This is a genomic window from Actinomyces sp. 565 (assembly GCF_010365615.1).
GTDB lineage: Bacteria > Actinomycetota > Actinomycetes > Actinomycetales > Actinomycetaceae > Actinomyces.
The window spans coordinates 1-52,859 of sequence record NZ_PIZD01000063.1; the positions used below are offsets into that span (position 1 = coordinate 1).

At 69.0% G+C, this 52,859-nt stretch carries 44 protein-coding genes, 2 tRNA genes and 1 other RNA gene; 17 read left to right on the top strand and 30 right to left on the bottom strand.

What is annotated here, in order from left to right; translation table 11 throughout:
• Positions 1 to 77 precede the first annotated feature (77 nt).
• The 13 genes from GZ997_RS10125 to GZ997_RS10185 all read right to left on the bottom strand — a co-directional run bounded on the left by GZ997_RS10125 (position 78) and on the right by GZ997_RS10185 (position 15,149).
• Entirely contained in the window at positions 78 to 1,895 is a 1,818-nt protein-coding gene (locus GZ997_RS10125) for a DEAD/DEAH box helicase (RefSeq protein WP_162679800.1), read from the bottom strand.
• Complete coding sequence (locus GZ997_RS10130; protein WP_162679801.1) at positions 1,892 to 2,272, bottom strand: DUF3039 domain-containing protein; 381 nt, start codon at positions 2,270 to 2,272, stop codon at positions 1,892 to 1,894. The genes GZ997_RS10125 and GZ997_RS10130 overlap by 4 nt, the downstream gene beginning before the upstream one ends.
• Positions 2,273 to 2,493: 221 nt before the next feature.
• Positions 2,494 to 3,231, bottom strand: a complete 738-nt coding sequence (gene nagB, locus GZ997_RS10135) for a glucosamine-6-phosphate deaminase (RefSeq protein ID WP_162679802.1) — start codon at positions 3,229 to 3,231, stop codon at positions 2,494 to 2,496.
• A 152-nt stretch (positions 3,232 to 3,383) separates the two neighbouring features.
• Positions 3,384 to 5,114, bottom strand: a complete 1,731-nt coding sequence (locus tag GZ997_RS10140; protein WP_162679803.1) for a transporter — start codon at positions 5,112 to 5,114, stop codon at positions 3,384 to 3,386.
• Positions 5,090 to 5,902 (bottom strand): ABC transporter ATP-binding protein, encoded by an 813-nt coding sequence (locus GZ997_RS10145; RefSeq protein WP_162679804.1) that lies wholly within the window; start codon positions 5,900 to 5,902, stop codon positions 5,090 to 5,092. Before GZ997_RS10145 ends, GZ997_RS10140 begins: the two co-directional genes overlap by 25 nt.
• A 304-nt stretch (positions 5,903 to 6,206) precedes the next feature.
• Entirely contained in the window at positions 6,207 to 6,491 is a 285-nt protein-coding gene (locus tag GZ997_RS10150) for an HU family DNA-binding protein (RefSeq protein WP_086614378.1), read from the bottom strand.
• Between the two features lie 204 nt (positions 6,492 to 6,695).
• On the bottom strand, positions 6,696 to 7,385 hold the full coding sequence (locus GZ997_RS10155) for an N-acetylmannosamine-6-phosphate 2-epimerase (protein WP_162679805.1): 690 nt from the start codon (positions 7,383 to 7,385) through the stop codon (positions 6,696 to 6,698).
• Positions 7,386 to 7,469: 84 nt separating this feature from the next.
• On the bottom strand, positions 7,470 to 8,501 hold the full coding sequence (locus GZ997_RS10160; RefSeq protein ID WP_162679806.1) for an ROK family protein: 1,032 nt from the start codon (positions 8,499 to 8,501) through the stop codon (positions 7,470 to 7,472).
• Between the two features lies 1 nt (position 8,502).
• A complete protein-coding gene (locus tag GZ997_RS10165) occupies positions 8,503 to 9,420 on the bottom strand; it encodes a dihydrodipicolinate synthase family protein (RefSeq protein ID WP_162679807.1) in 918 nt (305 codons plus the stop codon).
• A gap of 118 nt (positions 9,421 to 9,538) precedes the next feature.
• Positions 9,539 to 10,363 carry an ATP-binding cassette domain-containing protein gene (locus tag GZ997_RS10170; protein WP_162679808.1) on the bottom strand — a complete coding sequence of 275 codons (825 nt, stop codon included), beginning with the start codon at positions 10,361 to 10,363 and terminating at the stop codon, positions 9,539 to 9,541.
• Positions 10,363 to 12,507, bottom strand: coding sequence for a dipeptide/oligopeptide/nickel ABC transporter permease/ATP-binding protein (locus GZ997_RS10175; protein ID WP_162679809.1), 2,145 nt, complete (start codon positions 12,505 to 12,507; stop codon positions 10,363 to 10,365). The genes GZ997_RS10170 and GZ997_RS10175 overlap by 1 nt, the downstream gene beginning before the upstream one ends.
• Positions 12,507 to 13,472 carry an ABC transporter permease gene (locus GZ997_RS10180; protein ID WP_162679810.1) on the bottom strand — a complete coding sequence of 322 codons (966 nt, stop codon included), beginning with the start codon at positions 13,470 to 13,472 and terminating at the stop codon, positions 12,507 to 12,509. Before GZ997_RS10180 ends, GZ997_RS10175 begins: the two co-directional genes overlap by 1 nt.
• 42 nt (positions 13,473 to 13,514) lie before the next feature.
• Complete coding sequence (locus tag GZ997_RS10185) at positions 13,515 to 15,149, bottom strand: ABC transporter substrate-binding protein (RefSeq protein WP_162679811.1); 1,635 nt, start codon at positions 15,147 to 15,149, stop codon at positions 13,515 to 13,517.
• 203 nt (positions 15,150 to 15,352) lie between these two features.
• Here GZ997_RS10185 and GZ997_RS10190 point away from each other — a divergent pair, with 203 nt between their 5' ends.
• Positions 15,353 to 16,078, top strand: a complete 726-nt coding sequence (locus GZ997_RS10190) for an FCD domain-containing protein (RefSeq protein WP_275405374.1) — start codon at positions 15,353 to 15,355, stop codon at positions 16,076 to 16,078.
• A gap of 137 nt (positions 16,079 to 16,215) precedes the next feature.
• Here the strand turns inward: GZ997_RS10190 and GZ997_RS10195 are convergent, their stop codons facing one another.
• Complete coding sequence (locus tag GZ997_RS10195) at positions 16,216 to 17,334, bottom strand: alpha/beta hydrolase (RefSeq protein ID WP_162679812.1); 1,119 nt, start codon at positions 17,332 to 17,334, stop codon at positions 16,216 to 16,218.
• A gap of 395 nt (positions 17,335 to 17,729) precedes the next feature.
• Here GZ997_RS10195 and GZ997_RS10200 point away from each other — a divergent pair, with 395 nt between their 5' ends.
• Positions 17,730 to 17,903, top strand: a complete 174-nt coding sequence (locus tag GZ997_RS10200; protein ID WP_162679813.1) for a hypothetical protein — start codon at positions 17,730 to 17,732, stop codon at positions 17,901 to 17,903.
• Between the two features lie 78 nt (positions 17,904 to 17,981).
• Here the strand turns inward: GZ997_RS10200 and GZ997_RS10205 are convergent, their stop codons facing one another.
• Entirely contained in the window at positions 17,982 to 18,464 is a 483-nt protein-coding gene (locus GZ997_RS10205) for a hypothetical protein (protein WP_162679814.1), read from the bottom strand.
• 46 nt (positions 18,465 to 18,510) lie between these two features.
• On the opposite strand from GZ997_RS10205, the gene GZ997_RS10210 reads away from it, so the two are divergent.
• Complete coding sequence (locus GZ997_RS10210; RefSeq protein ID WP_162679815.1) at positions 18,511 to 18,954, top strand: NAD(P)H-dependent oxidoreductase; 444 nt, start codon at positions 18,511 to 18,513, stop codon at positions 18,952 to 18,954.
• 92 nt (positions 18,955 to 19,046) lie between these two features.
• On the opposite strand, the gene GZ997_RS10215 is transcribed toward GZ997_RS10210, so the two are convergent.
• The 4 genes from GZ997_RS10215 to GZ997_RS10230 all read right to left on the bottom strand — a co-directional run bounded on the left by GZ997_RS10215 (position 19,047) and on the right by GZ997_RS10230 (position 25,014).
• A complete protein-coding gene (locus GZ997_RS10215; RefSeq protein ID WP_162679816.1) occupies positions 19,047 to 19,859 on the bottom strand; it encodes a hypothetical protein in 813 nt (270 codons plus the stop codon).
• 174 nt (positions 19,860 to 20,033) lie between these two features.
• The gene (locus GZ997_RS10220) at positions 20,034 to 20,858 is read right to left on the bottom strand and encodes a MerR family transcriptional regulator (RefSeq protein ID WP_162679817.1); all 825 of its coding nucleotides are present in this window, start codon (positions 20,856 to 20,858) and stop codon (positions 20,034 to 20,036) included.
• A 593-nt stretch (positions 20,859 to 21,451) separates the two neighbouring features.
• On the bottom strand, positions 21,452 to 23,104 hold the full coding sequence (locus GZ997_RS10225) for an ATP-dependent helicase (protein ID WP_162679818.1): 1,653 nt from the start codon (positions 23,102 to 23,104) through the stop codon (positions 21,452 to 21,454).
• Entirely contained in the window at positions 23,101 to 25,014 is a 1,914-nt protein-coding gene (locus GZ997_RS10230; RefSeq protein ID WP_162679819.1) for a TOPRIM nucleotidyl transferase/hydrolase domain-containing protein, read from the bottom strand. Before GZ997_RS10230 ends, GZ997_RS10225 begins: the two co-directional genes overlap by 4 nt.
• 285 nt (positions 25,015 to 25,299) lie before the next feature.
• On the opposite strand from GZ997_RS10230, the gene GZ997_RS10235 reads away from it, so the two are divergent.
• Positions 25,300 to 25,542 carry a hypothetical protein gene (locus GZ997_RS10235; protein WP_162679820.1) on the top strand — a complete coding sequence of 81 codons (243 nt, stop codon included), beginning with the start codon at positions 25,300 to 25,302 and terminating at the stop codon, positions 25,540 to 25,542.
• 58 nt (positions 25,543 to 25,600) lie between these two features.
• Here the strand turns inward: GZ997_RS10235 and ssrA are convergent.
• Positions 25,601 to 25,969, bottom strand: a transfer-messenger RNA (tmRNA) gene (gene ssrA, locus GZ997_RS10240).
• 175 nt (positions 25,970 to 26,144) lie between these two features.
• Here ssrA and GZ997_RS10245 point away from each other — a divergent pair.
• Positions 26,145 to 27,140, top strand: a complete 996-nt coding sequence (locus GZ997_RS10245) for an aldo/keto reductase (protein WP_162679821.1) — start codon at positions 26,145 to 26,147, stop codon at positions 27,138 to 27,140.
• Between the two features lie 125 nt (positions 27,141 to 27,265).
• Here GZ997_RS10245 and smpB read toward each other — a convergent pair whose 3' ends face one another.
• The 4 genes from smpB to ftsE form a co-directional block, all read right to left on the bottom strand.
• Positions 27,266 to 27,796 carry an SsrA-binding protein SmpB gene (smpB, locus tag GZ997_RS10250; protein WP_161924513.1) on the bottom strand — a complete coding sequence of 177 codons (531 nt, stop codon included), beginning with the start codon at positions 27,794 to 27,796 and terminating at the stop codon, positions 27,266 to 27,268.
• A gap of 169 nt (positions 27,797 to 27,965) precedes the next feature.
• Positions 27,966 to 29,300, bottom strand: coding sequence for a M23 family metallopeptidase (locus GZ997_RS10255; RefSeq protein WP_162679822.1), 1,335 nt, complete (start codon positions 29,298 to 29,300; stop codon positions 27,966 to 27,968).
• Positions 29,301 to 29,305: 5 nt separating this feature from the next.
• Positions 29,306 to 30,220 carry a permease-like cell division protein FtsX gene (ftsX, locus tag GZ997_RS10260; protein WP_162679823.1) on the bottom strand — a complete coding sequence of 305 codons (915 nt, stop codon included), beginning with the start codon at positions 30,218 to 30,220 and terminating at the stop codon, positions 29,306 to 29,308.
• A 78-nt stretch (positions 30,221 to 30,298) separates the two neighbouring features.
• Entirely contained in the window at positions 30,299 to 30,988 is a 690-nt protein-coding gene (gene ftsE, locus GZ997_RS10265) for a cell division ATP-binding protein FtsE (RefSeq protein ID WP_161924514.1), read from the bottom strand.
• 149 nt (positions 30,989 to 31,137) lie between these two features.
• On the opposite strand from ftsE, the gene GZ997_RS10270 reads away from it, so the two are divergent.
• Positions 31,138 to 31,683 (top strand): hypothetical protein, encoded by a 546-nt coding sequence (locus tag GZ997_RS10270; RefSeq protein WP_162679824.1) that lies wholly within the window; start codon positions 31,138 to 31,140, stop codon positions 31,681 to 31,683.
• A 102-nt stretch (positions 31,684 to 31,785) separates the two neighbouring features.
• Here the strand turns inward: GZ997_RS10270 and ssb are convergent, their stop codons facing one another.
• The 4 genes from ssb to GZ997_RS10290 all read right to left on the bottom strand — a co-directional run bounded on the left by ssb (position 31,786) and on the right by GZ997_RS10290 (position 38,679).
• Positions 31,786 to 32,454 carry a single-stranded DNA-binding protein gene (gene ssb / locus GZ997_RS10275; protein WP_162679825.1) on the bottom strand — a complete coding sequence of 223 codons (669 nt, stop codon included), beginning with the start codon at positions 32,452 to 32,454 and terminating at the stop codon, positions 31,786 to 31,788.
• 310 nt (positions 32,455 to 32,764) lie between these two features.
• A complete protein-coding gene (locus GZ997_RS10280; protein ID WP_238994403.1) occupies positions 32,765 to 34,249 on the bottom strand; it encodes a GTPase in 1,485 nt (494 codons plus the stop codon).
• On the bottom strand, positions 34,246 to 35,841 hold the full coding sequence (locus tag GZ997_RS10285; RefSeq protein ID WP_162679826.1) for a GTPase domain-containing protein: 1,596 nt from the start codon (positions 35,839 to 35,841) through the stop codon (positions 34,246 to 34,248). The genes GZ997_RS10280 and GZ997_RS10285 overlap by 4 nt, the downstream gene beginning before the upstream one ends.
• Before the next feature lie 90 nt (positions 35,842 to 35,931).
• Positions 35,932 to 38,679, bottom strand: coding sequence for an ATP-binding cassette domain-containing protein (locus GZ997_RS10290; RefSeq protein WP_162679827.1), 2,748 nt, complete (start codon positions 38,677 to 38,679; stop codon positions 35,932 to 35,934).
• 139 nt (positions 38,680 to 38,818) lie between these two features.
• Here GZ997_RS10290 and GZ997_RS10295 point away from each other — a divergent pair.
• Positions 38,819 to 38,891 (top strand) — tRNA-Arg (locus GZ997_RS10295).
• A gap of 294 nt (positions 38,892 to 39,185) precedes the next feature.
• Here the strand turns inward: GZ997_RS10295 and GZ997_RS10300 are convergent.
• The gene (locus GZ997_RS10300) at positions 39,186 to 39,467 is read right to left on the bottom strand and encodes a hypothetical protein (protein WP_162679828.1); all 282 of its coding nucleotides are present in this window, start codon (positions 39,465 to 39,467) and stop codon (positions 39,186 to 39,188) included.
• Between the two features lie 72 nt (positions 39,468 to 39,539).
• Here GZ997_RS10300 and orn point away from each other — a divergent pair, with 72 nt between their 5' ends.
• On the top strand, positions 39,540 to 40,160 hold the full coding sequence (gene orn / locus GZ997_RS10305; protein WP_162679835.1) for an oligoribonuclease: 621 nt from the start codon (positions 39,540 to 39,542) through the stop codon (positions 40,158 to 40,160).
• A gap of 214 nt (positions 40,161 to 40,374) precedes the next feature.
• Positions 40,375 to 40,450: transfer RNA gene (locus tag GZ997_RS10310), tRNA-His, on the top strand.
• 312 nt (positions 40,451 to 40,762) lie between these two features.
• Here GZ997_RS10310 and GZ997_RS10315 read toward each other — a convergent pair.
• The gene (locus GZ997_RS10315; protein ID WP_162679829.1) at positions 40,763 to 42,529 is read right to left on the bottom strand and encodes an alpha-isopropylmalate synthase regulatory domain-containing protein; all 1,767 of its coding nucleotides are present in this window, start codon (positions 42,527 to 42,529) and stop codon (positions 40,763 to 40,765) included.
• 187 nt (positions 42,530 to 42,716) lie between these two features.
• Here GZ997_RS10315 and GZ997_RS10320 point away from each other — a divergent pair, with 187 nt between their 5' ends.
• From GZ997_RS10320 to GZ997_RS10355, 8 genes are all read left to right on the top strand, one after another.
• Positions 42,717 to 43,481, top strand: coding sequence for a DUF6270 domain-containing protein (locus tag GZ997_RS10320; RefSeq protein WP_161924521.1), 765 nt, complete (start codon positions 42,717 to 42,719; stop codon positions 43,479 to 43,481).
• Between the two features lie 259 nt (positions 43,482 to 43,740).
• Entirely contained in the window at positions 43,741 to 44,913 is a 1,173-nt protein-coding gene (gene wecB, locus GZ997_RS10325; RefSeq protein WP_161925401.1) for a UDP-N-acetylglucosamine 2-epimerase (non-hydrolyzing), read from the top strand.
• Positions 44,910 to 46,874: a polysaccharide biosynthesis protein gene (locus GZ997_RS10330; RefSeq protein ID WP_237564105.1), complete on the top strand. Its 1,965-nt coding sequence runs from the start codon at positions 44,910 to 44,912 to the stop codon at positions 46,872 to 46,874. Before wecB ends, GZ997_RS10330 begins: the two co-directional genes overlap by 4 nt.
• A complete protein-coding gene (locus tag GZ997_RS10335; protein WP_161924522.1) occupies positions 46,871 to 47,908 on the top strand; it encodes a glycosyl transferase family 4 in 1,038 nt (345 codons plus the stop codon). The genes GZ997_RS10330 and GZ997_RS10335 overlap by 4 nt, the downstream gene beginning before the upstream one ends.
• Before the next feature lie 5 nt (positions 47,909 to 47,913).
• Positions 47,914 to 49,158, top strand: coding sequence for a glycosyltransferase family 4 protein (locus GZ997_RS10340; RefSeq protein WP_162679830.1), 1,245 nt, complete (start codon positions 47,914 to 47,916; stop codon positions 49,156 to 49,158).
• Between the two features lie 25 nt (positions 49,159 to 49,183).
• On the top strand, positions 49,184 to 50,899 hold the full coding sequence (locus GZ997_RS10345; protein ID WP_238994404.1) for a glycosyltransferase: 1,716 nt from the start codon (positions 49,184 to 49,186) through the stop codon (positions 50,897 to 50,899).
• Positions 50,900 to 50,925: 26 nt separating this feature from the next.
• Complete coding sequence (locus GZ997_RS10350; protein ID WP_237564109.1) at positions 50,926 to 51,825, top strand: ABC transporter permease; 900 nt, start codon at positions 50,926 to 50,928, stop codon at positions 51,823 to 51,825.
• Entirely contained in the window at positions 51,809 to 52,720 is a 912-nt protein-coding gene (locus tag GZ997_RS10355) for an ABC transporter ATP-binding protein (protein ID WP_161924523.1), read from the top strand. The genes GZ997_RS10350 and GZ997_RS10355 overlap by 17 nt, the downstream gene beginning before the upstream one ends.
• The last annotated feature ends 139 nt before the right edge of the window (positions 52,721 to 52,859 follow it).

Below are 52,859 nucleotides of genomic sequence, written 5' to 3' on the forward strand. Positions count from 1 at the left end.
GGCGCGCCCAGCCGCGCCACGCGCGTCGGCCCCGACGCTCGCCGCCGCCAGCCCCTGCCCGGGCAGCGCGGCGGCGGTCAGCGCCGCCCGACGAACCAGCGGCGCAGTGTCTCGATGCGCCCCTCGATCTGCTCGGTAGTGGCCTGGGCCACCTCCGGGCCGCCGCACACGCGCCGCAGCTCGGTGTGAATCACCCCGTGGGGCTGCCCTGAGCGGCGCGCCCAGGCCCCCACCAGCTTGGACAGCTCCTTGCGGGCGGCGGCGCGCCGACGGGCGTCGTCGACCCCAGAATTGGTACGGCGCTGCTGCGCGGCCGCCTGCTGGCGCTTCTGCTGCTTGATCTGCTGGTTCTGCCGCTGGCGCAGCAGGGCGGTGACCTGCTCGGGCTCAAGCAGCCCGGGCAGGCCCAGGTACTCCTGCTCCTCGGGGCTGCCGACCATGGCGCCGGTGCCGAACTCGCCGCCGTCGAACAGGACCCGGTCGAACTCGGCGGTGGAGTCCATCGCCTCGAACCCGCCCAGCAGATCATCCGAGGCGCTCTCGGTGCGGTTGGCCTCGGCGAGCAGCCGGTCCTCCGGGGAGCCGAACCGGGAGTCCTCCTCCGTGCCCCGCTTGCCGAGCACGTGATCGCGGGCGGCCTCCATCTCACCGGCCAGGCCCAGCAGTGGCGTGACCGAGGGCAGGAAGACACTGGCGGTCTCCCCCTTGGCGCGGGAGCGCACGAAGCGGCCGATGGCCTGGGCGAAGAACAGCGGCGTGGAGGCGGAGGTGGCGTACACGCCCACCGCCAGCCGGGGCACGTCCACGCCCTCGGAGACCATGCGCACCGCCACCAGCCAGCGGTCTTTGGAGGCGGCGAAGGTCTCGATGCGGCTGGAGGCACCGGAGTCGTCCGACAGGGCCACGGTGGGTGCCTGCCCGGTGATGGCGCGCAACTGACCCGCGTAGGCACGGGCGGAGTTCTGGTCGGAGGCGATTACCAGACCGCCGGCGTCGGGCACCTGGCGCCGTACCTCGGTCAGGCGCTGGTCGGCGGCCGCCAGCACCGCGGGGATCCACTCCCCGCCCGGGTCCAGGGCGGTGCGCCAGGCCTGGGACTCCATGTCCTTGGTCAGCGGCTCACCCAGCCGGGCAGCAACCTCATCACCGGCCTTGGTGCGCCAGTGCATCTGCCCCGAATAGCTCATGAACATCACCGGTCGCACCACGCCGTCGGCCAGGGCCTCGGCGTAGCCGTAGGAGTAGTCGGCGCGGGAGCGCTTGATGCCGCCTGCCTCCTCGGTGTAGGTGACGAACGGGATCGGGGACTCGTCGGAGCGGAAGGGCGTGCCGGTCAGGGACAGGCGCCGACGCGCAGGGGTGAAGGCCTCGCGGATGGCGTCCCCCCAGCTGCGGGCGTCGCCGCCGTGGTGGATCTCGTCGAGGATCACCAGGGTGCGGGTGCGGTCGGTGCGCGCGCGGTGCAGGTTGGGGTTGGCCGCCACCTGCGCGTAGGTGACGGCGACGCCGTCGAACTGGGAGCCGAGCGCGCCCTGGGAGTTGGCGTAGGAGGGGTCGATACGGATACCGACCCGGGCGGCGGCCTCCGCCCACTGGTACTTCAGGTGCTCGGTGGGGCAGACCACGGTCACCTTGTGCACCTCGCCGGCGGTGAGCAGCTCGGTGGCAATGCGCAGCGCAAATGTGGTCTTGCCGGCGCCGGGGGTGGCGACGGCGAGGAAGTCGCGCGGCATCGCCTCCAGGTACTGCTTCAGGGCGGCGGCCTGCCAGGCGCGCAGCGGCCGCGTGGTGCCCCAGGCGGCGCGCTGCGGGTAGGCCGGGGAGAGGTTCTCCGCGGCGAAGATGGAGGGCTGGGTCGGGTTGTGCGATGGCTGGGGGCGGCGCGTGGGAGTCACCGACCGCCTCGTCCGAAGGGGAAGCGCGGGCGCTTGGGGCCGGAGCCGCCCTGGTCGCCGTCACCGCCGGGCCGCATCTGCAGGTAGATCTCCTTGCAGGTGGGGCACACCGGGTACTTGGACGCGTCCCGCTTGGGAACCCAGAGCTTTCCGCACAGGGCGACTACGGGGCGACCGGTGCGCATCGCCGCCTCGGCCTTGCGCTTGTCGGCGTAGTGGGCGAAGCGGTCTGCATCGCCGTCGTCGGTCGACTTCAGCTCCTCGCGCTCGAGAACGGCCGTTCCCGCAGACTGACTGGGCTCGCCGGCCGGGCCGGCGGGAGAGGCGGGACCGGCGGGATCGGTGCTGGCCTGAGGCCCGACGGAGATCTGACGCATGCCGCACAGTGTATGCCGCCCGGCAGGTGCAGCCACGACCGGGCGCCTGTGGCGACTCTCTCCCCGACGTTCTCGCCGCGCGATCCTCCTCGCCACCTCTCCAGTCCCTCGCGAGCACCAGTGCAGCCGGCACCTGGCCCGTAGACCACGCACCGGCCGCACTGACACCGGCAGTAACGGCAGTACCGGCAGGCTGCCGCCGGGCCGCCGTCGGGGCACTGCTAGTGCTGCTTGAGCATGCCGGCGGCCTCGCGGTCGATGAGCACCAGGGCGTCGGGGTGGTTCTGCATGACGGTGGCCGGCCAGTCGGGGGTGATCTCGCCCTCCACCAGGTGGGCGATGGCCTCGGCCTTGTTGGCGCCGGTGGCGATCAGCACCAGCTTGCGTGCCTTCATGATGGTGCCGAGCCCCTGGGTGAGGCAGTGGGTGGGGACGGCATCGATATCGCCGTCGAAGAAGCGGGCGTTGTCCGAACGGGTCTGCTCGGTGAGCACGTCGACGTGGGTGGCGGAGTCCAGCGGCCCGCCGGGCTCGTTGAAGCCGATGTGCCCGTCGGCGCCGATGCCCAGGATCTGCAGGTCGCAGTAGCCGGCGGCCGCCATCTGTGACTCGTAGTCCGCGCAGGCCTGCTCCAGGTCGTCCGCGAGCGCGTCGGGGCCGTGCAGGGCCCCGGGGGCCATGTCCACCCGCGAGCGCAGGTTGCGCTCCATGAAGGTGGCGTAGCGCTCGGGGTGTCCCTCGGGCAGGCCGACGTACTCGTCGAGCATGAAGCCGGTGACGCCCTTGAAGGAGATGCGGCCGGCGGCGCAGCGGCGGGTGAGCTCGTCGTACAGGGGCAGGGGGCTGGAGCCGGTGGCGGTGCCGAGTACGGCGTTCGGCTTCTCGTTCAGCAGGGATTCGATGGCATCGGCGGCGCGGGAGGCGATCTCCTCGGCCGTGTCGAGTATGACAAGCTCCATGGTTGGTTTTCCTTATGCTGCTTGGGTGAAGCGGACCCGCGGCCTCTTCCGCGAGGCCGGTGGACGGCGCTCCCGCGCCGCGTGCCCATGCTACGGCGTGCCGGACCAGCCCGCCGGAAGGCGGGACCTTCGGGTTCGGCCGAAGGCGCCTGTCATGCGGCATCGTGCCCGGGCCAGGATCGGATGGTGGCAAGCACCTCGGCGTAGCGCCGGTCCAGGACGCGTCCGCCGAGTACCGATCCGATCCAAGCCGCTGCCCCACCCCATAACGCGCCGCCAGCCAGCAGCAGCCAGCCCCAGGGCCAGGCCTCCAGCACCACGACGGCGATCAGCGCCACCAGGACCGGCAGGCAGACCACGCCAATCACCAGCATTCCCACCATCTGCAGCAGCGCCGCGATGAATGCGGTGCCGGAGGTACGCGACTTCATGGGGTTCTCACCCGGCGCGTTCGTCTCATAGGGAAGCGCCGCGCTGGCCAGACTCGACCAGGCCAGCGATACGCCGTATATTCCCAGGCTTGCCCCCAGGTAGGCGGGCACCTGCGCCCAGTTGCCCGTCAGCCAGCCGCTGAGCAGCAGCACGACGGCGAGCAGGGGCAGCTGCCACATAGCCACCGCAAGCGCGCGCCCGCGGCGATCGCTGCGCCCGGGCAGCACGGCAGCAATATGGGTCCACAAAGCCGTGGAATCGAAGGCCAGGTCGTCGTGAGTCATCCAGCCGGCCAGCAGTGCGGTGAGCAGCCCCACGATGAACAGTGCGCCCGGCGCCTGCCCCGGGGAGAAGCTGGCGCCGGTGAAGACTACGGTGCTCCCACTGGCGGTGGAGTCCGTCATGGTGCTGTAGTTGGTTCCGATAGTCCCGACGAACACCGCGATAACAAGGAGGACTGCCGCCACCTGTACCAGGTAGCGCGGGTCGGTGCGCCAGTAGCGCAGGCAGCGCGCGGCCACGGCCGCCGTCGGGCCGGAGCTGATCCGCTCCAGCCGGCGCTGCCAGGGCAGCACGTCGATTGCGCCGTCCTTAGCGGACTCGCTCCCGGGCACCGACGCCGCGGCGTATGCGTGGGAGCGGGTGCGGCTACGTGCGGGCCCAGTCATGACACGGACCACGACCCGGTGCCAGATCGGTGCCAGTACCAGCGGCAGGGCGACCGCCCCAGCGCTCAGCGCCACCGCCGCCGCCGTCTCGCCCTGGGCTAGGTATCCGGGTGCCGCGAGCGCCCAGCCGAATGGTGTCAGCCCCAGGACCCTGGCGATCGTCATCACCCCGCTCAGATCGAACTGCTCCATATCCAGCACCGCATTCAGCAGGGAGGGCAGCAGGGCGAGCGCCATGACCGCGAAGAAGCCGACGACGGCAAGCAGGTCGCGGCCGCGGCGGGAGGAGGAGACCCCCGCGCCTACGACGATGCTGCGCCCCAGCAGCACGCAGGTAGCCAGGCAGGCAGGGGCTAGCGCCAGCGCCAGCAGGGCGGCGCCTAGCCGCCCGGCGACGGCCCAGGTCAGGGCCGGGGTGAGCAGCACCATCCCGGTGATTATGCCGGGCACCCCGGCGGCGCCGGCCACCGCCAGTCCTCGGCTCAGGGCGCGGGAAGGCGCTGCCCAGGCAGCCATTGCGCGCGGATCCAGAGTCACGTCGACGCCGGTAAGCAGCAGTGGCGCTACCGCCCAGCCGAGGGTGGTGACGGCGCCGACTGCGCCTATAACCGCGGTCGCCGCAGCCGTGTCGGCATGTCCCAGGGCGATGGCCCCGACGACCAGCGGGGCCAGCATTCCCAGCGCACCCGCAGTCCCCAGGACCAGGCCGATCGCGGCCCAGGTATTGCTGCGCAGCGCGTTGAGGGTTATACGCCACCTCAGGCGGACGAGGGTCGCAACCATGACAGCTCCTCCCGGGACGTGCGAGCGCCGACGAGCTGGGCGAAGCGGTCCTCAAGGTCTCCGCCGGCGGCCACCTCAGCGGTAGTGCCGGCGGCGACGACGCGTCCCTGGTCGATGATGGCCACGTTGGTGCAAAGGCGCTGCACGGTCACCATGACATGGCTGGAGATGACGACGGTGCCGCCGGCGGCGATGAAGTCAGTCAGGATGCTCTGGATGGTCTTGGCAGAGATGGGGTCAACCGCCTCGAAGGGCTCATCCAGCACCAGCACACTGGGCGAGTGGACCAGAGCGCACGCCAGGTGCACCTTCTTTCGCATTCCGGCGGAGTAGTCCGCCACCAGCGTGGTGCCCGCATCCCACAGGTCCAGTACGTGCAGGAGCTGGGTGGCGCGAGGGATGACGACGTCGCGGGACAGGCCGCGTAGCAACCCGGAGTAGGTGACCAGCTCCAGGCCATTGAGGCGATCGAAGGTGCGCAGGCCGTCGGGCAGCACGCCGAGCAGGGCCTTGGCGCGGGCGGGATCAGCCCACACGTCCACGCCGTGGACCAGGGCACGGCCGGCGTCGGGCATCAGCAGGCCGGTGGCCATGGACAAAGTGGTGGTCTTGCCGGCTCCGTTGGGGCCGACGATGCCGTACAGGCTGCCGGCGGGGATGGACAGGGAGAGCAGATTCACGGCGATCTTCTGCCCAAAGGCCTTGGCCAGGCCGTCCAATACCAGGGCGGAACGCGGGCCGGGCGCATCCCGACCGACCGGGGGAACAGGCGATGATGGGGCGGTCATACCCGGAAGGTAGCGGTCCCGCACGCCAACCGGATCGTCCGTCAGAAGGAAGCGGGTCCCGGACTCGTAGGCGGTGGCAACTGCCGCGGGCAGGACTGCCAACCTCGGCACGTAACATCTACCGACCTCGGCACGTAACGCCTACCGACCTGGCGGTGTCTGGTGGTGGTTGCACCATTCCGGTTTGTGAGGGAGTGGTGGGGCACAACGAAGGCGCGCCGCCCGTGCGGGGGGCGACGCGCCTTGCGCGGTCGGGAGCCTCAGGCCGCCTCGGGGCCCTGACGCTCCGTGTGGCCCTTGCGGGTCACTTGCCGGAGGCGGCCTTCTTCAGGGCGGAGCCGGCAGTGAGCTTCACACCGTGGCCGGCGGGAATCTGGATCTCCTCACCGGTGCGGGGGTTGCGGCCGGTGCGAGCGGCGCGCTCGACGCGCTCAACACCCATCAGACCGGTGATCTTGACGGCCTCTCCCTTGGCGACGTTCTCCACCAGGACGTCCTGGAAGGCGCCGAGGAAGGCGTCGGCGTCGGTCTTGGTCAGGCCGGCCTTCTCGGCGATGGCGGCAATGAGCTCGGTGCGGTTGATGGACATGTATCTGCCTCTCGATCGGATACTCGTTTGTCTAGGCGTCTGAACGACGGTTGGGCACCTCGATGCGGTACCGCTGGCCGTAACGCTATGCATAAACGGGGCGATTTGTCAGATATGGCGGCGTTTCCCTCGGCGTGGCGTACCGTTTTGTGGCCCACACCAAACACTTCAGGCGCATTCGCAACAAGAACCACACCGGTTCCATCACCGCCGTGTGACGGCGTCAACGAACCACGAGGTAATGGTGGCGGGGTGGGTGATGGCCGTGCCGACCACGACGGCGAAGGCGCCATGATCCATGGCCAGCGCGGCCTGCGCCGGGGTGTGCACCCGGCCCTCTACGATTACCGGGACCCGGGCGATCGCCGCCAGTTGGTCGACGAACTCGATATCCGGCCCGTCGGTGACGGGACGCTCACCGGTGTATCCGGCCAGGGTGGTGCCCAGGATATCGGCGCCGGCGTCCTGCGCGGCTCGGGCATCGTCCAGGCTGCCGCAGTCGGCCATGACCAGGACGCCCGGACGGGCGGCCTTGAGCCCCGACACGGTCTGGGCGAGGGTACGGCCATCGGGGCGGGGACGTCGGGTCCCGTCCAGGGCGACGACCTGCACGCCCGTGGCAGCCACGGCGATGGCGTGGGTGAGCGTGGGAGTGATGAAGACGCCCTCATTGCCGTCCTTCCACAGCCCGATAACGGGCACGTCCACGTGCTGGGTGATCAGGGCCAGGTCGGCCAGGCCCTGGGCGCGGATGCCGACCGCGCCCCCGGCCACGCAGGCCCGGGCGACCTGGTCCATGGTGCGCGGGTCGCGCATGGGCTCACCGGGATAGGCCTGGGAGGAGACGATCAGTCCGCCGCGCAGGCGCTCGAGTACGGGGTTGCGGGTTTGCATATGAGACTCCTTGATGCAGCGCGATGATGTGGCTGGGCAGTGGGCTGAGTGACGCCGCCCAGCAGCTAGGCGCCCGGGCGGGCTTCAGCCGGCACGGCTCAGGCTCCGGGCGGCCTCGTGGGCCGCCCCGATGATCGGCGCGGCCGTGCCCAGGGCGGCCGGCACGAGCGGCAAGTCCGTGGCCACTGGCTCGATAAGCTCACGACGCACGGTCTCGCGCAGCGGATCCCACCACAGCCGCCCGGAGCGGGCCAGCCCTCCGGAGATGATCACCCGGTCGGGGTCGAGCACGGTGACTACGCCGGCGATGGCCTGCCCGAGCGCGGTGGCGGCCTCGCGGTACAGGCGACGGGCGTCGGGGTCACCGGCGCGGGCGAGGCGCTCGACGGCGTGGGCGCTGACCACGTCCTGGGCGCCGGTGGCCTCCCGGTAGCGGCGGGCGATCTGGGGGCCGGCGGCCACCGCCTCGAGGTGGCCGGGCCGCCCGCAGGTGCACCGCTCCCCCGCCGCCAGGCCGCAGGGCATGTGCCCCATCTCCCCGGCCAGGAAGTGCGCCCCGTGGTGCACGCTCCCATCCAGGATCACCGCCCCGCCGACGCCGGTGCCCACGGCCACCACCAGCGCGCAGGCGGCCCCGGCTCCGGCCCCGATCCAGGCCTCGCCGGCGGCATAGGCGTTGACGTCGTTGTCGACGTAGACCGGGGGAACTGTGCCGTCCAGTCGCTCCAGGCCTGCACCGGCCAGTCGCTCGGCCACTCCCCCGGCGACATCCGTTCCGCTCCAGCCGGTGATGGCGGCGGTGGCGGAGACGACCGTGCCGCGCACGGTGTCGATTACGCCCGCCGCGCCGATGCCGACCGCCGCCACCGGACCGGGGCGCCGCGCCGCCGTCGTGCCCGCGCCCTCGGCGGCCACGGCCACAACCAGCCCGGCTATGGTGTCGAGCATGGCGGCCGGACCCGCGTGGGCCGGCGTGGGCACCTCCTGCACGGGCCCGCGTAGGGCTCCGGCGGCGTCGACGCGCGCGGCGGCGATCTTGGTGCCGCCCACGTCCACGCCCACCAGCACCTCGCTCGGGGTGGGCCGGTGGCCGTCCCGGCCGGGTACGGCGGCCATCTCAGATCAGGCCCTGGGTGCGGGCGATCGCCAGGATCCGGGCGCGGGTCTCGCCCTCCAGGGCACGCACCGGGAAGGCCATCTCATTGGTGTCGATGGTGCCCTGGGCCGCCATGACGGTCTTGAAGGCGCCGATGCCGGACGCGTCGGCGGAGCGGCCGCGCGGCACGTACACGATCTCGAAGCCGGCGCACAACCGTTCCTGGATGGTGCGGGCCTCCTGCCAGCGCCCGGCGCGAGCAGCCTCCCACAATTCCGCGTAGGCGCGGGGCTCCACATTGCCGTAGCCGGGCACGCAGCCGTCAGCCCCCAGCAGCGCCATGCCATCTACCACGCACTCGTGCCCGGTGAGCAGCGCCAGGGGGTGTCCGGCGGCGGCGTTGGCCGCGACCAGCCGACGGAAGCCGACGTCATCCCCGGAGGAGTCCTTGACCCCGGCCAGCACGCCCTCCTTGCCCAGGGCCACAAGCAGGTCGCGGTCCAGCTTCTTGCCGTTCAGCCGCACGGGCACGTCGTAGGCCAGCAGGGGCACGCTCAGCGCGGCAGCGATGGCACGGAAGTGGTCGGCGATCTCGCCGGCGTCGTTGATCGCATAGAACGGGCAGGCGGCGACGACGGCGTCGACGCCGAGGGACTCGGCCCGCCGGGCCTGCTCGATAACCCGGTGGGCGGTGGTGTCAATGACTCCCGCAAGCACGGGTACGCGCCCGGCGGCCTGCTCCACGGCGGCGGTGAACACGGCGTCGCGCTGGGAGTCGGTCAGGTAGGCGATCTCGCCGGAGGAGCCGCCGATGAACAGTCCGTGCACGCCGGAGGTGACGAGGAAGTCGACGGTGCGGCGGAGGGAGTCAAGGTCGATCTCGCCGTGCTTGAAGGGAGTGATGACCGGCGGGATGACGCCGGTGAAGCGGGTGTCCATGTGATGGTTTCCTTGCAGGTTGGGGTGCAGGTTGGGGTGCAGGTTGGGGTGCAGGTCGGGGTGCAGGTCGGGCTGCAGGTCGGGCTGCAGGTCGGGGTGGGTTTGCGGGGCCGGCCGGTCAGGCCTCGAGCAGGCTGGGTACGGCGCCGAGCAGGGTGCGCGTGTACTCCTGCCGGGGGTGGGCGAAGATCTCCGCGGTCGTGTTCATCTCGATGATGCGGCCGAAGTACATGACGGCGATGCGGTCGGAGACGTAGCGGACCGTGTTGATGTCGTGGCTGATGAACACCAGGCCCAGGCCGAGGGCGGCCTTCAGGTCCTGCAGCAGGTTCAGGACCTGGGCGCGCACGGACACGTCCAGGGCGGAGGTGGGCTCATCAGCGACGATGATGTCCGGGTCCAGGGCCAGCGCCCGGGCGATGGCGACGCGCTGGCGCTGCCCGCCGGAGATCTGCCGCGGCAGCACCTCCAGGGCGCTGGGCGGCAGCCCCACCAGGTGCAGCAGGTCACGCACCCTGGCCTCCCGCTCGGCGGGCGAGCCGATGCCGTGGACGTTAAGCGGGTCGATGAGCGTGTCGTGCACGATCATGCGCGGATTCAGGGCGGTGGCGGGGTCCTGGAAGACCACGGACACCGAGCGCCCCAGGGCGCGACGGTCGGCGGCGGAGTGCCCGAGCGGACGGCCCTTGAAGTAGACCTCTCCGCGGGTCAGCGGCTGCAGGCCGGTCATGACGCGGGCGGTGGTGGACTTCCCGCAGCCGGACTCGCCCACCAGTCCCAGGGTCTGGCCGCGGCGCACCGTCAGGGAGACGTCGTTGACGGCGTGGACGGTGTCGGGGCGGAAGAGCTTGCCGGTACGGGACTTGTGGATCACGTGGGCGTGGCGCAGCTCGATGACCGGGTCGGTCTCGGGGTTCCAGTCGGCGTACTTGTCGGCGCTCATCAGTGGGCCTCCTGGGCGAGGATCGCCTCGAGCTCGGGCGTGGTTGCGTAGTAGTGCTCGCGTGCCCCGGCCACGGGCCGCAGCACCGGGCGGGTGTTCAGGCCGACGTCGGGATGGGACGAGCGCGGGGCGAAGCGGTCCCCGGATACGAACTCCTGCGGGCTGGGGACGGTGCCGCGCACCTGGTGCAGGCGCTTGGAGCCGGCCTCGATGGACAGCACCGCCCCGAGCAGGCCGCGGGTGTACTCGTGGACGGGGTTCTCCAGCAGCTCCGCGGTGGTGGCCTGCTCGACCACCTGGCCGGCGTACATGACGGTGATGCGGTGGGCGACCTTGGCCACCAGGGCCAGGTCGTGACTCACGAACACCATGGCGAAGCCGAGCTGCTCGCGCAGCCGGTTCAGCAGGTCGATGACCTGCTTCTGCACGGTCACGTCCAGGGCGGTGGTGGGCTCGTCAGCGATGACCAGGCTGGGGTCGCGGGTGAGCGCCATGGCGATCAGCACGCGCTGACGCTGCCCGCCGGACAGCTCATGCGGGTAGCTCTTCAGCGTGCGCACCGGGTCCAGGCCCACCAGCTCAAGCAGTTCCTCGGCGCTGCGGGTGCCGCCGCGGGAGGTGAGCTGCTTCATCTGGGAGCGGATGAGCATGGAGGGGTTCAGCGAGGACAGGGCGTCCTGGTAGATCATGCTCATCTCGTGGCCGCGCAGGGCGTTGTGCTCCTTGGGGCTCAGCTCCAGCAGGTCGCGGCCCTGGAAGCGGACCCGCCCGGTGATGAGGGCGCTTGCCGGCAGCAGTCCCATGACCGCCATAGAGGTGATGGACTTCCCGCAACCGGATTCGCCGACCAGTCCCATGGTCTCGCCGGGGCGCACGGAGAAGGACACGCCGTCGACGATGTTGACCTCCCCGTGCTGGGCGGGGAAGGCGATCGAGAGGTCCTCCACCTCCAGTACGGGCTCCGCCTCCGGAGTGGGGTAGACGAGCCGGTCGTGGCGGGCGAGCTCCGCCCGGCGCAGGGCGGCCAGCCGCTCGGCGAGCGGTACCTCCTCGCCGGCGGGCTCCACAATCCCGGTCAGGGCACTCTTCTGCCCGCCGGGGACAGCGTCGGCGGCGTCGTCGGCGTGGACGCGGACGGCGTGGCCGGCCTCGTCCCAGGCCTGCTCGGTCTGCATGGCCTCCTCATCGGCCTCGACGTCCACGTGGGCGCGGATGCGTGGGGAGGCCATCGCGTCGGTCAGGCCCTCGGACAGGATGTTCAGGCACAGGGTGGTGATCAGGATCATCAGGCCGGGGAAGAAGGTCGGCCACCAGTGGCCGGACAGCAGCAGGGCCTTGCCCTCGGATAGCATGTTGCCCCAGGTGGGGGTGTTGACCGCCTTGATGCCGGCCCCGATGAATGACAGCGAGGCCTCGAAGACGATGGCGTCGGCCACCAGGACGGTGGCGTAGACCATGATCGGGGCGACGCAGTTGCGCACCACGTGCTTGGCCAGGATCCAGGGGACGCGGGCTCCCATGACCTTGGATGCGGCTACGTAGTCCTCCCCGAACTGGGCGAGGACGTTGGCGCGCACCACGCGGGTGAGCTGGGGCGTGTACACGATCGCGGTGGCGATGATGATCACGGCCACCATAGGCAGCCCGGAGGCGGACATGGCCAGCACCAGCACGGCCGCGAGCGCGATCCCGGGGAAGGACATGAGCACGTCGAGCACGCGCATGACCACCTCCCCGATCCACTTGCGGCTGGTGGCGGCGATGGCGCCGAGCACAGCGGCCAGGGCCAGGGCGATGCCGGTAGCGCTCAGGCCCACCACCAGGGACACGCGGGCGCCGTAGACGGCGCGGGAGAAGATGTCCCGGCCGGTGGCGTCGGTGCCGAACAGGTGGGCGGCGGAGGGGGCGACGGCGGGGTCGGAGGAGACGACGTCGCCCACGCCCTCCACATGGGTGACGGTCTGGGCGGAGGCCAGGCCGGTGGCGCCCGGGTTGTAGGGGGCCACGAGCGGGGCGAAGACGGCCAGCAGGGCAATGGCGGCCAGGACGATGACGGCGATCTTGGAGCCCAGCGGCAGGCGGTGCCAGCCCTGGAAGCGCAGGCCGGGGGCGGATACCTTCTCCAGTGTGCGGCGGTGGGGCATCAGACGCTCCTGATCCTCGGGTTGACCAGCACGTAGAGCATGTCAACGACGATGTTGATGATGATGAAGGCCAGTGCGACCGTGATGGACACGCCCTGGACGATGTTGACGTCATTGCGGGTGATGCCCTGGAAGATCAGCTGCCCCATCCCCTGGATGTTGAAGATCATCTCGATGACCACGGCGCCGCCCATGGCGTAGCCGAGGCGCAGGCCCAGCACCGTCAGCGGGGTGATCAGGGCGTTGCGCAGCACGTTGCGGGCGACGACGACGTGCTTGGGGATGCCGGCGCCGATGGCGGTGCGCACGTAGTCGCGGTCGAGCTCCTCGACCATGGCGGTGCGCACCACGCGGGTGAGGGTGCCGGTGTTGGGCACGGCCACGGCCAGGGCCGGCAGGAAGATCTGCCGCACGTAGGCGCCGGGGTCGTCGCCGAGGGAGACCCACTGGGTGACCACCGAGGGGAAGGCGCCGGTGGCGCCGGGGATGTCGCCGAACCACTGGATCAGCAGCAGGGCCAGCCAGAAGGAGGGAGTGGCCAGGCACAGGATGGAGATCACGCGGATGACCTGGTCGGGCCAGGCGTCCCGGTACAGGGCGGCGAGCACGCCGAGGATGGTGGCGGCGATGACGGCCAGAAAGATGCCGATGAAGGTCAGCTGCAGGGTGATGGGGAAGGCGCTGGCGACCATATCGGTGATCTTCACGCCGGTGAAGGTGGTGCCGAGATCGCCGTGCGCCAGGCCCACCAGGTAGTCCCAGAAGCGTTGCAGCAACGGGTCGTTGAGGTGGTGGGCCTGGCGGTACTGCTCGAGGGCGTCTGCCGTGGCGGCCTCCCCCAGCGCCAGGCGCGCCGGGTCGGCCGAGGAGAACGACATGACGACGAACACGAGCAGTGTCACGCCCAGCACCATGATCGGCAGTGCCACCAGGCGGCGGCCGATCAGGCGGAGGAGGTTGGACACTGGGGTAGTCCTTTGCCGGGGGTAGGTCTGGGCTGCCGGGGGTCAGGCGGCGGTGGTGCCGACGTCGACGAAGGACAGTCCGGTCAGCGCGATCGGCTGGAAGCCGACGAGTGCCTCGGCGTCGTAGGCGGTGGGCGACTTGCGGTGGAAGATCGGGTAGAGCGGCACGTCCGCGGCGATCAGGTCGAAGATCTCCTGCCACTTGGCAACCTGGGCCTCGCCGTCGAGCTGGACGGCCTCGTCCAGGGCGGCCTGCACCTGGTTGTAGGCGTCGGTGCCCTTCCAGTGCAGGCGGGTGTCGGTCCAGGTGTCGCCGGCGTACCACCAGCGCATGAGCAGGTCCGCGTCATTGCCGAAGACGGAGGGGTCACCCGGGGCGATGACCACATCCCAGTCGCCCTGGGCGGAGTCGATGAAGGAGTAGACATCCGCGGACTTCTTCTCGTCATAGTGCACCGTGATGCCCAGGGCCTCGAGGTTCTCGCGGATGATCGGGCGGACGGAGGCGAACCAGCCGTGGTCGGAGCACAGCAGGTTGATGCTGGTCACCCCGGCCTCGGCCAGCAGGGACTTGGCCTTGTCGGCGTCGTAGGTGTAGACGGTGCTGGCCTGCCTGTAGGCGGGGTGGTCGGCCTGGACGAAGCAGGTGGCGGGGGTGGCGAGCGTGCCCATACCGGTCTCGCAGATCTTGGTGTAGTCCAGGGCGTACAGGATCGCCTGGCGGGCCCGGACGTCGGAGAGCGTGGCGTTGTTGAACATGGCGAACAGCAGGGAGAAGCCCTGCTGAGCGGCCACGGTGATGGGCGCCTGCATGGTGGCCAGGTTGGCCACGGGGACGGCGTCGATGGCCTGGACCGCGGAGGAGGTGATGGCGTTGGTGCGGGTGGTGTCGTCGGGCAGGATCTGCCAGGTCATGGACTTGGCCAGCGCCGGGTGCGGGCCGTTGTAGTTGTCGTTGCGCTCAAAGACGATCGTCTGGGAGGCGGCGCCGTTGTCGGTCATGGTGTAGGGGCCGGTGCCGATGGGGTTCATGTCGAAGGCGGCGGCATCGGCCTCGACGGCGGCGCGCGGCACGATCTTGACCACGCTGATGCGCTCGGCCACGAGCGAGTAGGGGTACTTGGTGGTGATGGTGACGGTGGCGTCGTCCTTCGTCGCCACGGAGTCGATGAAGGTGATGAACTGGGAGTAAAGGGAGTTGTTGTCCGGGTCCAGTACGCGCTCGAAGGAGAAGACGACGTCGTCGGCGGTCACGGGCGTGCCGTCGGAGAAGACGGCGCCGTCGCGCAGGGTCACCTCGTAGGTGGTGTCATCCACCTGGTTGGGCAGGCCGGCGGCCAGGGCGGCGTAGCACTCGCGGGTGGCGGGGTGCAGTTCGGTCAGGCCCTCCAGGGTGTGCCAGTTGGCGGCGACGGTGAGCGCGGCGGAGGTGGTCATGGGGTCGTAGCCGTTGGTGCCCAGCTCGTAGGAGATGCCGGCGGTGATGGTGCCGTCGGCGTTGGAGGCGGCGGCGTTGGCGGCAGGTTCGCCCGCCGACGTGGTGGCGCCGGAGCCGGTACCGGTGGAGTCGGAGCCGCCGCAGGCAGCGAGGGCGGCGGTCAGGCCGGCTGCGACGCCGAGGGTGGAGGACAGGCGGATGAAGTCGCGGCGGGAGGCGCGGGGAGTCGAGATCGTCATTGAGGTCTCCTGAGATCGGACGTCTGTTGTCTGACGTCGGTAGAATCACTGTAGCAGGCATCAGACATCTGATCAATCCCCGGACGGAGCCGTGATTGTGTGTAACGATGACCCGGGAACCATCCCGTTCTCCCCTGGCCAGCAGACACGCACAAGCAGGACACCGTTACCGGAGCCGAAGAGGAACGATCACCGTGGTGGACATGAAGCGGGGCGCTTACGCCTCAATAAGCGGAGCAACGACCCAGGCCACAGGCGCGATGAACGCCATCAAGGACTACATCCTGCTGTCCCACCTGCAGCCCGGTGATCCCCTGCCGACCGAGTCGCAGCTGTGCGAGACGCTGGGCGTATCGCGCTCCTCCGTGCGGGAGGCCGTGCGCACGCTCACCGCGCTGGACATCGTGGAGGTGCGTCACGGCCATGGCATGTTCGTGGGCCAGGTATCCATGCGGCCGATGGTCGAGTCGCTCGTCTTCCGGGGCCTGCTGAAGCCGGGGGACGACTACCGCAGCCTGCGCGAGGTGGTGGAGGTCCGCCGCACCCTGGACACGGCCCTGACCGACGCCGTGCTGGGGGCGTGGCATGGGCGCGAAGATGCCGAGATCGACGCGGTAGTGGATGAGATGGAGGCGCTGGCGGCGCGCGGGGAGACCTTCACCGACCAGGACCGCGGCTTCCACCGGATGCTGCTGGCGCCGGTGCCCAATCAGCTCTTCGCACACCTGATGGAGGCGTTGTGGGCGATCCACACCATGACGGTTCCCATGCTTGACGCGCCGCACCCCGATGACATCGTCAAGACCGCCAACGCCCACCGGGCGATGCTGCAGGCGGCCCGTGCCGGGGACGCGGAGGCCTACCGCGAGGCGGTTGTGGCTCACTACGAGCCGCTCATGGCCGCCCTCCACCCAGACCGGCACCAGTAACACGCCCAGACCGGCACCAGTAACACGCCCAGACCGGCACCAGTAACACGCCCAGACCGGCACTAATGACGCGCCGAGACCGGTAGAACTAACGTGCCGAGGTCGGTCACGGACACGCCTGTGGCCGGCCCAGTCCGTCATTGTTCGTCATTGAGCTCGCCGCCGGCCCCACCGCCCGGGGCAGCCGCCGTAATCGTCGGGAAGGTCCCCTCCCCCATCACCCGCGACAGGTTGAGGCGCGGGTCTTCGGGCTCCAGCAGCCGGGTGAGCCAGCTCAGTCGTGCGGCCTCCAGGCCGTCGCGCAGCCAGGTGGTGCTGACGTACTCCATGGCGTGGGTGGCGCCCGGCCACACGTGCAGTTCGCAGTCCCCGCCGTCGCGCCACAGGGCGGCGGCGAAGGCGACCACCTCGTCCCGGAAGGTTTCGGCGTCGGCGACCGACAGGAACACCGGCGGCAGCCCGGCCAGAGCGCCCGGCTGGTCGACGGCGCGGCCGGCCGCCTCGTATTCGCTCACCTCGGACCCGCCGCGGCGACCGGGCAGGATCTGTTCCCAGGCCCAGTCGTTCCACTGCGCCGGCCACAGCCCGTCGTCGGGGAACTGGCGGGCCGACGGCGGTTGCACCGTGCCGTCGGGGCCGGGTAGCCCGGTACGGTCGTCCAGCATCGGGTAGTCGAGCAGGTAGCCCAGCGCCCGGGGCCCGCCGCGGTCGCGGGCGGCCAGGGCCAGGCAGGCGGCCAGTCCCCCACCGCCGCTGGGCCCGACGACCACGATGCGTTCCGGATCCGCCCCATAGTCCGCGGCGTGCGCGGCAGCCCAGGTCAGCGCCGCCAGGCAGTCCTCCCCCGCTGCGGGTGCGGGGTGCTCCGGGGCCAGGCGGTACTCCGGGGCGACGACGATGCCGCCGAAGCATCGCGCCCAGTTGGCCGGGGCGGCCAGGTCGTCGAAGCGGCAACCCATCACCCGGCCGCCGCCGTGGATGGACAGCAGCAGTGGAGCGCCGGGCTGTACCTCGTCGTCGGGCGGGAGCACCACCGTCAGCGGCATGGCGGTCCCGTCTTCGCGGGTCAGGGTCTCCTCGCGCAGGCGCACCTCCGGGTGGGCCGCAAGGAAGGCGGCGCGACGCTGGGCGACCGGTAGGCGACGGGCGGGCAGCGTGGCGCTATTCAGGGGCGGGAGTCCGCCGGCGGCCTCGAGGCGCTGGAGTACGAGCGCGGTGGCGGGCTCGTAGGGCGGGCGGGGCGGCGTCGGCGTCATGGGCGGAGAGTACGCGTACCGCCGCCCCTTTCCGCTCCGCCCGGGCGCGCGAGTCCGAAGAACCGGGTTGAAAGGCACACACAGGTACCTGCGGCGCGTATCCTTCGATTCCGAGGCGGGCGTGTCGCATGGTTGCGAGAAGAGGCGGTCATGTTCTGTCCACAGGCCGCAGGCGCCACCGTTCAGACGCAGGACGGTTCCGACCTCACCTTTGAGGCCGATGCAGAGAACCCGGCGGCCCGGCGCAGTCTGGAGGACAGTGGGCTGGACCCCGACTCCACCGGCGTGGTGGTTCACGTGGCCGAGGGAGACCTCGCGGTTTCCGAGGCCCTGTACTGGCAGTGCGGCTGGATCGACGAGTACTTGAACGCAGCCGACGCCGGGACGCCACGCGCATGGATAGCGCCGAGGTGCAACTGGGCACCTTCCCCACCCTCAACGCCATCACCACCTACGCTCCGGAATTCGCCGAGATGCACTCGTACATCGTGGTGCCCATGATTGACGGCGACCTCGATATCGGACGCCGATGGCTCGACAAGAACTGCCAGGCCTACACCAACCGCTAGCTCGACGCGGCCGGGCGGCACGCGGGTCGGCCGCTGCGCGGGGGCTTGCGATACCACTTTCGAAGCCGAGCCTCTCGACTAGTGCAGTTCGGCGCTGAGGAGCATGAGACCTTTCGTCACCAGATGCTCAATCGACGTAACCTCGCCGCACAGACTCATCCGTCCGCCCTGCCCCACGAATCCCTCCGGGTAGCTGAGCATTGGGTAGATGCTGTAGCTGTACATTGTGAGCTGCATCCGGAACATTGCGCGCTCGGACTCCGCCGCATTGGGGAACTGCCTGCGCAGAACTTCCGCAAGCTCGACGAAGAACGTGTGGATGTCGCACTGGAAGTCCTTGATGGCCTCATCGCCGCACTTGCTGCGCAGGGAGACGTCATTGATAGCGCGAAGCTGCAGGATGAGCCGGCGGCCGAGCAGCGACTCGGCAAGCTCGCGGCAAAACTCCTCCCGCGCCATCCGCCGCTTGAAGCTCACGCGCATCTCCGCCGCCCATGCGGCGTACTCGCGCCGCATCAGGTCGAGATAGACCTCCTCCTTCGTGGCGTAGTAGTGATACACAGATGGACGCGCGATCGAGCACTTCTTGGCTATCGCGGCCAGGGCGATGGACTCGTACTCCTGCTCGGCCAGCAGTGCCTACGTCGTCGTCGTGCAGACTCCCATCAACTGGTTCTCCGCACCGTGGATCTGGAAGAAGTACACCGACGAGGTGTTCAACGTCGGCCTGCACGATCAGACCTTCCTGACCGGAGATGGCCGCACGCGCAAGGACCCGACCAAGCCGTACGGCTCGGGTGGGCTGATGGCACCGCGCAAGGCGCTCGTCTGCACCACGTGGAACGCGCCCCGGGAGGCGTTCGATGAGCCGTCCAACCCGACGCTCCAGGGGCGTTCGCTGGCGGACATACTCAGCAACATCACCTGCACCTTCCGTTTCTGCGGCTTCGAGGTGCTGCCCGAGTTCGGCATCTTCGACATCTTCAAGAACCCCAACGTCGAGGCGGACCTCGCCGCCTACCACGACCACCTCGAGAAGCATCTCGGCTGATTCGGTAATTGATCGACGCCGCCCGGCCGGCTCCCCCTCTGGGGGGCCGGCCTCACTCGGACTCCGAGGACCCGCGCCGCCGGCGCGCGGCGCTACGCGTACGGTTCCTGGTAGTCGGATAGCCAGAAGCCCGTAGTGCCCGTGAGAAACGCCTTGCCGTCCACCACGCTCCCGGGTTGCGGCGCAGGTGTTGTGTCGATGGGCAGCCCCAGTGTGATGGGGAATCCGCAATCGGCGTTCACCTTGTACCACTGATTTCCGGTGAGGCGGTTCGTCACGATCGTCACCTCATTGCAGACGGCCTTAAGCATGCCGATGGGGCTGGCATCCTGTGGCCCGGCCTCGCCGCCGTAGAGCGCGAACAGCCACGGGCTCGCGACGAACCGTGGGCCGATGTAGACCTCGTCGGGCAGGTCTTCGTCCATCCTCTTGGCCGGCGAGTCCTTCATGCTGATCGGCGTCTGGGTCTTCTTCCACTCCTCCTCCGAGTCGAACACCTCGACGTTCACGGCGATCGCACCAACCCGGTAGTCGTGGAAGCGGGCCACCGGGCCGTCCGCATCAAGCCCATGCACCGGATACATATGGGGGTCATCGACCCACATCAGCAGGCGAGTCATCTCCTCACCATCCTCGTAGAGGACGCTGACGTGAGCGACGCCCGGAACGACCTGCCAGCCTTCGACGCTGACTCGCGCAGGGCCAGCAACGGTGAGTGACTCGCTCGAGGTGCCGTCCGCCGTCTCGAACAGGCAGATGTTGGCTCCTGAGTCGTCGGCGTAGACCACGATGTGGTTGAACTGATCGTTGCGCGGCAGGCCCATCATTGCAGGCGGCGTTAGCAGGTCATACGTTGCTTGCCAGTCGGCAAGAAACCCGACCGCCTCCAGGTAGTTGTTCTCCATGCCAACAGAGTCTCACGAAGGTCCGACACGAAAGCCGGCTACTTCTGACCGCCAGGCGCTGCGGGTTCTATCCCTGGACAATCCGCCTCGCCGATGATTCGCCCCTTCCCGGGCTTCACCGACGAGGCGGATTGCCGCAATCACTCCGGGCTTCGCTGTCGTGCGACTGCACGCTCAGCCGAGCGGGATGCATACCTCGGTCACGAGTTGATCCGCGGGAACCGCGTCCGGCGTCGTGAGGTAGATGTTGAACGCCTTCCCCGCCAGGGAGTCGTCGGCCGGGGGTGTCAGCCCCTCTGCGGCGATTCGGGTGGCCAGCCGGTCATGGGCCCCGGTGAGCTGGTCGTACGGCCCGACGACGTGGGCCACGAGGCAGTCCCGAGCCGGAAGCTCGTGGACCTGCAGCGGGGACGCGGCCGTTGTTCCGGGGGCGACGGACAGGAAGATCTCCTCGTCGACATCTCGTTCGGTGAACTCGGCGTCGTGCTCGATCACTCCGCACGGGCCAACGGGCTTGATGCCCTGCCGGGTGATCTCGGGCATCATGCGAGCCCAGAGAAGGTGCTCGTCGGCGTAGGTCGGGATGACGTCGCGCAGGGCGACGATGGTCATGGCCGCGATGGTGCGGCGCTCGACGGTGATGGACATGCTGGTTTCTCCTTCGATAAGGCGAGAGATGAGAGCCAGCCGAGCCTGGGCGGCGCGCGCCTCCTCGACGACGGTCTCGCGCTGGAGCTCCAGCGCAGCCGACCATGCCGGGGTGCCGCGGGCGGCGAGCAGGGCGGAGATGGCGGAGACGCCGAACCCGACATCACGCAAGTTCCGGATGTCCGCGGCGTCGCGCAGCTGGTGCGGCGCATAGCGGCGGTATCCCGTCCACGGGTCAACGTCCACGGGTACCAGGACGCCGTGAGCGTCGTAGTGACGCAGCATGCGTACCGACAGGCGACTCAATGAGCTGAACTCGCCGATCGTCATGAGGCTCGTGGTCTCGGCCATGGCTCCAGCATGCGCCCTAACACCGTGTCAGGGTCAACCCTCAGAGTTATCAGCGGGCGGGGCGTCGTGGCCCCGCATCCCTAGTAGGCCGCTTGCAACGGTCACCCCACCCGTGTATTGCACGACCCCGGGCCGTACTCCACGACCTTGGTGCCTGTTGCACGACCCCGGGGTGGTCGTGCAACGCACACGAAGGTCGTGGAATGTCACCAAGGTCGTGCAAAAGACCGCCTCCAGCACCGACACCGATCAACACTAAGACGCATGCTGAAACACCGTCTCAACGCCAATGACCCGACTCTCACACGCAGGATCAAGCCAGACACAAACATAAAAAACTGCTAACTCGTCGACGTATCAGCGCCAACAGGTTCTTGGTAGAGCTCAGGGGGCACGTGTCGAACTTCGCTTTACGCGAAACCACCTCATTTTGATCAGTCAGCGACTTGGAGCACCAGAGAGTCGCAGATCGACACGTTCCCCCGCGCAAGGGCTAGGTTAAGGCCATGTCATTCGACCGTCTCGTGAACTCGGACTTACCTTCGCGTAGCCCACGCTTCCTCCTTTCGTGCACACAGTTCGATACGGACGCACTAATTCTCATTGGCATAGTCCAGGAACTCCTGCATCGGATTGCGTAGCTCTTGCCATGACTTCGACGCGTCCGTCGGGCGAGGACGTCGTTGTGAATGGGTCAGAATCAGCTCATTCTTGGCCCTTGAGATCGCCACGAAAAATTCCGCCCTGTAGTCCTCTCCCCAGAAGAACTCTTGCTCCACCCCGAAGACCACGACCTTCTCGAACTCGAGTCCCTTGCTCTTGTGGATCGTCAGGATTCGGACGGCATCCTCTTCAGAGAGCCGCACCATAGCTGCTACGGGATCTCCATCCTTGTCGAGTTCTTCCTGGAACACGGCAGTGGTCTGCTCGAGGAGTTGGGCCAGCCGCTTGCCACGCTGGTACTCGGGCGAAAGGGCACGCAGGACCGGCCGGGTGACCAACTCAAGGAACTCGGAGATGATTCTCCTCCACTCCGCCGGATCCGATCGTGCTGCTGTGCACTCTCGGAACCACTCACGCTTCGCCTCCAAGAAGCGAGTCACGGCCCTAGAGCGGCGCAACGCCATCTCCTCGGTCAGACTGGTCTGAGTGACCAGGCGCATCAGATGCTCATAAGCCGCTGACCGGCGACCGTCAGCCAGGACCCGGACGAGATCGAGAATCAAGGCCGCGGCTGGCTCGGCCGTCAGATCCTGACGACTCTGCTCGTTGCGCGACGCGATGCCACGAGCGTTCAGTTCATCGATCAGCAGCCGGCACGCCAGGTGGGGCTGCTTGCGGACCAAGACAGCGATCTCACTCGGCGGAATATCGGCGCCGAGCCAAGCCTTGATTCGGCCTGCGATCGCCACTGCCTCATCCAGAGACGTGGCGAAAGGCAGCACCTCAATGGAGCCCGCACTTCCAGCAAGCTCTGCGAGTGGCACCGCCGCTGGTGGATCCATGTCCTTAACCATGCGGTTCTGCATTCGGCGCAGGACCGGCTCGGATCGGTAGTTCTGGTACAGAGTCAGCCGTTGAGCCGTGAAGTCCGTGGCGAAGGTCTGCATGATGCCGTCCAACGCACCGGCCCAGCCCATGATCCGTTGCTTGACGTCGCCGACCGCGGTGACAACAGCGTCGCCGCCGAGGAAGACTTCCTTAAGTAACAAGTACTGGATTTTTGTGGTGTCCTGAAACTCATCGAGAAACACATGGGTGTACGTCTGCCGGATCGCGTTTCGCGCGTGCGGACTCTTCCTCAGGATCTCCAGCGCCAGCGGCACCAGGCAGTCGAATGTGATCTGCTTTCCGGGCACTCGATACTTAGAGTCAATGGTGTAGTCCGGATCGAGGGCGTCCTTGCCGGTCAACAGGGGTCGGTAGTTGTCGATGATACGCTTGGCGAATGCGTGGAAGGTGAAGCTGTCGAATCGCACGGCAAGTTGCTCGCCGCAGCGCCTGCGAACGCGATCACGGATGTTCCGCGCCGCGTCCACCTTGAACGAGATCGCCAGGATCCGATGCGGATAGCGGCATGCGCCCGTCTTCAACAAGAAATCCGCCCGTTGGGCAAGCAATTCGGTCTTGCCAGCGCCGGGACCGGCACCCACGACAACGTTAGCCGCCGACTGCTTGACTGCCTGTAAGGCGTTCGGCTCAAGCGTGATCCCGTCTGCCGGCCGCCAGTCCTCCGGTTGGATCATTCTGGGATCGACTCCAACCGCTTCTGAAGTGCGTCCACCAACCGCATAAGCGGCTCCGGCAAGTCTTCGACCAGCTCTTCGTCCGTGAGTTTAGACATGGCAGCGATGTGGCTTGCAGGCTTGCTGCCCTGCTTGAACTGTCGCTGATACTCGTCGAAGAGTTGAAGGTAGACGTCGTCGAGTCGATCCACATTGGCACGCGCCTTGCCAAGGACGGCCTCCTTCGTGGACTCATTCGGTGTAGCCGCCTTGACGTCATACGCGTCGGGGTAAGCCTCCAGCAGCATCAGGTCGAGGTCGAGCGGGTAGGAGAAAAAGACGCCACGCCTCTCCAGCGCTCGGAGCCCACTATGTTCGCCGAACCGCGGGAAGTCACAGTCGTCATCCCAGGCTGGAATCTTGGCGACGGACTCGTCCTTGAACGTTCCGGGTCGGAACTTGTTCAGCTGCTTGGCCGCGTAGCTCACCCTCCCCCAGCCACCCCGGTGGCGCCCGCAGTCGAGATCGAGCAGCGTGATGTACGGGATGTCCAAGTGCTCGAGCAGCCGCCAGAAGTGATTTACGTGACGGCCACCGAGTGGGACGACGCAGACCGAAACGTCATCCTCTGCAATTCCGGCAGCAGCGAGCACTCGAGGGAGGACGATCTGCTCGCTGTCGCCCTCGCCCAAGACGACGAGGCGCGCGAAGTACAGCTCCGGGTAGGCCAGCACGGCTTCGCGCACGTACTTGGCGGCCTCGTCAGTGTCGGAAGGCATCGTGATCGTGCGGACGGTCGTCGTGCGGTCCTCGGCCAACCGCAGGAACCGGATGTCTTCCGGCTCGGCACGATGTAACAGCGCCGGGGCATGCGTCGCGACGACGCCCTGCACGTCCTCCTTGTCGCTTGCCTCGCGGAGCTGTCGGACGATCCGGCCAAGGTAATGCGGAGCGAGGCTGTTCTCCGGTTCCTCGAGTGCGATGACGATGTGAACCGGGGGCCGCAGTCTGTCGGGATCGAAGGCGACCTCCTCGCCACTCAGCACCTTACGCGCGATCCCCTGCCATGCCAGGACGAGCGAGATGTACAGCAGCGACTTCTGGCCGTCACTGAGCCGTTCGAAGCTGACCACGTCACCTGCCGGACCTGGTGCGAAGATGACCGTCAGCTGACGCAGCACCCCCTCAATCTCGCCCCGTCCGAAGGCGATAGCCGGATCCTTGAAGAAGACGCCCTTGTGCAGAACAGCCCAAGTTTTCTGGATCTCGGCACCGATGTCCATCACGGCATCGTTACTGGCCATCATGGTGGAGATCTCTTTAGTCAAGCGCGCCAACTCGGATCGCTCGTGAGTCCAGTCAGCAGCTCGAAGCATACGTCCCAGTAGGGAGGCGGTCGTGTACGCGATGTGGTCAACGGGGTCACGACGCGCTGGCAGGTAGTGCACCTCGATGAACGCCCGGTCGTGGCGCGACATGCCCGACCGCTGCATCGGCTCACCGTTAGCATCGACCTGGGTGATGTACTCGATCTTCTCATCGATGTAACCGTCTGCGTCGAGGATGGCCGTAAGGCGGACCCGAACTCGTGGAGGCTCGGCTGGTGCCTCCATCGCCATGTGGGTGAAGAACGCCGGAATCGACGGATGCGTCTCACCCTCGTCGGCCGCTTCCGCAAACTCGATGTCCACCTCGATCCAGAGCTCGTTGTCCACCAGATCCGGGTTAACAGTTGCAGGGACGTGGAAGTCCTCAGGCTGAACGCGGCGCAGCGCAGGCAACGGACTGAACAGTCGCGCCAGTGCTACGAGAACAGCGGTTTTACCCGCTCCGTTCGGACCGAGCACGAACGTTAGCTGGTTGAGTTCGATCTCGGTTGGGTCAGGCCCAAACGACTGGAAGTTCTTGAGTCGAAGTGTGCGGATCCTCATGGGAGTTTCGGGATCTCCTTGGTTGGCCACCCAGTTTGGGATCGATTCGAATGTGCCTGTGCTCCCGCATACTAGTAACAACAGCTCGCTTTAACGGGATGGACGCGCCGGTAGCCTTGCTACCGAAAGCTCGACATACGCGTACTTCCCCGCGAACGACAACCGCTTCTGGGCGGACGCCGTGCTCCGTGTTGAGTTGGCACGAACCGCCGAAAAAGCCCACAACGTGCATCGCGTCCCCGCGATGACCCAGCAGGCGATGTTAGCCGAGACGTGGACCAGAGCATGGCATCGTCGGACACCGAGTATCGCGGCATGGAGATGGAGGCAACCACGCTCTTCGTCGTCAGTCAGCACTTCGGTGTTCCGGCTGATGGCCTGCGCCGCGCCGCCGGTGACGTCGCCGGGGCGGACGATCACCGCTCGGGCGAGGGCGCGGCGGGCAGCAGCGGCGGGGAGGGTGGGAATGGTCATGGCTTGGGGCCTTCCTGTTCAGGCGCGCCCGTGCCGATTCGTGACCTTTCCTGACCCCACTGGGACCCCACAGAGGGGGCCGCGGGAGGGTTTTCGTTGGTATTCCAACGAATAGTGGAGATGCGGGGAATCGAACCCCGGTCCGACGGCAATGCAACAGGACTTCTCCGGGTGCAGTTCGCTGCTGATTTTCTCAGCCCCGGCGTCTCACGCGAACAAGGACGCAGACGGGCTCAGCCACCTAAGTGTCCCGAGACCCCCGGTGGCATGGGGCCTCGGCAGTGGCTTCCTAGATGACGCCAGGAACCGGGCCGGAAGCGTTCCCGGGCTGGCGAACTTCGGCTCTCGTCAGGCGACGAGGACGAAGTCGGCGCGAGTTTTATCGGCACCTATAGGTTTGCACAGGGCGTTGACGAGATGACTGTGCCTCCTCGACCCGCTTCTCCTGAATCCACGACCGTCGTCGAAACCGATCATCCCCTGTTGAGTTCTTCCCGCCCGCGAGCGGCACGGGAACACGCTGAAACCTCAGCAACTCAAGGGTACCAGCGCCCGCCGCAGCGGATACGAGACCTTCACCACTACTTTTTGTTTCGCCGAGTCACTAGGACCGCTAGGCTGGCGGCACCAGCCCACCACCGCAGGAGGCAAGCACCATGGAGACACGCCCACTCCCCGCTCTGAACCGCGACATCTCCACCGTCGGCATCGGCACCTGGCAGCTCGGCACCGACTGGGGCGAGGTCACCGCCGAGGACGCCACCGCCACCCTGCAGGCGGCGCTCGACGCAGGCGTCACCTTCATCGACACCGCCGACGTCTACGGCGACGGGCGCTCCGAGCAGTTAGTCGGCGCATTCACCGCCGCCCACCCCGAGGCCGGACTCACCGTAGCCACCAAGATGGGTCGGCGCGTGGAGCAGCTCCCCGAGAACTACACGCGCGACGCCTTCCTGGCCTGGAACGACCGCTCCCGGCAGAACCTGGGCGTGGACACCCTGGACCTGGTGCAGTTGCACTGCCCGCCCAGTGAAGTCATCTCCGCCGAGCACACCTGGGACTGGCTGGAGGAGATGGTGGGCGCAGGCCGCATCCGCGCCTACGGGGTCAGTGTGGAGACCTGCGCCCAGGCCCTGGAGGCCATGCGCCGCCCCGGCTGCGCCAGCGTGCAGATCATCCTCAACGTCTTCCGCCGCAAGCCGCTGGAGCAGGTGCTGCCGACGGCGCAGGCCACCAGCACCGCAATCATCGCCCGCGTGCCGCTGGCCTCCGGGCTGCTATCCGGCCGGTACCGCGAGGACACCACCTTCCCTGCCTCCGACCACCGCAACTACAACCGCGACGGCTCCGCCTTCGACATCGGCGAGACCTTCTCCGGGGTGCCCTTCGACGTCGGCGTCAAGGCCGCCCAGGAATTCACCTCCCTGTGCCGCGAGCTCGGCCCGGCCGGCGCCACGCCCGCCCAGGTGGCACTGCGCTGGATCCTGGACCAGCCGGGCGTGACCACGGTGATCCCCGGCGCGCGCAGCGCCGAGCAGGCCCGCGCCAACGCCGCGGCCGCCGCGCTGGAACCGTTGAGCGACCAGCTGCACGCCGCCCTGGCGGACCTGTACGACCGGCGCATCCGCACCCACGTGCACGACCGCTGGTAGGGCGAGCCGCCCCGCTGGTCGTCGCAGCCCGCCCGTCGTCCGGGCTTGGCGGTCTGGGCGACGGCGCTCGCTCGTCGGCGGGCGCCGTCACGCCCCTCAGAGGAAGGCTTACCGGGACACCCGTGTCAGCCGCGACGCCGGTTGGCGGAAGCCATGGCGCGCGCCGCCTCGCGCTTGTCCTGTGCCTCCCGCAGGGCCTGGCGCTTGTCCCAGTCCTGCTTACCGCGAGCCAGGGCGAGCTCCAGCTTGACGCGGCCATCGATGAAGTAAAGCTCCAGCGGCACGATGGTGTAGCCCTTGGCCTGCACCCGCTGGGCGAGCTTGTCCAGCTCGGAGCGGTGCAGCAGCAGCTTGCGCTTGCGACGCGGGGAGTGGTTGTTCCAAGTGCCCTGCAGGTACTCGGGGATGTGGGCGCCCTGCAGCCAGGCCTCGCCGTTGCGGTCGATCTCGATCCACGCCTCGGTCAGGGAGGCCCGCCCCATGCGCAGGGCCTTTACCTCGGTGCCGGTCAGGGCGAGGCCGGCCTCGTAGCGGTCCTCGATGAAGTAGTCGTGCGTCGCCCTGCGATTGCGGGCGATGGTCTTGTGTGCGGCGGCTGCCGCCTTGGCGCGCTCGGCCGGGGTGAGCTTCTTGGTCCCCTCGGTCTTCTTGGCCACCGGAGTCTCCTTCCCTCGTCCCGGTCCGTCACACTACGGCGCCGAATCCTACTGCCGACCGCTCCGGTCGCCAAGACGCCCAGCCGCAGGCCCGAGCGCCGCACCCGGAGCGGTCAGCACAACCCCGTGCCGCCGCAGCTGACGCCCAAGGCGGCGCCGGGTCCACCCCTCAGAACCCGGGCAGGGTCATGGGGTCGATCTCCGTACCGTTGATAATCACCTCGAAGTGGACGTGGGGCCCCGTGGCTCCCCCGGTCATGCCCGTGAGACCGATCGTCTGCCCCCGGGTGACGGTGGCACCATTGGGCACGGAGATCGCAGACAGGTGGCAGTAGGCCAGCACCACGGACTGCCCATTGATCACGCCTCCGTTGATGAAGACGCCATTACCGCACGAGCTGTTGATGTTGTAGGTGACGGTTCCGGCCACACCCGCATACTGGGGGGTGCCGGATGAGGCCACGAGGTCGACTCCGGCGTGCAGCCTCCTCTGCCCCGTGATTGGGTGGACGCGGTAGCCGAAGGGCGAGGCAACAATGAGGGGCCCGGCGATGGGGTGCCCGATAGCGCCGCTGCCCAGTGAGGACGAGGCCCCCGAGCCCGACGCCGATCCGGTGTAGCCGGCGGAAGACCTGTTGGCCGCGTCCAGCTCCGCGATCTTGGTGGCAGCGGCCTGCTCATCGGCTGCCGCCTGGGCCTGCTGCTTCTCCAGGCCGGCCTTCTGCGTCTCCAGATTGGACGCGGCCGTCTCCTTCTCGGCCTTCAGCGCGGCCACCTGGTCACGCTTGGTCTTGGCGGTGTCCTTGGCGGTCTGCGCGGCTGCCTTGGCGGCATCTGCCTCAGTCTTCAGCGTAGCGACGCGCTCGGTGGTCGCGTTCTGGCGGGCCTGGCGGTTGGCGGCCTGCGCGCGCTCCTCCTCGGCGGCAGCCAGGACGGATTCCTGCACGCCGGTGGCGATCTCCATGGTGGAGGCACGGTCGGTGAGCTCGTCGACGGAGTCGGAGGCGAGCACGTAGGTCCAGGAGGTCACGGCGCTGTCACCCTGATAGGTGGCTACTACCAGGTCGGCTACCGATGTGGTGTTCTCGTCGACAGTCGTCTGCGTCTGCTCCGCCTGTTCGCGCAGGGTCGCCAGCTCGGACTCGGCCACGGCCAGGCGGTCCGCGGCGGTCTGCTGCTCGCGTTCCTTCTGCGCCAGCACGATTTCAGCGTTATCGAGCTCGGTCTGTGCGGTGCTCAGGGACGCCTGGGCGTTCTGCAGCTCGATGTAGGCCTGCCCCAGCTCCGCGGACACGCCCTCCAGGGATGCGGCCAGCTCGGCCTGCTTGCGCTGCGCGGCGGCCTGGTCGTCGACGGCGTCCTGGCGCTCGTCGGCCTGCGCGCCGACGTACGCGGGTGCAGCTGCCAGGACCAGGGCGACGGCGCCTGCGACGGCGCGGCGGGCCCGCCGCCCGAGACGACGGCGGGCGCGGCGCGCTTGAAGGGACGAGCGGACTGAGAACATGGCGATCAGACCCTTGTGTACTTGGACAGTGAGAAGGCGGATGAGGCCAGGGCCAGGACGACGGCGGCCAGCAGCAGCCAGGGGGCCAGGCGTACCACGTCGCCGGTGCCGATAAAGGCGGTGAATTTAAGCGAGGTTGCCAACCAGTCCGTGACGATGTAGCGGGCCCCCGCCCACAGCGCGGCCACCGCGCCGATCGCACCGATCAGTGCGGCAATGGCGCCCTCGAGCATGAAGGGCAGCTGGATGAACAGGTTCGAGGCGCCGACTAGCCGCATAATGCCGGTCTCCTTGGAGCGGCTCATGGCGGACAGTCGAATTGTGGTGGATATCAGCAGTACCGCCGTCAGCGCCAGAATCGCCGCCAGCCCGCCGGTGATCCAGGAGACTCGATTCATCAGCACGAACAGGGGGTCGAGGGTCTCGCTCTGGTCGATGACGCGCTCGACCCCGGCACGTCCGGTGAACTGCTCGGCGACCACCCGGTACTTCTCCGGTTCCACTAGCTTGATCCGGAAGGACACCGGCATCATGTCCTCGGTTGCGTTGCGGCCGATGCGAGACTCCCCGTAGGCCTCCATGAACCGCTCGTATGCGTCCGCCTTCGACTCGATCGAGTAGGCCTCGATGTAGGGGGCGAGCGTGTCCGACTTGATCAGTTCCTCAACGGCGTCGATCTGCTCCTGTGTGGCCTCGCCGTCGGCGCATGCCGCCGCATTCGAGGACGGCGGGCACATGTAGACGCTGACCTCAACCTTGTCATACCAGTCGCCCTTCATCACGGAGATCTGGTTCTGCAGCAGCACCGAGGCCCCGACGAACAGCAATGACACAAAGGACACCAGGATCACCGAGACGGTCATCACCAGGTTGCGGCTGAGCCCCTTGAAGGTCTCAGAGACGATGAAACGGAATCGCATGCGTTTACCTCAGTACCTCATTCACGGGTTTTACGGGATTCGCAGCCCTCGCAGCACCCACTGCCGGCGGGGCCGGCCTCAACGGTCTGACCCATACACGCCGCGAGCCTGGTCGCGCACCACCTCGCCCGCCTTGAGCTCGATGACGCGCTTGCGCATCTGGTCGACGATCTCGTCGTCGTGGGTGGCCATGACCACGGTAGTGCCCTGGCGGTTGATGCGGTCCAGCAGACGCATAATGCCAACAGAGGTAGACGGGTCAAGGTTTCCGGTGGGCTCATCGGCCATAAGCAGCTTGGGCCGGTTGACCATCGCGCGCGCAATGGCCACGCGCTGCTGCTCACCGCCGGACAGCTCATGCGGCAGCCGCTTGTCCTTCCCGGATAGCCCCACCAGCTCAAGCGCCTCGGGCACGGCCGAGAGAATGTAGTGGCGGGGCTTGCCGATCACCTGCGAGGCGATGGCGACGTTCTCAAACACAGTCTTGTTCTCCAGCAGGCGGAAGTCCTGGAAGACGAATCCCATCTCCTGGCGCAGCTTGGGGACCTTCCAGCTGGAGATCTGTGACAGATCGCGTCCGAGCACGTGAATACGCCCGGAGGTGGGCCGCTCCTCACGCAGAGTCAACCGTAGGAAGGTGGACTTGCCGGAGCCCGATGCGCCCACCAAGAACACGAACTCCTCGCGCTCGATCTCTATGGTTACGTCGTCAAGCGCGGGCCGGGCGCCGCGCTTGTATACCTTGGAGACGTTGTCGAATCGGATCATGGGGAAGCTGCTTCCTGCTCGTGGCCGACGCAGGCACGCCGGGACTGCAAGCCACGGTAACCAGTGGGCCTTGAAATCCCGGTGGTGACACGCCAGGACACGCCGACTCGTGGTGTGGCGACGCCCGCTTGGCGGCTACCGTTCCAGGTATGTCTACAACGGGTCCCACCGGCGCAGGTCTCCCCGCGCACCCCACGCACACGTTCGCCCGACCAGCTGACGAACTGGCCAGCAGCTTGGACGTCGGCTCCTGGGACCGCCTCATCCCGTCGCTCGCCCACGTGCTGCTTCAGTGCGGCATTGCCGACGCGATCGTCGTGGAGCTCACCGTCAGCGCGCCGATTGTCAGTGCGCAGACTGCCGCGCGTATTCCCGCCGACTCCCGCTTCCTGCGTGCCCTGCGCGTCCGCCGCCGGCCGGCGCCCTCACCGGAGCCGCCCTGCCTTAAGGCCTTCGGGACGTCTGGCGAGGTTTCCCTGGGGGTGACGCTGCTCGACCAGCACGGGCGCGCCGTGCTGACTGAGGCCGCCCTGGAGGCGCTCGTAGCCCTGGGCTGGGAGCAGGAGCCCGAGTTCTTGGGTTATCGCTTGCCGGCCTCAAAGGCGCAAGAGGCGACGGCGATGGCGGCACGAGTGCTGATCGAGGTGTTCGGCGTCGCCCATCCAGCGGATCTTGACGTTCACGTCATCGCATAGCCTGCCGCCTCCTGCGCGCGCATACCTCCCCACCGGCAAGCACCACCGGCGCCAGGTGGGCGGGCACTACGCCGCCCCGCGCTGGCCGCTCCCCCGTCGGCGTCACTCCTGCTCGTCCGCGAGCACGTAGTCGAGCGCATTCGGCTCGGATGCAGGCGTCATGAGTGGGGGCGCCGCCTGCCCCGGCATCACCGGATCAGCGACCGGCGTCGGGGCAGGCTCGGGAAGCCCGGCCGACGGCGCCGGCGTGGGGGCTGGAAGCCCGGCCGACGGCGCCGACGTGGGGGCTGGAAGCCCGGCAGCGTCCGGGCTGGGTGCGGACCCGGCGGACTGCGCCGAGCCGGCGGAGCCGGAGGAGGTGGTGGTTGACGCCTCCGAGGTGGCCGCATCGCCGTCGTCTTCGGTATCGCTGCGGTGCACGATCCGCATGAAGCGCGACTCCCCGCGCGTCAGGTCGTGTCCGCCGCAAGAAACGGTCAGCACGTTGGTGGAGAACTCCTCCGATCCCTTGGACCAGTTCTCCTGGGTGAAGCGCCCCACCAGCACCACCGGGTCGCCCTTGTGCAGGGAACGCCCGAGGTTCTCAGCAAGCGCTCCCCACGCCTTGGCGGTGAACCAGATGGTCTGGCCGTCCCGCCAGCCCTGGGCGGTTCGGAACGACGGCGAGGTGGCCAGGCGGAAGTAGCAGTAGGCGCGCCCTCCGGAGGTTCGGGTCACGGCCGGGTTGGTGCCGAGGACGCCTTGGACAACGAGATCTAGTTGACGGCTCATGGGATGCTCCTTTGCGGTGACTTGCCGTGGCTCAGGCTGGGACCGGCGTGCCGCCGGCTGTTTCCAACAGTGCCGCGCACCAGGTCCGGGCCGCCACCGACCTGTTTATGCGGGGGCAGCACCCCCTGCACGAACCTCACCTGTGGACACCGGTGCTCCGGTCCGGCCGCATCCCTCTGCTGCCTGCACAACTGGTTCCAAGGACCGGCAGGCGCGCACAGGGCGAGCCCGGGCCACGCCCCCGTAACCAGTCCGCCTGCGTGCCGGGAGCCTCCAAATGCTTTCGTGTGGAGGAAAAGTCCGTACGGCGCTACCGCGGCAGTTCCAGGGCCTGGCGAAGCATCCGATGGCGCACCAGCACGCCGTCGGCGGGGCGAGTGAGACCGCGGGATACCACGGACACCAGGCGGGCACGCACGGCCCGCGCATACTCCTCAGCCTCCCGGCGGGCACGGGAGCGGCGCGCCAGCAGCGCGCCAACCGCAGCCACCAACCCGATACCCGCAACGGCCAGCGGTGCCAGCAGGCCGGGCACGAAGGCCTGTCCATGCACCAGGGAGACCACTGCCCACACCACCCCGATGAGTGCGGCGAGCGCCCCACCCCACCAGGCCAGCTCAATGACGGGCGTGCGGTGACGCGGCAACTGCACGCTGCCGACCGCCTCAGCAGTCTGAGCCGCCAAGGTCTCGGGGGTGGCGACGGCGTTCTCCACGCTGCGCAACCAGGCACCGGGCAGCCCTTCGGTGGTGCGGCGCAGCCAAGTGGTCTGGACGGAGGCTACGGCGTCCCTAGCGGGCGGAGCCGGACGGGCCAGGGCGCGCGGGAAGGTGCGGGCTAGGCCGGTGCGCACGGAGTCCGCCACCGCCTGGGCACCGCACGCGTGCACGAGTGTGGTCACGGCGGCGTCGGCGAGCTCCGGCTGGGTGGCCACGGCCCTGGCGGCGACCGCCGGACGCAGTCGCATGGCAATGGCATCCAGCTGCGCGGACGCGGTCCGGGCGGCATTGGACTCCCGTGAGACCCGCTCCAGGAACAACTCGTGCACGGCCGCGAGGTTGTCGCCCCGCACCGCGGATACCGGGAGCACCTGCACGTCATGCAGGCCGTCGGCCGCCAGCAGCGCGCGCACGTCCTCCAGCAGCGCCTCAGTGCCGCCCGCGGGCAGGGTGTCTACCTGGTTCACCAGGACCAGCATGTCCTCCTGCCGCGCGCCCAGCCCCCGCAGGTAGCCCTCGTGCAGGACGGCGTCGGCGTATTTCTGCGGGTCAACCACCCACACCAGGATGTCCGCCAGCGGCACCAGCCGGTCCACCTGGAGGGCGTGCTCGGTGCTGACCGAGTCGTAGTCGGGCACGTCCAGCAGCACGAGTCCCGCGAAGGCGTCCTGGTCGGCGGCGTCGAGGAGGGACTCGCGGCGGATGCGCCGGTCATCGGCAACCTCAAGGAAGTCCAGCAGGGCCTCGGCATCGTCCCCCCAGGTACAGGCCGTGGCGCGGGCCGTGGTGGGGCGGCGCGCGCCGACATCGGCGAACTGCAGGCTGGTCAGCGCGTTGAACAGTGAGGACTTGCCGGAGCCGGTGCCGCCGAACAGCGCCACCACCGTGTGATCCACGCCCAGGGCCAGCCGCTCGGCCACCTCGTCCAGGTGCTCCCGGGCAGGAATCGACAACGACGCGGGGATCTCCGTCGGGCACTCGTCGAGCGCGCCGCGCAGACGATCCAGGCGCGCCTCCAGGTGGGCGGCATCAAGCACTTGGCCCCCTGCAGGGGCGGCATTCTGGTTCATGGTCATGCGGTGGCTCCCGGACGGGTAAACGGTGTCAGTTCGCCGGCACGCAGCCGCAGGGCCGCGGCCAGTGCAGGGTCTGGGGCGAGGCCGCGGGCCGCACCGGCCGGCACAACCGCGCTGAGCACGCCTGTCAGCGCCTGGGCCAGGGCCTGCCTGGCCTCGCTGATGGCCGGCCCCAGCCCCAGTCGCTCGGCGGCGGCGCGCGAGCCCTCGATGCCGGCGGCGGCGGAGACCACCAGATCACCGGCCCCCTGCGGTGTCAGCCCCTTGGGCACAGTCGCCAGGTGCTCCTGCTGCGCCGCGGCCCAGGCGCCGACTACTGCGGCCGCGTCGGGCACGTCAGGCAGCAATTCCCGGCTGCGCGAGCCGGCGCCGGCGGCCTCCCAGGTGCGGGAGGCGTCATCATGCACGGAGACGAGAGCCGCTTCCAGCCGGGCCGCGACCGACTCACGGGCGTCCTGGGCGAGCGTGGCCAGGGCGGCAGCGCGCGCCCTGCCCGTGCGGCCGAACCAGCCAGAGCGCAGCTTGCCGCCCTGAGCCAGCGGGGCCAGCGGCCCACCGGTTGAGGCGAGGGTGACCCAGCGGGTGGTGGGGGCACCCTGCCCACAGGTGCCGCGCTCGACGTCGTCGCGCAGATCTGCGGCGGGGGCCTCCAGCAGCTTCTGGGAGGCCGTCTCCAGGCGAGTGGCGGCGTCATCCTGGGCGTCGACGCCGTCGGCGAGGGTGATCAGGTCGGCACGCAGGCCGGTCCACAGCCCGCGGCCAGTGCGGCGCACGAGCCCAGCGGCCCGGTGGCGCCCGGCCAGCAGGCCCAGCCAGTCGCGCAGCTCAGCGATCGAGGCCTCCGGCAACAGGCCCTCGTGGGGGCCGGCGTCGGGAACCACGAAGAACGGGGACTCGGCCAGGCCGAGCGCGTCCAGGCGCTCGACCAGGTCGCGGCGCACCTCCGACAGGACGGTTGTCGGCACGCGGTTCAGGACGACGCCGATCGGGGTCTCCCGGCCGGCCGCTTCCTCCAGGGACGCCCAGGGCGTGTGGTCGCCGTAGCGGGCGGCAGTGGTGATGAACAGCCACAGGTCGGCGGCCTCCAGCAGCCGGGAGGCGAGGACCCGGTTGCTCTCCTGCACGGAGTCCAGGTCGGAGGCGTCCACCAGAGCCAGTCCGGCCGGGACGGCGGCAGAAGTTACGGTCCGGCACACCCCGGCGATCGGGTGCTCTGCCAGCGCGGCGCTGTCCTCGGGATTGACCACGAGTACCGGCGTGCGGGTAGTGGGGCGCAGCACCCCGGCGTCGGAGACCTCCCGGCCGAGCACGGAGTTGACCAGGGTGGACTTGCCCGCACCCGTGGACCCGCCGACGACGACGATCGCCGGAATATCCGCGTCGGCAAGCCGGGGCAGTACGTGGTCCCGGATCTGCGCAATGAGGCTGGAGCGCAGGCGCCTGGCGTCCTCCACACCGGTGGCGCTGAGGCTGAGGTCAAGGTTCTCCAGGTCCCCCACGGTGTCGGTGAGGACGTCTATTAGCTGTGCGCGGCTGAGCGCAGAGACGGGGACGTCTTCTCCGGCGGGCAGCGGGGAAGCAGTTGAGGCCATGATCCAACCTTAGGCTGAAGGCGCGGCGCAGCCGGTATCGACCCGCCCTGCGCCCCGCAGGAACGACGCCGCCGCCGGGCGGGCGCGGGGTCAGCGGCGGTCCCGGCGGGCCAGGCCGATGTAGCAGGCCAGGAAGCAGACCAGGCCGATCGCCGAGAGCAGGCCGAAGTCGGTGGCCCACTGGGACACGCTGTGCTCCCAGATGTCCTCGGCGCGGTTGGGCAGGATCTCATTCATCTGGACCGTGGATGCGGCCATGGCGTAGCCCCAGCGGGCGGGGACGAACCAGGCCAGCTGCTCGAACACCGCCCGGCCGGCAATGGGGATGACACCGCCCGCCAGTACCAGCTGCGCCATGATCGTCACCACCAGCACGGGCATAACCTGCTCGGAGGAGGACACGAAGGCGGACACGGCCAGCCCCAGCAGACCGGAGACGAAGGCGATCGCCCAGCAGCACACCGCCAGCTCCAGGCCCGGGGAGCCCAGCAGGACGGCGTCGGTGGGGGCCTTGTTGAGCGCCAGCGCAATCCCGACCATGACCGCGGTCTGCACGGTGACGATCAGCGCCAGCACTAGCGCCTTGGCCACCAGGTACGAACCCGCCCGCAGGCCCACGGCCTTCTCCCGCAGGTAGACATCGCGCTCCCCCACCAGCTCCCGGATGGTGGCGGCCATCCCGGAGAAGGCCGCGCCGGTAATGAGGATGACCAGCAGCTCGAGCGCCTGCGTGGAGTAGACGACGCACGGCTGCTCGGACGTCGGCTCGGGCAGGTCGGGGACGGCGAAGCCGTTGGAGCCGGCGATGGCCTTGGTGAGCAGGCCGATGATCACCGGCAGGACCAGCATGAACAGCAGGTAGGAGGGGTCGGCGGCGATGATGCGCAGGTGGCGGCGCACCAGCGTGGATACCTGCCGCAGGGCGCTTTGCTGCGGGGCCTGCCGCTCATCGGCGCTCGTGGTCGTGCTGAGCCTGCGGCCGTCGCCGCGCCGAGTAGACGGAACCGTCGCCTCCAGGTGGGCGCGCAGCTCTGCGGCGTGGTTACGGATCAGGGCGTAGACGTCGGCGAAACCGTCAATGGACACCGGGTCCGCGAAACCGCCGCGCGGCGGCGTCACCACCAGTCGGCCCGCCTGCCCGAACTCGGCCAGCCGGGTGCGGAAGTAGGCAATCACCTCCCGCGGCGCCCCGAAGTAGACGGGGGTGCCACCCGCAGCGAGGATAAGGACCTTGTCCGCCCGGTCAATGTGGTTCTCGTTGTGAGTAACCACCACCACGGTGCGCCCGCTGTCACCGGGGCGGGTGCCGTGCGCCAAAGACGCCAGCAGCTCCATCACATCCCGGTCCAGCTGCGGGTCCAGGCCGGAGGTGGGCTCGTCCAGGAACAGCAGGGACGGGCGGGTGAGCAGCTCGATAGCGGTAGAAACACGCTTGCGCTGCCCTCCGGAGAGCTTCTTGACCTTCTTGTCCACGTGCTCAGACAGGTCCAGGTCCTCCAGGACCTCGTTGATGCGGGCGCGCCGCTCAGCCTTGGACACGTCCTTGGCAAAACGCAGCTCAGCCGCGTACTCCAGGGTCTGGCGCACGGTAAGCGCGGAATGGACCACGTCGTTCTGCGGCACCACGCCGATCTTGTTGCGCATCACCGGGTAGTGCTCATACACGTCCAGCCCGTCGAACAGCACCTGCCCCTGCTGCGCCTTCTGCTCACCGGTCAGGGCCTTGAGCAGCGTGGACTTGCCCGCACCCGAGGGGCCCACCACCGCCAGCAGCTCATTGCCGGGCAGGGCGAAGGAGACGCCGTCGAGCAGGGTCAGCTTGCCGTCGTTGACCGAGAAGGTAAGGTCGCGGCCCACCAGTTCCCCGGCCGCGGTGGCAACCTGGACCTCGCAGGTGCCATCGGGGCTGATAACCACGAAGGTGGACCCCATGCCGAAGGTGGTCGGCTCCGTCACCCGATAGCTCTGCACGCGCTGCTGACCCACGAACACCCCGTTGGTCGAGCGCAGGTCCGTCACCACAATCCCCTGCGGCGTCAGGTCCACCCGCGCGTGGTGGCCCGACACCCGCGGGTCATCCAGGCGCAGGCTGGCGTCCGGGGCACGGCCGATGGTGCCGGAGGAGGTGATGGTCACCTTGGCGATGGTGCGACGTCGGCCGGCGGGGAACCCGCCGGTTCCTCCGGATGCGGCCGAGCGGGGCGGGCTCGGCGGGCCGGCGATGGTTACCGATGAGGCCGCGGGATCGGTGATGGTCATGGCAGACGAGGCGCTGGCCGTTGCCGCGGACGGCGCAGATCCAGCGGAGTTGCCGTAGCCGGTCGGGGCCGCGCCGGCGGATGCCCCATAGCCGGCGGGCGCGGGCGCTTGATGACCGTAGGCGGGCGGGGCAGCCGGGGCAGGCGGAGCAGCCGGGGCAGGCGGAGCAGCCGGGGCGGGGCCGACGTCGGTCCCGGGCCCAGGTGCCGGGCGCGGCCCCTGAGCGGGACTAGCTGACCCAGGCGCGGCGGCAGGGGCGGGGCCGGCTGCCGCCGTCGGCACGAAGTCGATTCCAGGCCCGGAGCTGTTGGCAAGGTACACGCGGGTAGGGCCGACTACCAGCGCACGGCGGGTGTCCTGCCCGGCCACCAGCATCCCGTTAGTCCGCGAGATGCATTCCACCACCCAGCCCTCCGCCGTCGGCGTCACGCGCAGGTGCTCGCCGGAGACCACATTGGAGGTGGAGACGACTACGTCGCAGGTGGGCCGCCTGCCGACGGTAAAAGCGGCCGTGAAGACGCGCGGCTGCTCGTAGGCGGGAGCGTTCGTGAGGCGCACGGCAAGCGCTGTTGGTGGCACTTGGATCCTTCCGAGATCGTGGGGCGATAGTTCACCAGCTTGTCCGGAACGATACCTTCCCCGCCCGGCAGTTGGGCACAGTTTCCGCTGCTCCCCAAGTGGGAACTTCTGCCCACTGTGACGTACGCTGTGCCGGTGAGCCTCCGTAGCTCAATGGATAGAGCATCGGCCTTCTAATCCGCAGGTTCCCGGTTCGAGTCCGGGCGGGGGCACCGGGATAAGTCCATATCGCGCCGGAAACTGGTCCCTCCGGTTTGAGGACGTGATCGGTGGCGCGGCTCGGCTGGGGGGGTGCGGCTGGCGCGCCGCCTGCGCGCATGGCCCCAGTCGGCGGCGTCAACCACGCCCGGGCCTGAGTCCAAGCACTCGCCCGCACTTGGACCGCCTCGCAGCACTCTTCTGGCCCGCTCATACTCATCGGGCGCCCTGGGAAAGGCCGACGACGCAGTCGAGCCGAGGCCACGGTTCACCTCGGGTTCACTGCGGGATCACCGTCCCGCGAGCCACTAGTCGCTGTAGGCCTCCGCCTGAGCGATCGCGTCATTCAACTGGCGTTCCAATTCCTTCAAGCGCCGCAGGTGTACAACCCAACCGCCCACGAGACAGGCGGTCAGGACGAGGACCACCACAAGCAGCGGCACCGTCATGACGCCCGAACGGGACAGCACCACCGTAACGAGGGCCCAGATGACGACCAGCACCTGCCATAGTTTGGCGGCGCCTCGCTCGCGCTCCGCTTGATAGGTCAACTTGTCCAACATCTCCGCAGTAACGGTCTGAGCTGCCATGGCCCACAAGATACATCAGCGCCCGAGCCGCCGTTCGAACCGGGTCTACACTCGGCGACCGTGAGTCGACAGATAACTACCGCAGATCCCCTGGTTTGGATCGACTGCGAGATGACGGGCCTGAACCTTGAGGCGGACGCGCTGATCGAGGTGGCAGTGATCGTCACCGACTACGAGCTCAAGCCGCTGGGCAAGGGCATCGACGTGCTGATCAAGCCCCCGGCGGCCGCCCTGGAGCAGATGGGCGACTACGTGCGCGAGATGCACACGAGTTCCGGCCTGCTGGAGGAGCTGAAGGACGGGCTGACGCTTCAGGAGGCCGGCCGCACAGTCCTGGATTACGTGAAGTCCCTGGTGCCGGAGGCGGGCACCGCGCAGCTGGCCGGCAACTCCGTGGGCACTGACAAGTCCTTCCTGGCCCGCGACATGCCCGAGCTCATCGACTACCTGCACTACCGGATCGTGGACGTCTCCTCCATCAAGGAGGTCGCCAAGCGCTGGTTCCCGCGCACCTTCTTCCACGCCCCGGAGAAGCACGGCGGGCACCGCGCGCTGGCAGACATCCTGGAGTCGATCGACGAGCTTCGCTACTACCGCGAGGTGCTGTTCCCCAAGGGCGAGGGCCCCACGAGCGAGGAGTGCCAGGCGGCCGCAGCCCAGGTCGTGGAGCACCCGACGGCGCAGCTGCTCTGACGAGGGCGCCTTCGCCGATGGCCCCTGGAGTCTCCGCCCGGCCGACGGCGTCGTCCGGGCTCGGCCGCCGGGGGCGCGGCGGTTGCACCCGGGCCGGGTCGGCACGCACTCTCGCTCCCCTACCGCGAGGGTGACGCAGTACACGGAGTCCGGATTGGTGCCGGCACGGGCTAGCCGATAAAGTACCGACTCGGTGCGACGCCGTCGCCCGATGGTGGCTGTAGCTCAGTCGGTAGAGCGCCTGGTTGTGGTCCAGGAGGTCGCGGGTTCAAGCCCCGTCAGCCACCCCACGATTTCCCCGGCATTCCAGCGTGTGCCGGGGTTTTTTCGGGCCGTGCCTGGGTCGGCGCATGCGCGCCCCCGCCCGCGCCCGCAACCTGTCAAAACTGATGACAAAGGCGCCCGGCGCAACGCGCGGCGTACCCCAGACCGTTGGAATCATGCGGTTTACGAAGCGCGCCGAACGGGCGCGAATGACGTTTGTAATCGATTCGGACAGTCTGGCCCACCCTGCGGCACGTAAGCCCACCCAGCAGGCCGGGCCGACGTCCCGCAGGCCGACTCCCAACCCACCCCGCGAGCCGACGGATTCCTGCGCCCGCCTACCTGGGCTCTACGCCGCGGCGCAGCAGGCCGACGATGTGCCCGTCGATCAGCGCCTCCCAGGAGGCCTCCACCACGTCCGTGCCCACGCCGACCGTGGACCAGGTCTGCTCCCCGTCGGTGATGTCGATGAGCACGCGCACCACCGACCGGGTGCCGCGCTCGGTATCCAGGATGCGCACCTTGTAGTCGGTCAGCTCGAACTCGGCGGTCTCGGGATAGACCTGCTCCAGCGCCGCGCACAGCGCGTGGTCCAGGGCGTTGACGGGACCGTTGCCCTCCCCCAGTACGGCGTAGCGCCGCCCGCCGGCCCACAGGCGCACGGTGGCCTCGGTCTCGGTGACGGTGTCACCCTCGGTGGACAGCAGCCGCTGCCCGGGCAGGGGCCGGGCCTGGATGGAGGCGCGCCAGGACTCGATGCGGAAGTACTCGGGAAGATCGCCGCGGGCGGCGCGCAGCAGCAGCTCGAAGGAGCCGTCGGCGGCGTCGTAGGTGTAGCCGACGGCCTCACGCGCCTTGACCGCCTCCGTCACCCGGGTGAGCAGCTCGTGGTCGCCGGATGCGTCGATGCCGAACTCGCGGGCCTTGAGCTCAATGGAGGCGCGCCCGGCCATCTCGGACACGAGCATTGTCATCGTGTTGCCCACGCGCTCCGGGTCGATGTGCTGGTACAGGTTCGGGTCCACCCGGATGGCGGAGGCGTGCAGCCCGGCCTTGTGCGCGAAGGCCCGCGCCCCCACGTAGGGCAGGCGGCTCGACGGCGGCCGGTTGACGATCTCGCCCACGTGCCTGGCGACGGCGGACAGCTCGGCCAGGCGCTGGGCGCGCTCGGCGGCGTCGCCGGGGAGCACCGTAAAGTCGGTCTTCAGCTCCAGGTCGGCGATGAGGGTGAGCAGGTTCGCGTTGCCGGTGCGCTCCCCCAGCCCGTTGACGCATCCCTGCACCTGCCGGGCCCCGGCGCGGACGGCCGCTAGGGCCCCGGCGACGGCGACCCCGGCGTCGTCATGAGTGTGGATGCCGATAGTGCAGTCCCCCTGCCCGGCCTTCTCCAGGGCGTCGCGCAGGCGGGCCACGCGCTCGCCGACGACGTCGGGCAGGGTGCCACCATTGGTGTCGCAGGGAATGACGGTGCCGGCTCCCGCCTGCGCGGCGGCCACGGCAACGGCGAGGGGGTAGGGCAGGTCCAGTCCGCTACCGGCCGGTTCCGTGCCGGCCGCAGCTCCGGCGCCGCCGGCAGCGGCTGGGCCGGCCTCGCCGGAACCGGCCGCCTCGCCGGCGAGGACGGCGGCGTGATCGAGCCCGTCGAAGAAGTGCTCCAGGTCAACCATGACCTCGCGGCCCGCGGCGACCAGCACGGCGACCGTGTCGCGCACCATGCGCAGGTTCTCCGCCAGGCTGGTTCGCAGGGCCCGCTCCACGTGCACCGGATCGGACTTGGCGACGATAGTCACCACGGGTGCGCCGGAGTCCAGCAGGGCACGCACCTGTGGGTCCTCCCCGGCGGCCATGCCCGCCTTGCAGGTAGAGCCGAAGGCGACCAGCCTGGCCGTGCGCAGCTCCAGCTCAGTGCGGGCACGGGCGAAGAACTCGGTGTCCTTGGGGATGGCGCCGGGCCAGCCGGCCTCGATGTAGGCCACGCCCAGCTCATCCAGTAGCCGGGCGACGGCGAGCTTGTCGGCGACGGTGAAGGCGACGGACTGCTGCTGGGCGCCGTCACGCAGGGTGGTGTCGTAGGCGGCGACGGCGCTGGAAGTGCCTGCGGGCATGTGGGGTTCCCTTCCGCGGTGGCTGTTCACCGGAGAGTCTGTCATATTCAGACAGCTTGTCTGCTCCCGCGGCAACCGCTCCCTGAGAGGGTGCTCACCCGGCGGCTCCAACCCGTGGCGTGCGCGTGGCCGATGCCGGTTGCGTCTACGCTTTTCCCACCAGCCCTTTGACCTGCCGGAGGAGCCGATGAGCGACGCCCAGACTGCGCGTACCGTCTCCGTGTTCGGCTCATGCGTGGGTCGGGACACCGTGGAGGTGATGCGTCGGCAAGGCTGGCGGGTCGGGGCCTATGTGGCACGCCAGTCGTTGCTGTCGGCGGGTTCGCACGTGCCGGAGGGCACCTTGGACCTGAGCGGGTTCAGCTCCGCCTTCGTCAGGCGGGTACACGCCGAGGACCTGGTCGGCGACCGCCACTCCCGCCTGCAGGCTGCGGCGGAGCGCACGGACGTGCTGCTGTGGGACATCGTGGACGAGCGCCTGGGCGTGTTCGAGCTGCCCGGCGGCGAGCTGCTGACCCGCACCACTGAGGGACTCACGGCGGGCCTGTACGACTCGCTGGAGGGAGCGCGCCTGCTGGAGTTCGGATCTGACGAGCACTTCGAGCGCTGGCGGGAGACGCTGCCGGCCTGGCGCGCGGAGCTGGAGGACCTGGGCCTGGCTGACCGCACGCTGCTGCTGCAAACGGCGTGGGCAATTGCGGACGAGGACGGGGAGAGCACGCCGACGTCCTGGGGCGTGGGCGCGGCGGAGGCAAACTGGTTCGCGCAGCGCTACTACGAGGCCGCAGCAGAGGCCACGGGAGTGCGCGTGCTGCGCCTGCCGGACGAGCTGACGCTTGCCGGCACGCACCATGTCTGGGGGCCGGCACCCTTCCACTACCAGGACGCCGCCTACGCGTGGCTGGCCGAGCGCATCAACCGCTTTGCGGAGCAGCTCCCCGCCAGGCACTAGGCGGCGGCGAGCCGGCACTGAGCCGACTCCCAGACCGCCTCACGGGCAGAGTTCCGGGATGAGTTCCGGGCAGAGTTCCGGGCCGACGCCGCGGCACAGGCAGGCATGAGTATGGCAACAAAGGTAACGGTCCGGCAGCTCGGCGGGATACTGGGTAGCCGAAGTGAGACCGCGCGCTATCCTGAGAAACGTCTTTGTCAGTGACTCCCCGTCTCTGGCAGTACAGTTCCCACTAGGAGTGCCAGTGCCGAAGAGCGTCATGGTCGTTTACGGCACACGCCCCGAGGCGATCAAGCTGGCGCCGGTCATCCAGGGGCTGCGAGACCACGCGGACCTGCGCCCCACGCTCGTGTCCACTGGGCAGCACCGGGAGATGCTGGGCCAGGTAAGCGAGATTTTCAGCCTGGCGCCGGACTATGACATCGACGTGTTCGAACCCGGCCAGACCCTGAACACGCTCAGCGCCAAGATCCTCGCCCGGCTGGATCCTGTCCTCGCCTCCGCAAGCCCGGACGCGGTCCTGGTACAGGGCGATACGACCTCCGTCGCCGCCGCGGCGCTGGCGGCCTTCTACCGACGAGTGCCAGTGGTGCACCTAGAGGCGGGGCTGCGCTCGGGGAACCTCTCCTCCCCCTTTCCCGAGGAGGCCAATCGGCGGGTGACCACCCAGCTGGCCTCACTACACCTGGCGCCTACCCCGCGCTCAAGAGCTAACCTGCTGCGCGAGGGCGTGGACCCGGAAGGCATCGCGGTCACCGGCAACACGGTGATTGACGCCCTGCTGCACACGCGCGCCCGGCGCACTCAGCCCGCCGACCCCCGTCTGCGGGAGGCGATTGCGCAGGGGCGTCCGCTCATCTTGGTCACGGCCCACCGGCGGGAGAACTGGGGTGAGGCGCTGGAGGGTGTGGGACGGGCGCTGGCACGCCTGGCGGCCCGCTTCCCCGAGCACCTGATCGTGCTGCCGGTGCACCGTAATCCGGTTGTGCGCGAGGCAGTCATCCCGCACGTGGCGCAGCTGGCGAATGTGCTCATCTCCGAGCCCCTGGCCTACGGGGAGTTCACCACCGTCATGGACGCCGCCCGGATCGTGCTCACCGACTCCGGCGGCGTGCAGGAGGAGGCGCCGAGCCTGGGCAAGCCCGTACTGGTGATGCGCGAGAACACCGAGCGTCCCGAGGGCGTAGAAGCCGGCACGGTCCGCCTCATCGGCACGGCGGAGGACCGGCTGGTAACGGAGGTCTCCGCCCTGCTGGACTCCCCCACCCTGTATCAGCAGATGGCTCACGCCGCCAACCCTTACGGCGATGGCCACGCATCCCAGCGCGCGGTGGCCGCGATCGCCGCGCTGCTGGGCCTGGGCGAGCGCCTGCCCGATTTCCGTCCCGCCATGTCACGTCCCACCGATCACCTGAGGTCAGTATCACTGTGAATTCCCTGAACTCCTCCCCGGCGGGGGCCCGGCAGGAAGCCCCCGCATCCGGACCGCAGCCCGGCGCAGCCGCCCTCCCCACCACACCGGACCCGCGCGAGTCCTGGCCGACCACCGATATCGGCGGCTCGCGGCTGCACCTGCCGCACGGGACCATCCCGGCCCTGGACTGCGCCATGTGGGTGCTGGCGATTGTGCTGGTCCTGTCCCTGAACATTGACGGCAGCTCCCGGGAGCCGACCGGCATCGCGACCGGTATCGCCATCCTGCTCGCGGCAGTGCTGCAGCTGCTGGCCTGGCTGCTGTTCCTGCGCGGCCGCGCCCGCTTCGCCACCGGGGATGAGATCCCGCAGATCCTGGTCACGGATGTACTGATTGCGGCGGTGCTGATGCTCGCATCCATCCTGTCCCAGGGCCTGCTGCTGCCGCTGGGGGCGGCGGTGGTCTCCGGGGCGGTGGCGCTGACCCTGCATATGGCGGTGCGCTGGCTCTTCCAGCGCGTAGTCGCCTGGCGGCACCGCCCGCAGGCGCACCGCAGCCGGCGCACCATCGTGCTCGGGGCAGGCTACGGCGGGGTACAGGCGATCAGCTTGATGCAGCAGGACCAGGAGGGCGTCTTCACCCCGGTTGCCATCCTGGACGATGACCCCTCCAAGCGGCACCTGCGCATCAGCGGGGTGCGGGTGCTGGGGCCGTGGGAGGCGCTCGGGCAGGTAGCCGCGGAGAAGCGCGCCGACCTGGTACTGCTGGCGGTGCCCTCCGCAGGCCCGGAGCGAGTCGACGAGGTTGTGGAGAAGGCCCAGTCCCTGGGACTCGAGATCCGCATCATGCCCTCCATGGAGGAGCTGGTCGAGCGCGCGCCCTCGTACCACCCCGACGCCTCCCAGCTCCAGTCGACCAACGTCTTCCGGCCCCCGCAGATCGCGGACCTGCTCGGACGCCGCGAGATCGACACCGACGTCGACGCCATCGGTGCCTACCTGACCGGCGAGCGCGTCCTGGTGACGGGTGCGGGCGGATCGATCGGCTCCCAGCTGTGCCACGCAATCGCCCGCTACGAGCCGGAGCGACTGATCATGGTGGACCGGGACGACTCCGCCCTGCACGCGGTACAGCTGTCCCTGGACGGGCAGGCGATGCTCGACTCCCCCGACGTGATCCTCGGAGACCTGCGCACCCCCGGCTTCATTCCCGCCCTGTTCGACGAGAACCGGCCGACCATCGTCTTCCACGCGGCCGCACTGAAGCACGTCACGCTCACGGAGCGCTTCCCGGAGGAGGCCTTCCTGACGAATGTGGCGGCCACCCGCGACCTGCTGCTGGCGGCAGCCAGTCATGACGTGCGGCGATTCATCAATATCTCCACGGACAAGGCCGCGGACCCGCAGTGCGTGCTCGGCTACTCCAAGCGGGTGGCCGAGCGGCTGACGGCAACCATCGGGCGGACGCTGGCTCCCGAGCGCCGCTTCATGTCCGTGCGATTCGGGAACGTACTGGGTTCACGCGGCTCGGCGCTGCTGACCTTCGCCTCCCAGCTGGAGCGCGGGCTACCGCTGACGATCACGGACCCGAGCATGGAGCGGTTCTTCATGAGCGTGGACGAGGCCTGCCAGCTGGTCCTGCAGGCAGGGGTGCTTGGGCGCTCGGGCGAGGTCCTGATCCTGGACATGGGCAAGCCGCACAACATCGAGGAGATCGCGCGCCGCTTCGCCACCCTGATGGGCTACCCCGACGCGCAAGTCACCTACACGCGGGTGCGCCCCGGGGAGAAGCTCACCGAGGAGCTGTTCGGCCGGGGCGAGCAGGACGTGCGCCCGAATCACCCGCTGATCTCGCAGACCTCGGTGCCGCCCTACCCGATGGGGAAGCTCGCGGCGATCACCGACTTGCGTGAACGCGCCGAGTGGGGCCAGCACGGTGCCCTGGTACGCCGGTGGATGGAAGCGGAGAGCGGGGCATGACAGTTGCCCTGGTCCTCGGCTTCCTGGCCGCCGCGGCGGCGTCGGCGCTGGCGACGGCGGCGCTGATCCCGGTGCTGCGGCGCGCCCAGGTGGTCGACGTCCCGGTGGATCGCTCGCTGCACGTGGTGCCGACACCGCGCGGCGGCGGCCTGGCCGTGGTGCTAGGGGCGCTGCTGGTAATGGGCCCGGCGATCGTAATCGCCTGGCACCGGCTCGCGACGACGCACGCGTACACCCGCTTCAGCGTGCTGGCGCTGGGGCTGGTGGCGATTGTGGCCTTCGCGGTCGTGGGCCTGACGGAGGACCTCTTCTCTCTTTCCACCCGGTTGCGCCTGTGCCTGCAGCTGGTCCTGGGCCTGCTCCTGGGCCTGGCCGCCGCCGCCCTGGTGGGGGCGAACCCGTGGGTGGCCGTGGCCGTGGCCGTGTGCGCCGCGGGACTGGTCAACGCCACCAACTTCATGGACGGCGCAAACGGCCTGGCTGCGGGGCACGCGGTGGTGGCGGGCCTATGGTTCACGGTGGTGGCGCTGGCGCACCCGGTTCCGGGACTCGGCGTCGTGATGATTGCGGTGGCCGGGGCGGCAGCAGGATTCCTGCCCTTCAACGCGCCGCGGGCGCGGCTCTTCCTGGGCGACTCCGGCTCCTACGCGCTGGGCGGCGCCTGGGCCTTCGCGGCCACGATCTGCCTGGCCTCCGGGGTTCCGGCAAGTGCTTCGGTGGCACCGCTGCTGGTGCTGGTGACCGATGCCGGCTTCACCCTGGGGATGCGGGTGCGCACCGGGCAGCGGTGGTATGAGCCGCACAAGCTGCACGTTTACCAGCGCCTGGTGACATTCGGCTGGCCGCACTGGGCCGTGGCCCTGCTGGTGGCGGCCACGGCGGCGCTGTGCTCGGCCCTGGCCTGGCTGGGCCTGGTGCTGGGGCAGCCGGCGCTTGCCTGGGGGCTCATCGGCGCGGTGCTGATCGCCTACCTGTACCTGCCGCTAGCGGTCGGGGCCGGCGACCCCTTCCGCGCGCTGAGGCCGGTGAGGTGAGGAAGATGAGGATCCTGCTGCTCACCCACTACTGGGCGCCGGAGACGGGCGCCCCGCAGATGCGTTGGGGCTGGCTGGCCCGCGGCCTGGTCCGGCGCGGCCACGAGCTGGCCGTGCTGGCTCCGCCGCCGCACTATCCCACCGGGCGCCTGCTCGACGCCGACCCGCGCCACGCCCCGGGCGCGGTGCACCGGGACCCGTCCGGGGCGATGATCCACCGCACCGCCTTCCGCCCCTACGACGTCGGCCTGGGGGGCCGGGGCGCGGACCAGGCGGTGGCTGCGGCGGACGCCCTGAAGCTGGGACTGCGGCGCTTTACCGGATCGCAGCGGCCCGACGTCGTCGTCGGCACGGTGCCGGGGCTACCGACCCTGCCGGCCGCCCTGATGCTGGGGCGCGTGCTGCGCCGGCCGGTAGTGGCGGAGCTGCGCGACGCCTGGCCGGACATCCTTGACTCCGCCTCCAGCTGGGCAGGTGGTGACGCTCCCGGGCTGCGGCGTCGGGCGCTGGCGGCGGCGCGCGGGACCGTACCGGGGGCAATCACCCATCTGGAGCGCCAGGCCGACGCCGTGGTTACCACCACCGAGTCCTTCGCCCAAGCGCTGCGCGAGCGCGGCCTGGGGCACGTGGTCACGGTCCGCAATGCGCCGGCAGCCCCGGTCGCGGCGCTCCCGCCCGTGCCGGGCTCTCGGGCGGATGGTGCCCTGCGCGTGCTGTACCTGGGCACGGTGGGTCGGGCCCAGGGGCTGGACAGTGCGGTGCGGGCCGCCGCCCTGGCAGCACAGCGGGGCACGCATGTGATGCTGCGGATTGTCGGCGACGGCGCGCAAGCCGCAGCCGTGCGCGCGGAGGCGACGCGTCTAGACGCCCCGGTGCAGGTGCTGGAGCCGGTTCCCGTGGAGCGGGTGGGCGAGCAGTACGCGTGGGCGGACACGGTGCTGGTGTCTTTGCAGGACTGGCCTGCCATGTCACTGACGGTTCCGTCCAAGCTGTACGAGCTCCTGGCCACCGGTCGGCACATCAGTGGCGCGGTTGCGGGCGAGGCCGCAGCGATTGTGCGCGAGTCCGGAGCCGGGGACATAGTCGCCCCGCAAGACCCGCAGGCGCTGGCGGCACTGTGGACGGAGCTGGCGGCCGACCGCTCCCGCCTGGCTCCCGCCAGCGGCTCGCTGTGGCTGGATGAGCACGCACGCAAGGAGGACCTGGTGTCCCGTTACGAGTCACTGCTGGAGGGGGTAACTGGTGCCTGAGGCTCAGCGCATCCGCAATATACGCTTGCTGATTGACTCCACTAGTCGGCTTCTCGCCGAGGATCCGCTGCTGCTGGCGGTGCAGTCGGCCCGGCGCCTGCCCCCCGGGGCACGCGGGCGCATGGCACGAGCCGTCGGCGCAGGCGCGAGGCCAGGGTCCTTGCGCCTGGCCCTGGGCGAGTTCCTTGCCGACCGCCCCGCGCAGGCCGAGCGAGCGCTGGCTGCCGCGGTACCCCGTTCACCGGCGGGCAGGCGGTTAGCGGCGGAGCTGTCAGTCCAGCTCGGCCGCCTTCACCCCGACGCCGCCGCCCAGCTGCCGCCAACGCTGCGCTCCCGGGACTACTGGTCCCGGGGTCAGCTCCATGACGCGGTTGCTGTGCTCGACGGCGTTCCCGAGGCGCGGGCGCGGCGCGCACGGCTGCGCTCGCAACTGGCGGTGATGAGCCCGGGCTTCACGCTCCCACGGGTAACCCGCTCGCCCAGGTGGGAGGAGCCGGCTCGGAGCGGACCGACCCGGGTGCTACATGTACTGACGAACTCCTTCCCGCACACCCAGTCCGGCTATGCGGTGCGCTCTCACGCGGTGCTTGGCGCCCAGCGCGCCGCGGGCATTGAGGTGCGCGCGATTACGCGGATCGGCTATCCGGTGACGGTGGGGCTGGTAGGCGCGGCCGGCACGGACGTGGTGGATGGGATCGAGTACCGGCGGCTGCTGCCGTCCCGGCTGGCGCCGACCCCGGCGGCGCGGCTGGTGCAAATGGCGCGTCTGCTGGCGCAGGAGGTGGAGGTCTTCCGCCCGCACGTGCTGCACACCACCACGAACTTTCAGAACGCGCTGGTCACGCGCGCCGTGGCAGAGTCGTACGGGCTGGCGTGGGTGTATGAGATGCGCGGTGTGCTGGAGCAGACCTGGGTGGCCTCCCGCCCGGTGAGCCAGCAGGCTCAGGCGCTGGGCTCAGAGCGGTTCCGCCTGTTGCGCGCCAAGGAGACCGAGATGGCGCTGGCGGCGGACGCGGTAGTGGTCCTGTCGCAGGTACAGCTTGAGGACCTGGTCGCGCGCGGGGTGCCGGCGGAGCGCATCAGGATTGTTCCTAACGCGGTGGAGGACGCCGTGCTGGAGGTGCCCGCGGTGGGTGCGGCTGAGGCGCGCACTCGGCTGGGGCTGCCTCGCGAGGGCTTCTGGGCTGGCAGCGTCTCCTCCCTGGTGGACTATGAGGGCTTCGATGTATTGCTCGAGGCGGTGGCGCGGTGCCGCGCGAGCGGGGTCGATGTGCGCTGCCTGCTGGTGGGCGACGGCGTCAGTCGGCCGGGGCTCGAGGCACGGGCGGCGGAGCTCGGCCTGGGGCCCGAGGTCTGCGTGCTGCCGGGGAGGGTGCCGCAGCAGGAGTCCCTGAACTGGTACCAGGCCCTGGATGCGTTCTGCGTGCCCCGGAGGGACACGCCTGTCTGCAGGTCGGTGACGCCGATCAAGCCTTTCAACGCGATGGCACTGGGCCGGGAGGTGCTGGTGTCTGACCTGCCGGCCTTGCGGGAGGTTGTTGCCCGGGGCGGTGGCGAGGTATTCCCCGCCGAGGATGCTGCGGCCCTCGCCACTGCCCTCACTGGGGCGGCCAGGCGCTCGGAGGACTCGAATCGTGTTGCCGCGCCCGGCCAGAATAGGATTCGTGCTGAAGCTTGCGGACTACCCACGTGGAGTCGCAACGGCACGGTCTACCGCGCGATGTATGAGGAGTTGAGGTGAGCACACAGTCTCAGGAGCCGATGCCCATGACCTGGCTCGATCGCGCTTACGAGAACTACTACATGCGTAGTTCCCACGTCGTCTCCGACCGCCAGCTGGAGTCCCTGGACCCGGTCGGGCTGCGGCCGCCGCTGGGCAAGTACATCGCACAGCTGTGGCAGCGGCGGCACTTCATTTGGGCGGATGCCCGGGCCAAGGCGCTTGGCTCCCAGCGCGGCACGCTACTCGGCAATGCCTGGCTGATCGTCAAGCCTATGCTGGATGCACTCGTCTATTTCGTGATATTCGGTCTACTGCTGCAGACCTCCCGCGGCATCGAGAACTTTGTCGGCTACCTGATCATCGGCGTGACGCTGTTTCCGCCCCTCCAGCGTTCAATAACAGGAGGAGCCCAAGTGGTCAGGAACGGCAGGAACATGATTCGGGGCTTCTCCTTCCCCCGCGCAGTGCTGCCGATCTCGTACACGCTGCGCTCGGCGATCGACACGTTGCCGCCCCTGGCGTCGGTGCTGTTCTTAGTGGCAGTCCTGCCTCCCCACGCCCTACCCACATTGCACTGGCTACTCATCATCCCGATCTTCCTATTACAGTTCATGCTCGCGCTGGGACTGACTTTTTTCGCGGCGCGCATCACCACGCTGTTTCCAGACATGCGCAATATCTGGCCGTTCCTGACCCAGTTCTGGTTCTACGGATCAGGCGTGTTCTTTTCCTACGAGCGGTTCATAGACCACCCCACCGTGCTTGCGTTCATGGACGTGAACCCCGGTTACCTCATCCTCACGATGTACCGGGACTGCATCTTGTACGACGCAATGCCTGACACGAGGTCCTGGGCGCTGCTGATCACCTGGACCTTTGGAGCGCTGGTTCTCGGCTTCGTATTCTTCTGGGAGAAGGAGGTCGCATATGCCGTCGAACGCTGAATCGACGAAAGACTCCGCTGCCGCAGAGCCCACCGTGGTAGTACGCGACGTGCAGGTCCGCTACCGCTCCCCCTCCAGTGACGCCAGCGCCATGCGCGCGCTGTCACCTGCCACGCGGGTGTTCCTGCGAGTGACCGGTCAGCGACCGAAGGTGGATGTCGACGCGCTCAAGGGGGTCTCGCTGGTGGCCCGCGCCGGTGAGTCGATTGGCATCCTCGGCAGAAACGGCTCGGGCAAGTCCACTCTGCTGCGCATCATCGCCGGGCTGGAGACACCCCGCGCCGGCAGTGTCAGAGCCCGCTCAACTCCGGTGCTGCTCGGGGTTAACGCGGCCCTAGTACCCGACCTTCCTGGTGAGCGGAACGTCCTGCTCGGCTGCCTGGCCATGGGCCTGTCCAAGCAGCAGGCTCGGGACGTGCTGCCCGAGGTCGTAGAGCTTGCCGGAATTGGCAAGGCGATTTACCGACCGATGAAGACCTACTCGTCAGGTATGGCCTCCAGGCTCCGCTTCGCCATCGCCGCCGCCGCGAATCCAGACATCCTGCTTATTGACGAGGCACTGAGCACCGGTGACGCCGCCTTCAAGGAGCGCAGTGAGCGGAAGATGACTGAGCTCCGCCAGGCAGCGGGGACGGTGTTCCTGGTGAGCCACGCGGCGCAGACCATTGAGGAGATGTGCTCACGGGCGATCTGGCTGATGGAGGGCGAGATAATCGGGGACGGCCCCGGACCGGAGATCGCCCACGATTACCGCTGGTGGTCGTGGAACATCACCAAGAACGAGTTCGACAAGGCGGACGAGATCCTGGCCCGCTGCCGCCGGAAGTGGGCGCCCCGGCAGCCTGTGATCTCCGATCCGGATCTCTACAGGGGCGCTTGGCGGCACGCCTACTAGCCGCTCCGCCCGGCTGAGGGGCAGGCCACCTCGGGGTCGGCTGGTGCCGCCTCCCCGCAGATGCTCCGCCCGGCTGAGGGGCACGGGGTGTAGGAGGCGGCTTGGGTGATCGGTCGGGACCTGACCGATCACCCAAGCC

Bases quoted from the DNA above. Each gene is read 5' to 3' on its own strand.
- GZ997_RS10130 (WP_162679801.1), bottom strand. From the start codon at position 2,272: ATGCGTCAGATCTCCGTCGGGCCTCAGGCCAGCACCGATCCCGCCGGT.
- GZ997_RS10320 (WP_161924521.1), top strand. From the start codon at position 42,717: ATGAGCGACGCCCAGACTGCGCGTACCGTCTCCGTGTTCGGCTCATGC.
- GZ997_RS10190 (WP_275405374.1), top strand. From the start codon at position 15,353: ATGAAGCGGGGCGCTTACGCCTCAATAAGCGGAGCAACGACCCAGGCC.
- GZ997_RS10195 (WP_162679812.1), bottom strand. From the start codon at position 17,334: ATGACGCCGACGCCGCCCCGCCCGCCCTACGAGCCCGCCACCGCGCTC.
- GZ997_RS10215 (WP_162679816.1), bottom strand. From the start codon at position 19,859: ATGGAGAACAACTACCTGGAGGCGGTCGGGTTTCTTGCCGACTGGCAA.
- GZ997_RS10145 (WP_162679804.1), bottom strand. From the start codon at position 5,902: ATGACCGCCCCATCATCGCCTGTTCCCCCGGTCGGTCGGGATGCGCCC.
- nagB (WP_162679802.1), bottom strand. From the start codon at position 3,231: ATGGAGCTTGTCATACTCGACACGGCCGAGGAGATCGCCTCCCGCGCC.
- GZ997_RS10175 (WP_162679809.1), bottom strand. From the start codon at position 12,507: ATGCCCCACCGCCGCACACTGGAGAAGGTATCCGCCCCCGGCCTGCGC.
- GZ997_RS10210 (WP_162679815.1), top strand. From the start codon at position 18,511: ATGGACTCGTACTCCTGCTCGGCCAGCAGTGCCTACGTCGTCGTCGTG.
- GZ997_RS10150 (WP_086614378.1), bottom strand. From the start codon at position 6,491: ATGTCCATCAACCGCACCGAGCTCATTGCCGCCATCGCCGAGAAGGCC.
- wecB (WP_161925401.1), top strand. From the start codon at position 43,741: ATGGTCGTTTACGGCACACGCCCCGAGGCGATCAAGCTGGCGCCGGTC.
- ftsX (WP_162679823.1), bottom strand. From the start codon at position 30,220: ATGCGATTCCGTTTCATCGTCTCTGAGACCTTCAAGGGGCTCAGCCGC.
- GZ997_RS10185 (WP_162679811.1), bottom strand. From the start codon at position 15,149: ATGACGATCTCGACTCCCCGCGCCTCCCGCCGCGACTTCATCCGCCTG.
- GZ997_RS10285 (WP_162679826.1), bottom strand. From the start codon at position 35,841: ATGGCCTCAACTGCTTCCCCGCTGCCCGCCGGAGAAGACGTCCCCGTC.
- GZ997_RS10245 (WP_162679821.1), top strand. From the start codon at position 26,145: ATGGAGACACGCCCACTCCCCGCTCTGAACCGCGACATCTCCACCGTC.
- GZ997_RS10255 (WP_162679822.1), bottom strand. From the start codon at position 29,300: ATGTTCTCAGTCCGCTCGTCCCTTCAAGCGCGCCGCGCCCGCCGTCGT.
- GZ997_RS10155 (WP_162679805.1), bottom strand. From the start codon at position 7,385: ATGCAAACCCGCAACCCCGTACTCGAGCGCCTGCGCGGCGGACTGATC.
- ssb (WP_162679825.1), bottom strand. From the start codon at position 32,454: ATGAGCCGTCAACTAGATCTCGTTGTCCAAGGCGTCCTCGGCACCAAC.
- GZ997_RS10170 (WP_162679808.1), bottom strand. From the start codon at position 10,363: ATGAGCGCCGACAAGTACGCCGACTGGAACCCCGAGACCGACCCGGTC.
- GZ997_RS10230 (WP_162679819.1), bottom strand. From the start codon at position 25,014: ATGAGGATCCGCACACTTCGACTCAAGAACTTCCAGTCGTTTGGGCCT.
- ftsE (WP_161924514.1), bottom strand. From the start codon at position 30,988: ATGATCCGATTCGACAACGTCTCCAAGGTATACAAGCGCGGCGCCCGG.
- GZ997_RS10280 (WP_238994403.1), bottom strand. From the start codon at position 34,249: ATGACCATGAACCAGAATGCCGCCCCTGCAGGGGGCCAAGTGCTTGAT.
- GZ997_RS10220 (WP_162679817.1), bottom strand. From the start codon at position 20,858: ATGGCCGAGACCACGAGCCTCATGACGATCGGCGAGTTCAGCTCATTG.
- GZ997_RS10335 (WP_161924522.1), top strand. From the start codon at position 46,871: ATGACAGTTGCCCTGGTCCTCGGCTTCCTGGCCGCCGCGGCGGCGTCG.
- GZ997_RS10225 (WP_162679818.1), bottom strand. From the start codon at position 23,104: ATGATCCAACCGGAGGACTGGCGGCCGGCAGACGGGATCACGCTTGAG.
- GZ997_RS10200 (WP_162679813.1), top strand. From the start codon at position 17,730: ATGGATAGCGCCGAGGTGCAACTGGGCACCTTCCCCACCCTCAACGCC.
- GZ997_RS10340 (WP_162679830.1), top strand. From the start codon at position 47,914: ATGAGGATCCTGCTGCTCACCCACTACTGGGCGCCGGAGACGGGCGCC.
- GZ997_RS10160 (WP_162679806.1), bottom strand. From the start codon at position 8,501: ATGGCCGCCGTACCCGGCCGGGACGGCCACCGGCCCACCCCGAGCGAG.
- GZ997_RS10270 (WP_162679824.1), top strand. From the start codon at position 31,138: ATGTCTACAACGGGTCCCACCGGCGCAGGTCTCCCCGCGCACCCCACG.
- GZ997_RS10300 (WP_162679828.1), bottom strand. From the start codon at position 39,467: ATGGCAGCTCAGACCGTTACTGCGGAGATGTTGGACAAGTTGACCTAT.
- GZ997_RS10140 (WP_162679803.1), bottom strand. From the start codon at position 5,114: ATGGTTGCGACCCTCGTCCGCCTGAGGTGGCGTATAACCCTCAACGCG.
- GZ997_RS10165 (WP_162679807.1), bottom strand. From the start codon at position 9,420: ATGGACACCCGCTTCACCGGCGTCATCCCGCCGGTCATCACTCCCTTC.
- GZ997_RS10350 (WP_237564109.1), top strand. From the start codon at position 50,926: ATGACCTGGCTCGATCGCGCTTACGAGAACTACTACATGCGTAGTTCC.
- GZ997_RS10315 (WP_162679829.1), bottom strand. From the start codon at position 42,529: ATGCCCGCAGGCACTTCCAGCGCCGTCGCCGCCTACGACACCACCCTG.
- GZ997_RS10235 (WP_162679820.1), top strand. From the start codon at position 25,300: ATGGCATCGTCGGACACCGAGTATCGCGGCATGGAGATGGAGGCAACC.
- GZ997_RS10355 (WP_161924523.1), top strand. From the start codon at position 51,809: ATGCCGTCGAACGCTGAATCGACGAAAGACTCCGCTGCCGCAGAGCCC.